The sequence below is a fragment of the Serratia sp. PAMC26656 genome, from assembly GCF_016469055.2.
GTDB classification, from domain to species: Bacteria; Pseudomonadota; Gammaproteobacteria; order Enterobacterales; family Enterobacteriaceae; genus Serratia; species Serratia plymuthica.
On sequence record NZ_CP150486.1, the window covers coordinates 403701 to 460133 of the forward strand.

Below are 56433 nucleotides of genomic sequence, written 5' to 3' on the forward strand. Positions count from 1 at the left end.
CTGGCTCTGCAGCGGGTAAATCTACTCGTGGTGAAGTTGTGGCAGTGGGTAAAGGGCGTGTTCTGGAAAGCGGCAATATCCAACCGCTGGATGTGAAAGTTGGCGATATCGTGATTTTCAACGACGGCTACGGCGTGAAAGCAGAGAAGATCGACAATGAAGAAGTGTTGATCATGTCCGAAAGCGACATTCTGGCAATTGTTGAAGCGTAATTACGCTTTATCTTCTGAACTGAACGAAACGAGTTGAAGGGAAATACCAATGGCAGCTAAAGACGTAAAATTCGGCAATGACGCTCGCGTGAAAATGCTCCGCGGCGTGAATGTTCTCGCTGATGCAGTAAAAGTGACCCTGGGCCCGAAAGGCCGTAACGTAGTGCTGGATAAATCCTTCGGCGCTCCTACCATCACTAAAGATGGCGTATCCGTTGCCCGTGAAATCGAACTGGAAGACAAGTTTGAAAACATGGGTGCGCAGATGGTGAAAGAAGTGGCCTCCAAAGCGAACGACGCTGCGGGCGACGGCACCACCACTGCAACCGTACTGGCTCAATCCATCATCACCGAAGGCCTGAAAGCAGTCGCTGCCGGCATGAACCCGATGGATCTGAAGCGCGGTATCGACAAAGCGGTAATCGCCGCTGTTGAAGAGCTTAAAAAATTATCCGTACCTTGCTCTGACTCCAAAGCTATCGCTCAGGTAGGCACCATCTCTGCAAACTCCGACGAAACCGTGGGTAAACTGATTGCAGAAGCCATGGAGAAAGTGGGCAAAGAAGGCGTCATCACCGTTGAAGAAGGCACTGGCCTGCAAGACGAGCTGGACGTTGTTGAAGGTATGCAGTTCGACCGCGGTTATCTGTCTCCGTACTTCATCAACAAACCAGAAACCGGCTCTATCGAACTGGAAAGCCCGTTCATCCTGCTGGCTGACAAAAAAATCTCCAACATCCGTGAAATGCTGCCAGTACTGGAAGCCGTGGCGAAAGCCGGCAAACCACTGCTGATCATCGCTGAAGATGTTGAAGGCGAAGCGCTGGCTACCCTGGTGGTTAACACCATGCGCGGCATCGTGAAAGTGGCTGCGGTTAAAGCACCTGGTTTCGGCGACCGTCGTAAAGCCATGCTGCAGGATATCGCTACCCTGACTGGCGGTACCGTTATCTCTGAAGAGATCGGTCTGGAGCTGGAAAAAGCGACTCTGGAAGACCTGGGTACTGCTAAACGTATCGTTATCAACAAAGACACCACTATCATCATCGATGGCAATGGTGAAGAAACTGCGATTCAGGGCCGTGTGTCCCAGATTCGTCAGCAGATCGAAGAAGCAACTTCTGATTACGACCGTGAAAAACTGCAAGAGCGCGTAGCTAAACTGGCTGGCGGCGTTGCGGTAATCAAAGTCGGTGCTGCTACCGAAGTTGAAATGAAAGAGAAGAAAGCTCGCGTTGAAGATGCTCTGCACGCAACCCGTGCTGCGGTAGAAGAAGGCGTAGTTGCTGGTGGCGGTGTTGCGCTGATTCGCGCAGCGTCCAAGCTGAGCGAACTGCGTGGCGTGAACGAAGATCAGAACGTGGGTATCAAAGTTGCGCTGCGCGCAATGGAATCACCACTGCGTCAGATCGTTCTGAACTGCGGCGAAGAGCCCTCTGTTGTTGCCAACACCGTGAAAGCGGGCGAAGGTAACTACGGTTACAACGCAGCAACTGAAGAATACGGCGACATGATCGCGATGGGTATCCTGGATCCAACCAAAGTAACCCGTTCTGCTCTGCAGTACGCGGCTTCTGTGGCTGGCCTGATGATCACCACCGAGTGCATGGTGACCGACCTGCCGAAAGGCGATGCACCTGATTTAGGCGCTGGCGGTATGGGCGGCATGGGTGGCATGGGCGGCATGATGTAATCATCCCCCACACTGTCTGTGTGCTGAGAACCCCGGTCAATTGACCGGGGTTTTTTTATTCTGTGCTCTTTGCCGCACTGTATTTGATGATATTTTTGCAGCCCGGAGTGATTTAGCTGGTAAACTGATATTTCATCAGCTGTCGCTCAAGGCGTTGACCCGGTACCCGTGGCAACGGATGCTTAAGAGATAGCAACGCTTTCTGATAAGCTTGTGCAGAATTCTCAATATCATATGGGGAACAAGATGCGGATTAAAGCCTTACTGGGTCTTTCGGCAGCTATGCTGCTGGCAGGTTGCAGCAGCACCAACGAACTGTCCGCCGCAGGCCAGCAGGTCAAATTTACCGACACCAAACCGGCGGCTGAATGCCAGCTGGTGGGCGAAGTGACGGGCACCCAGAGCAACTGGTTGTCCGGTAACGGTGGTGAAGGCAGCTCTATGCGCGGTGCGGCAAACGACCTGCGTAACAAGGCAGCGGCAATGGGTGGCAATGTCATCTATGGCGCAACCAGCCCGACGCAGAACCTGCTTTCAAGCTTTGCCCCGCTGGACAGCAAAATGGTTGGCCAGGTTTATAAGTGCCCATAACGCAGTAACGAGCAGGGTATAACGCAAAAAAGAGGCATGCCCAGGCATGCCTCTTTTTATATCTGGAGCGGACAGTCGATCAGCTTTGCATCAGATGCAGATCGAGGGGGGTTTTGCTTGGCTTGCCGCCGACTTCACGCGTCAGACGCGGCACCATGTAGCCGGAAACTTTGCTCAGCAGCGCCTGCATGATCGCGCGCGCTTCGTCGTCGCTGACCATAAAGTGCGCCGCCCCCTGCACCTTATCCAGTACGTGGATGTAATAGGGCAGAATGCCGGCATCAAACAGCGCGTTGCTCAGTGTCGCCAGCGTGTCGGCGTTGTCATTGATACCGCGCAGCAGCACGCTTTGATTCAGCAGCGTGACGCCTGCCAGACGCAGTTGCGCCATGCTGGCCTGTAGCTCGCGGTCAATTTCATTGGCGTGGTTGATGTGCGTCACCATCAGCACCTGCAGGCGCGAAGCGGACAGCCGACGGCACAGCTCCGGCGTAATGCGCGCGGGGATCACGACCGGCAGACGGGTGTGGATACGCAGGCGTTTCAGGTGCGGGATGGCTTCCAACTCGCCGATTAGCCAGTCGAGTTCATGATCTTTCGCCATCAGCGGATCGCCGCCGGAGAAAATAATCTCATCCAGTTCCGGGTGTTGGCGGATATAATCCAGCGCCTGACGCCAGTTGGCCTTGTTGCCCTGGTTGTCCTGATACGGAAAATGGCGGCGGAAACAGTAGCGGCAGTTGACCGCACAGCCACCCTTGACCAGCAGCAGAGCGCGGTTACGGTATTTATGCAGCAGGCCTGGCACCACGCTGCGCTGCTCGTCCAGCGGATCGGTAGTGAAGCCGGGCGCATTGATGAATTCTTCGCTAACGGTCAGGACCTGGCGCAGCAGCGGGTCATTGGCATCGCCGGGGCGCATGCGTGCCGCGAAGGCGCGAGGGACGCGCAGCGCGAACAATCGACGGGCCTCGCGGCCCTGCGGCAGGTCCGGATGCGTATTCAGTGATAAAAGCTGCAGTAATTCATCAGGATCGGTAATAACATCGGCGAGTTGATGCAACCAATCTTCTCTATATGCCGTATTTTGGGTTATAATGTGTGCCATTTTTTTGGCTAAGCTACCAGTTTAAATATTCAGAGGGGCCATCATGGCGACTTATTCTAGCAACGATTTCCGTCCGGGTCTTAAAATCATGTTCGAAGGCGAGCCTTATGCCATCGAATCCAGTGAGTTCGTTAAACCGGGCAAAGGTCAGGCGTTTGCGCGCGTTAAAATGCGCCGTCTGCTGACCGGCAGCCGCGTAGAAAAAACCTTTAAATCTACCGACTCTTGCGAAGGCGCAGACGTTGTAGATACCAACATGAACTACCTGTACAACGACGGTGAGTTCTACCACTTCATGCACCCTGAGACTTTCGAGCAACACGGGGTTGAAGAAAAAACCGTTTCTGACGCGGCAAAATGGCTGCAAGATAACGCGGAATGTATCGTCACACTGTGGGACGGTCGCCCAATCGCCGTTCAGCCACCGAACTTTATCGAAGCAGAAATCACTGATACCGATCCTGGTCTGAAAGGCGATACTGCCGGTACCGGCGGCAAGCCTGCGACCCTGAGCACTGGCGCCGTGGTAAAAGTGCCATTGTTCGTACAGATTGGCGAAGTTGTCCGTGTTGATACTCGCTCTGGCGAATACGTTTCACGCGTAAAATAAGTTTCCAAACAAAGGAGCCCTGAGTGGCTCCTTTGCTTTATCCCCCTTCCGCATATCGTTGGCAGACTCAGCATGATGAAGAAAACTCTGTTGGCCGTGATCTCCCTGTTGTTACTTGTTTCCCTTAGCAGTTGTAATACTTTCCGCGGTTTCGGTGAGGATGTTCAGCACCTCGGCGGCGCTATTTCGCGGACGGCCAGCTGAAATCATTAATTTTAGTAATGTAATTGTGCAAAATAAACGCGTTTTAAACAGCAACTCTCGTTAATATTTACTAAACTTAGAAAGCCGTACTTTTTCGTCACTGACAAATAAGGACTTTCATATGCTGAAGAAAAGTATTATCGCGATTTTCTCTTTGATGATCCTGACCTCATTGACCGCATGCAACACCACCAAAGGCGTAGGTAAAGACGTGCAGGCCGGTGGGGAAGCCATCCAGCGCAGTGCAGAATAACCTGCCTTTTTGCCTCCTGTGGTATTCCACGTAACCAGCCCCACCGTGGGATACCGCTTCACCTCCGACCTTGGCAAACGCCACCTTTGTGCTGCTATCCTTCCCAAGCGTGGGTATAATTCTCAGGCATGTTCACAAGGCTAAACGGGACGACCTGTTTACGCATCAGCTTCCGGGGACGACCCCATCGTAACGGAGCCTGTTCATGGCTTGGATTATTTTGCTTATTGCCGGTTTGCTCGAGGTGGTGTGGGCTATCGGCCTGAAATATACCCAGGGTTTTACCCGCCTGACACCCAGCATTATCACTGTCGTCGCCATGGTGGTCAGCATGCTGTTGTTGGCGCATGCCATGAAAACGCTGCCTGCCGGTACGGCTTATGCGGTCTGGACCGGTATCGGCGCGGTAGGGGCGGCAATTATGGGGATGGTGCTGCTCGGCGAGTCGACCAGTATCGCGCGCATTCTCAGCCTGTGCCTGATTGTCGTCGGTATCCTCGGGCTGAAGTTCAGCAGTCACTGATACCCGTCGTCTTTCAAGCTGTAGCGTCGTTACCTGCACTCACTAACCCCAGTCACTTACCTAAGTAAGCTCCTGGGGATGAGTGAGCTGGGCGCCTAGCTACAGCTTGAAATCCATAGGGTATGTCGATTTGATCGGACTGATAGCCCCTTAGAAATAATAACAGGCGGCCAACGGACATTGGCCGCCGAAGCGGCTTACAGAGTGACTACTCCAATCAGAGTCACCACGCTGAGAATGGCCGCCAGACCGTAGAACACCCATTTACTGGCCGGCACGTGAATTTTCAAATCGTGCATCGCATGGTGGATTCGGTGCAAACCGCACCACAGCGGCAGGATAATCATCAGCAGCAAGAACAGGCGGCCGATCAGGCTTTGGCAAAACGCCAGCACACGGTCATAGCTCAGTGCGTCGCCGGGGAACAGGCCCAGCGGCAGCAAAATGCCGACCAGCAGCACGATGGTGGGCGCGACAATGGCTCCCCACATGCCGCCTGCGCCGAATAACCCCCAGAAAACCGGCTCGTCGGAGCGTTTAGGTATTTGATTTATCATATTTCCTCCGGGTTACACCAAGGCTACGGCCAGAATGATCACGCTGGCGACCAGCGTCACCGCCCACAGTGCTTTCACTATCGGCCCTGGTCCCATTTTCTCGTTGTTGACCACGATATTGGCGGCTTTCGGCGCCAGATCGAACCAGGTTTTGGTATGCAGCAGCGCCGCCAGCAGGGCGATAACGTTAATCAGCAGCACCAGCGGGTTTTGCAGAAAATCGACGAAACCGGCCCAGCTATCCACACCGCCTTTCAGCGAAAAAATGCCGTAAATCAGTACGATGCTGAACCACACCGCCGGTACCGAGGTGCTTTCACGCAGCATATAGAAGCGGTAGAAACCGAGCTTTTGCCACCAGGTCGGCGTCATGGTGCGCACATAAGGCTTACGTTGTGTTGTCATTGCGGTTCTCTCCCTTATTGCGGCTTCAGCATGGCGATCATGAAGTCTTTGGCGCTTTCCACCTTGCCCTGCTGGATGGCAGCGGCCGGGTCGACGTGCTTTGGACACACTTCAGAGCAGTAACCGACAAAGGTACAGCTCCAGACGCCGTTCTGGCCGTTGAGCTGCGCCATGCGCTGCTTCTGGCCGTGATCGCGGTTATCCAGGTTATAGCGGTGCGCCAGGGTGATCGCCGCCGGGCCGATAAATTCCGGGTTCAGACCGAACTGCGGGCAGGCGGCATAGCATAAACCGCAGTTGATGCAGCCGGAAAACTGGTGATATTTGGCCATTTGAGCCGGGGTTTGCACGTTAGGGCCATCTTCCGGCTTGCGGTTGTTGCCGATGATATAGGGCTTAATCGCCTCCAGGCTTTCGATAAAGTGGGTCATATCGACCACCAAATCGCGCTCGATCGGGAAGTTACCCAGCGCTTCCACCTTCATGCCGCCGGTGTATTCGCGCAGGAAGGTTTTGCAGGCCAGTTTCGGCACCCGGTTAACCATCATGCCGCACGAGCCGCAGATCGCCATGCGGCATGACCAGCGGTAGGAAAGGTCGGGCGCCAGGTTATCCTTGATGTAGCCCAGCGCATCGAGCAGCGAGGTTTGCTCGTCATAAGGCACTGCAAAGGTCTCGAAATGCGGCTCGGCGTCACGTTCCGGGTTATAGCGCATGACCTCGATTTTCAGGGTGTTCATCTCAGCCATTTGCCTGCTCCTTGTCCTTTTTATCCTGGGCTTCGGCTTCAGCGCCGTACACACGTTTGGCCGGTGGCAGTTTGGTGATCTTCACGTCGCTGTATTCCAGCCGCGGTGCGCCATTCGGGTTATGGAACGCCAGCGTATGCTTCAGGAAGTTCACGTCGTCGCGTTCGGTACAGCCTTCGTCCAGACGCTGGTGCGCGCCGCGCGATTCTTTACGGTTGAAGGCGGAGTGTGCCATGCATTCGGCTACGTCCAGACCGTAGCCCAGTTCGATGGTGTACAGCAGGTCGGTATTGAACACGCTGGATCTGTCGGTGATTTTGACGCGCTTGAAGCGTTCTTTCAGTTCGGCCAGCTTATCGATGGTCTTTTGCATCAACTCCGGCGTGCGGTAGATGCCGCAGCCTTCTTCCATCGACAGGCCCATTTCGTCGCGAATTTTTGACCAGTTTTCGTTGCCTTCCTGCTTCATCAGGTTGCTCAACCGGGCTTCGACATCGCTGCTCTGCGCATCCAGCGCGCTGCCGTTGGCCGGGCTGCTTTCCAGCGCGCGGCGGGCGGCATTCTCACCGGCTACGCGGCCGAACACCACCAGTTCCGCCAGCGAGTTCGAGCCGAGGCGGTTGGCGCCGTGCAGACCGACGGAAGAACACTCGCCGACGGCGAACAGCCCTTTGATGCGGGTTTCGCAGTTCTGATCGGTCTCAATGCCGCCCATGGTGTAGTGCGCGGTCGGGCGCACCGGGATCGGTTCTTTTACCGGATCGACGCCGACGTAGGCTTTCGCCAGTTCACAGATGAACGGCAGACGTTCCAGCAGTTTCTTTTCCCCCAGGTGGCGCAGATCCAGATAGACCACGTCGCCGCGCGGGGTGGCGATGGTGCGGCCGGCGCGCCATTCGTGCCAGAAGGCCTGCGAAACTTTGTCGCGCGGGCCCAGTTCCATATATTTGTTCTTCGGTTCGCCCAGCGGCGTTTCCGGACCCATGCCGTAATCTTGCAGGTAACGATAGCCGTCCTTGTTCACCAAAATGCCGCCTTCGCCACGGCAACCTTCGGTCATCAGGATGCCGGAGCCCGGCAGGCCGGTAGGGTGATACTGAACGAATTCCATATCACGCAGCGGAATGCCGTGGTGGAACGCCATACCCATGCCATCACCGGTGACGATGCCACCGTTGGTGTTGTAGCGGTATACGCGCCCGGCACCGCCGGTAGCCATGATCACCGCATTGGCGCGGATCTGCACGCGGGTGCCTTCCATCATGTTCATCGCCACCAGGCCACGGACCTGGCCATCATCCACCAGAATGTCCAGCACGAAGTGTTCGTCGAAACGCTGGATTTGCGGGTATTTGAGCGAGGTCTGGAACAGGGTATGCAGCATATGGAAGCCGGTCTTGTCGGCGGCGAACCAGGTACGTTCAATCTTCATGCCGCCAAAGCGGCGCACGTTGACCGAACCGTCCGGTTTACGGCTCCACGGACAGCCCCACTGTTCAAGCTGCGCCATTTCACGCGGGCAGTTGTGGACGAAATGATCGACCACGTCCTGCTCACACAGCCAGTCGCCACCGGCAACGGTGTCGTGGAAGTGATAATCGAAGCTATCATGATCCTGAGTGACGGCGGCGGAGCCCCCTTCGGCGGCCACCGTATGGCTGCGCATCGGGTAGACTTTTGAAATCAGGGCGATTTTCAGTTGAGGGTTGGCTTCCGCTGCGGCTATTGCTGCACGTAAACCAGCACCCCCGGCCCCAATAATGGCAAGATCGGCGTTAAAGGTTTGCACTGCATTCCTCCAATATTCTTGTTAAGAACGGCAAATTAAATATCTATGCTTAATATTTATAAAAACGCTTCGGGTACTAACTAATTGAACCGATTGATATTGCATAAAGACTGAGGATAGATATCTCCCACCAATTATGTGGAATTAACTATACCTAAAGTTAAGTAGGAGAAATTTGATGTGATCGATTGTTTTGTCTTTTAGCTATTGGTTGGAGGAATTATTGCCTGCAAGGGATATTTAACGTTTATTCACCTTTTATTAACCTTATGGCTACGCGTTTGTGAGGAATTGCCACCGTTAAAGGCACCCGGCTGTTAAGAATTTGTTTGCATGCCTGGATACGAGTAGACTGCATCCCCTGTTTGATTTCGGAGTAATTACCATGAGCGAAACGGCAAGCTGGCAACCAAGTGCACCCATCGCCAATTTGTTGAAACGCGCAGCGATCCTGACTGAGATCCGGCGTTTCTTCGCCGATCGTGGCGTATTGGAAGTTGAGACGCCAACCATGAGCCAGGCGACGGTTACCGATATCCACCTGTTCCCGTTCCAGACGCGTTTTGTCGGCCCGGGTGCGGCGGATGGCCTGACGCTGTACATGATGACCAGCCCGGAATATCACATGAAGCGGCTGCTGGCGGCGGGTAGCGGCCCGATCTATCAGATGGGGCGCAGTTTTCGTAATGAAGAGGCCGGTCGCCATCACAACCCGGAATTCACCATGCTGGAGTGGTACCGCCCACATTACGACATGTACCGGCTGATGAATGAGGTGGATGATTTGCTCCAGCAGGTGCTGGATTGCGGCAGCGCGGAAACCTTGTCCTATCAGCAGGCTTTCCTGCGCCATCTGGATATCGATCCGCTGTCGGCAGAGAAAGCGCAACTGCGTGAAGCGGCGGCCAAGCTCGATCTGAGCAACATCGCCGATACTGAAGAAGACCGCGATACGCTGCTGCAATTGTTGTTCACCGTCGGCGTGGAGCCCTACATCGGGCGTGACAAGCCGGCGTTCGTTTATCACTTCCCGGCCAGTCAGGCGTCATTGGCGGAGATCAGCACCGAAGATCACCGCGTGGCGGAACGTTTTGAGGTGTATTTCAAGGGGATCGAACTGGCGAATGGCTTCCGCGAGCTGACCGACAGCCGCGAACAGCGCCAGCGTTTTGATCAGGATAACCGCAAACGTGCGGAACGCGGTCTGCCGCAGCACCCGATCGATAACAATCTGCTGGACGCTTTGCAGCACGGTATGCCGGAATCTTCCGGCGTGGCCTTAGGGGTTGATCGGCTGGTTATGTTGGCGCTGGGCGCCGAGAGCCTGAGCGAAGTGCTTGCCTTCCCGGTCGGGCGCGCGTAACCGTTATACCTGTCGTCTTCAGGCCGTAGCGTTGTTGGCTGCAACGTGAAAGCCGTAGGGCATATTATGATGATAAAAGGGTTCGGCTAATGCCGAACCCTTTTTGCATTACGCGCTTACAAGCCGCCCGATTCGCGCTTGGTGTTTGGCGGCGGCGTTGACGGTGGGGTGCGGCCATTGCTGGTCAGGCGCGACAGCGTTTCGCTGCGAACCTGGAACGGCGGGTACGGCAGGGTAATGCCGTGTTCGCGGTAGCCTGCCAGGATCAATTGGTGGATCTCATGGCGCAACGGCATGCGATGGCCCATCTCGGCAGCGTAAATACGCATCTCGAAGATCTGAATACCCTGTTGGAGATCGACCAGATAAACCTCCGGTGCCGGGTTGTCCAGCACCAGCGAGCAGCGTTCGGCGGCGTTGAGAAGGATCTTGGTCACCTCTTCGCTGTTGGCGTCACCCGGTGCAGGCACGGTCAGCACCACGCGGGTCAGGTTATCCGACAGCGACCAGTTGACGAACTGCTCGGTGATGAACGCTTTGTTCGGCACGATGATCTCTTTGCGATCCCAGTCCGAAATGGTGGTGGCGCGAGTGTTGATCTTGGTGACGGTGCCGGTCAGGTTTCTGATCGTCACGGTATCGCCGATACGGATCGGTTTCTCGAACAAAATGATCAGGCCGGAGATGAAGTTGGAGAAAATCTCCTGCATGCCGAAGCCCAACCCGACGCTGAGCGCGGTCACGACCCATTGCAACTTCGACCATTCGATACCGATCCAGGAAAAACTGAGGATGGCGCCGAACAGCAACAGCAGATACTTGGTAATGGTGGTGATGGCGTAGCCGGTCCCCGGCGTCAGATCCAGATGCTGCAACACCGCCAGCTCCAGCAGCGCCGGCAGGTTACGTACCAGTTGCATGGTGACGATCAGCACCAGTATGGCTATCAACACTGCGCCGAGTGTGATCGGATGCGCTGTTTCCACCCCGTTGACCGTCGAGGTCACGTCCCACAGGGAGATGTTTTCCAGGAAGGCGAAGGCGGAGTGGATCTCTGACCACAGCACAATCACCGACACCAGCGCGATCATCGTCAGAATCGAACGCACCAGCCGCAGCGACTGGGCGCTGATGGTATCCAGATCGATCTCCGAATCATCCATATCCATCGAACCTTCGGTGCTGTTTGGCGTATGCGTCGTTTCCTCTTCGCCGCGTGCGCGCTGGGCCAGGATGTCGGCACGGCGCTGTTTGGCGCGGTCAAAGGCGATGCGTCGCCGTTGGATTAACATCCAGCGGCGAATAATGTGGTAAATCACCAGCAGGAAGAACCAGATCGCCACCGAAGTTTCCAACCGCGCCAGCAGCGCCTGTGAGGTGGTCAGGTAACCGACGGCGGAGGCCAGCGCGGCCAATAACGGCGCTGAAAGCAGCAACCCCCACAGCGCAGTGTTGACCATGTTCTCGCCGGAGCCTTTCTTGTCCAGATACAGCGGAATGCCGGCGCGTTTGAGGCTCTTGGTGACGATGGCCAGCGCCAAACACAGCAAGATAAAGCACAGCCGCCCCAGGGTATTGGCAAACTCGCGCTCTTTCAGGCTGTCGAAGGTGATCAATGCCATGATCAACGGCACGATCAGCCAGATCGACATCTTGTAGTAACGCATGGCGCGCGAAACCTGCTTCACCGGCCAGCGGAAGTGCACGATAAACAGCCCTTGCGGATGGGCGAAAGCGGCGCAGATCATACAGATCCACAAGATCGGCAGCGTTGCGGTGACCCCTTTGCCAATCGCCTCCGCCACGGGGTAGTTCCAGGCGCTCTGCAGGCCAAAACCGAGCGCGGCCCACAGCACCGGCAGCGGTAATGCCACCAGAATCGACCAGAACACGGTGCGCATCGTCAGGAAAAATTCGTCCTGCGTTACCTTGCCGACCCGGCTGTTGGCACGTTCCAGGAAGGCGTGATAGTGCTTGCGTGAGCTGATACTGAAAATCACCAGCAGCAGGGCGCCGAAGATCGGGATCAACGTTTCTTTGCTGGTCACCATCATCATAAAGGCACCGCCCAGCTGCGACAGCGTATCCAGTGACAGCAGGCGAGTCAGATCGTGCGCCACGTTAATCGGATAAGACAGGGTGATCGGGTTGACGTCCGGGACCCAGAACAGATAACGGTGGGTGGCGTCTTTGATCTCGTTCAACGCCTCAATCAGCTGGGTGTTGGCCACTTTCAGCTTGGTCAGCTCGAGGATCTGGGTATCGCAGCCGGAAAGCAGCGAATTCAGCAGCTCACGCTGGGTGCGCAGCTGTGCCTCAACGATACGCCGTTCCGCGCTGGTCAGTTCGTTGCCGTCGTCACGTTTGAACTCGCGCTGTGACAGTTTCTCCAACTGGCTTTCAAACTGCAGGCGCTGTACACGCAACTGGGCCATATCGCCATCCAGTTGCTGCGGTTTTGGCATTTCCGGCAGCGTCGCCACTTGGGCGCGCAGAGTTTCTCCCAATGCCGACGACGAACCGAGCCACTGAGCCTGTTCGATAATGGTGCTCAGCGCCTGACGTACCTGCAGCGTTTGCGCAGCGGCCTGACGCTGTTGCGATGAGATCAGATCCATACGCTGCGCCTGATTGTTCAGGGCAGCGGACAGTTCACGGTTAATCTGCAACTGTTGGCTGATGCTTTTCGGCAGGTCGCCGTTTTGTTCGGCCAGTTGCTCGGTTTTTTCGAGCGCCAGTTCGGCTTCGCGCTGGCGCTGGGCGTTAAGGTTGTTGCGCAGGGCCTGCAACTGAACGTCGATCTTCTCGTGGCGCTTTTTGTATACCTCGGCGCGCATCCGCGCCAACTCCTGGCGGTTGTTGGCCGACAACTGCGCCAGCTCCAGCTCATCTACCTTGGCTTTGCGCGCCGCGGCTTCTGCCTGCAACAGCGCCAGTGCCGCCTGGGCGTGCGGGGTAGTAGGGTTGGCGGGCTGGGCTTGCAGACGACGCTGCACTTCGGTGAGCGAGCGGCGGGCGTCGGTCTGCTGCTGCGGCAACTGGCCGAGCGAATCGCTGATCTCCCGCGTGCGCTCCTGTTCCTGTTGCAGCAGACGCGCCTGTTCCAGCAACAGGCTGCTGGTTTGCAGGATCTGTTGTTCCAGATCGCTGGCAGGCAGGTTGTCGCCATTTGGCAGGATTTTGTTGTCTTCCAGCGTCAGTTGACGGCGCAGTTCCTGCGTCATCTTCGGGAAATCATCGATCACCCGCTGATACTGTTCGGAGCGCGTCATCGACTCCTTGCGCTCCGACAGCCAGTTGAGGGCGCTCTGCAGCGCCTCGGTGGTTTCCACCTGATTAGGCGCGTTTTTGTTGCTCTCTGCCTGTTTCAGCTCCTGTTTGAGCTGAGTCTCTGTGGGCACCGCAGCGGCCAGCACCGGTTGAGACAGTAAACAACCGAGCAATAGCGTGATAATCAGGCGCACGGCGTCAATTCCTTTAGATCTGCGGTGTTTCAGTGGCAGTTGGCGCAGCCGGGATTTCGGCGAAGGCTTCACCCATGCGGGTGACGGTACCGTTATTCAGCTGCGGAGCGAACTGCACGCTGCCTGGGGTAAACAGGTTGATGACCGTGGAACCGAGCTTGAAGCGGCCCATTTCAGCGCCTTTTTCCAGTGCAATTGCGCCTTCAGCGCCTTCTGCCGGATAGGTCCAGCGTTTGATGATGCCTTCTCGCGGCGGCGTTACGGTGCCGGCCCAAACGGTTTCAATGCTGCCGACAATGGTGGCGCCCACCAGGATCTGCACCATTGGCCCAATGGCGGTATCAAATACGCAGATCACGCGTTCATTGCGCGCGAACAGGTTCGGCACGTTGGCGGCGGTCAGCGGGTTCACGGAGAACAGGTCGCCCGGTACGTAAATCATTTCACGCAGTACGCCGGCGCACGGCATGTGGACGCGGTGATAATCACGTGGGGCCAGGTAAGTGGTGGCGAACAGACCGTTACGGAAGGGTTCCGCCAGCATGTAGTTGCCGGCCAGTAGCGCTTCCAGGCTGTAATGATGACCCTTGGCCTGGAAGATCTGATCTTCGCGGATCGGGCCGAGCTGGCTGATAGCGCCGTCGGCAGGTAGCGCCAGCCAGTTGGCTTCGCCGATGATGGGACGTGCGCCGTCACGCAACGGGCGAACGAAGAATTCGTTAAAGGTGGCATAGGAGGACAGCTCTGGTTGTTGCGCTTCCTGCATATTCACGCGGTAGTAGCGGGCGAACCCCTTCAGGACAAGCTGGGTGAGCCAGCCGGCCTGTTTGTCCGCGCCCCAGCCGGCCAGACGGGTCAGCGCCAGCTTCGGCAACCAATACTGCAATTTAATTTTGATGCTATCCAGCACGTTAACCTCTTGAATCAGGATAAAGGGCGCGCATTGTAACGGTGGCGCTGCCACTGTCAACGCCCGCCCGCGACGATCAGTCTGCGGCGTCCGTGAGGTTTTTGCGAACCTTCACTTGCGCCATGCTTTCCAGAATGCGGTGGTAGTTGTCGAAACGCTCTTTTGCGATATCGCCTTTTTCCACCGCCGCGCGGATGGCGCAGCCTGGGTCGGTGTCGTGGCGACAGTCGCGGAATTTACAACCGCCTAAATAGTCACGGAATTCGACATAGGCTTGGGTGATTTGTTCCGGATCCAGATGCCACAGACCAAATTCACGGACACCCGGCGAGTCGATCACATCGCCGCCGTGCTGGAAATGGTACAACCGCGCGGCGGTGGTGGTATGTTGCCCCAGGCCGGAGACATCGGAAACCTGATTTACCAGAATTTGCTTATCGCTTGGCGGCAGCAGGGCATTGAGCAGGCTGGATTTGCCCACACCGGACTGGCCGGCGAAGATACTGATACGATCGGCCAACGCCTGTTCAAACGCTTCCATGCCTTCACGCGTCTGGCTGGAGACTTCCAGCACCCGATAACCGATATGACGGTAAATCGCCATCATGCCGTCGACCACTTTACGCGCCGGCGGATCCAGCAGATCGATTTTGTTCAGAACGATCAGCGGTTCCACCTCGAGCGTTTCGCACGCCACCAGGTAGCGATCGATCATATTCAGCGAAAGCTCCGGCAGGATCGCCGAAACGATAACGATCTGATTGATATTGGCGGCGATCGGCTTCACGCCGTCGTAGAAATCGGGGCGGTTCAGCACCGAGGTACGTTCATGCACCGCCTCGACGATGCCCTTGACCCCTTCATGTGCCCCCACGCCGGGACGCCACACTACGCGGTCGCCGGTTACCAGCGAACGTAACGTGCGGCGAATGTTGCAGCGATGCTGGGTGCCATCCGCGGCCTCAACATCGGCGTGCATGCCGAAACGGCTGATGACGATGCCGTCTTGCGGCTCTCCCAGTTGGGAATCATCCAGTTCCGGTTTGTTATCAGTGCGCTTCAGGCGACGCTGATGGTTCGCCTGTACGCGGCGTTGTTGACCTTTGGACAGTTTGTTCTTAGTCACTGCGCCTCACTTGAATCGGCTTTTATCGCTCGTGGCGACCAAAAAGACTATGATACACGCTATTTTATATTAAATAACCGTTGTTAGCCGCTATGCACCGCGTACCGCCGCCGGCAAACAGCCTGCGCCGGTCGCCGCCTTGCCCACGCTTTGTTTATCTTTCGGCTTTTACGCAGGAAATATCATGACAGGAAACGAAAACAACCTGATTTGGATCGATCTGGAGATGACCGGGCTGGATCCGGAACGCGATCGCATTATCGAGATCGCCACGCTGGTCACTGATGCCAATCTGAACATTCTCGCTGAAGGGCCGACAATCGCCGTCCATCAATCCGACGAACAGCTCGGCCTGATGGATGACTGGAACGTGCGTACCCATACCGGCAGCGGGCTGGTGGAGCGGGTGAAGGCCAGTCGTTTCGACGATCGCGCCGCCGAACTGGACACCATCGCCTTCCTCCAGCAATGGGTGCCGGCGGGCAAATCGCCAATCTGCGGCAATAGCATCGGTCAGGATCGCCGTTTCCTGTTCCGCTATATGCCCGAACTTGAAGCCTACTTCCATTACCGTTATCTGGACGTCAGTACGCTGAAAGAGCTGGCGCGCCGCTGGAAACCGCAAATTCTCAGCGGCTTTAAAAAGCAGGGCACCCATCAGGCGATGGATGATATCCGCGAGTCCGTGGCTGAACTGGCCTATTACCGCGAGCATTTCATCCAATTGTGATGGCGGCTCAGGCCCCTTTGGGGGCCCTATACTGTGAAAGCACTCGATTCCGCCGCTTAATTAGCCAGTTTGACGCTTTAATCGGCAATCAAACAAAAATCGCGTTTTTTTGCTTTCAGGGGCTTGCGACAAAAAGGATTTCTCGTATAATGCGCACCCCGTACCGATGAAGAATTTCGTTTAGTTCCGACATCGATACGCCGGGCGGGAATAGCTCAGTTGGTAGAGCACGACCTTGCCAAGGTCGGGGTCGCGAGTTCGAGTCTCGTTTCCCGCTCCAAATTCAACAATGCTGCTTATGCGGCGTGATGAATAAAAAAAGTATCAAGCAGTACCCATGCGACGCGGGAATAGCTCAGTTGGTAGAGCACGACCTTGCCAAGGTCGGGGTCGCGAGTTCGAGTCTCGTTTCCCGCTCCAAAAAATTCAAAGGCCATGTTGTTGTTTGATGGCCGGATGCCCAAAGCATCTCAATGCGGGAATAGCTCAGTTGGTAGAGCACGACCTTGCCAAGGTCGGGGTCGCGAGTTCGAGTCTCGTTTCCCGCTCCAATTTTATCTTCGATTAAACTCAGTTCAACGCCTTTGCCGGCGGGGCTCTTTGTCTCTCCATACACACCCTGTCGAAATGTTGTGAACAGAGTTATCCACAGATAGCGCTCATAATACCCTCAGTTCAAAAAATCAACGCCACCGAAATGAAATATGTAATTTATTGATTTTTAGCTATATTTTTTTATAAGAAAACGTTATGCCGATCACTTGCTCTTTTTGTTGCAGTTGAAAGACAAAGCATTTTTATTTTTATGCACAAATCCACAGAGCGACTATCGGGGTCTGAACAACGGATCCGGCAGGGGCTTTAGGCATCCCTCGGTAATCCTTTTTCCACCGCCCGTATCAATCGTTTTTTCTGCGTTGTCTGCACTTCTATTCCCTGCGCTTCCCGTCGCGCCAACTGCTGCTCAAGCGCCCAGTCAATATGCTCGTCCAGCATGGGGTCCTGGCTCAGCCTGGAGCGCAGCGCTATCACTACGGCATCCTGATAAGGGGCATTGCCCAGCGCCACGGCGATATTGCGCAGCCAGCGCAAATGGCCGATACGCCGGATGGCGGAGCCTTCGGTAATGCGCAGGAATTTCTCTTCCGTCCAGCCGAACAGTTCAATCAACTGAGGCGCATGCAGCGCAGCGCGCGGACTGAAATCATCTTCGTCGGTGAGCTGGGAGAAGCGATTCCACGGGCAGATAAGCTGGCAGTCATCACAGCCGTAAATGCGGTTACCCAGCAATGGGCGAAACTCTTCCGGGATGGCGCCCTCAAGCTCGATGGTCAGGTAGGAGATACAGCGGCGCGCGTCCACGGTGTAAGGCGCGACAATCGCGCCGGTTGGGCAGGTGGTGATGCAGGCGACGCAGCGGCCACACTGTTCCGGCTGCGGCTCATCCACCGGTAGCGGCAGATCGATCAGCAGCTCGCCGAGAAAGAACCAGGAACCGGCTTCGCGATTGAGAATAAGTGAGTGTTTACCAACCCAACCAATGCCGGCCTTGGAGGCCAATGCACGTTCCATCACCGGCGCCGAATCGACAAAGGGACGAAAGTTCAGCTCACCGCAGTAGGCCTGGATCTGATCGCCGAGCTTTTTCAGCCGCTGGCGCAGCAATTTATGGTAGTCACGCCCCAGCGCATAGCGGCTGACGTAACCCAATTGCGGATTGTTCAGGGTGCTGGCAAAGGCCGCTTTCGCTGGCAGGTAGTTCATGCGCACGCTGATCACCCGCAGCGTACCGGGCAGCAGCTCATGCGGCCGCGCGCGCAGCATGCCATGGCGCGCCATCCACTCCATTTCGCCGTGGTATTGCTTGTCCAGCCATGCCTGCAACTTGGGTTCTTCGGCGCTCAGATCGGTATCACAAATGCCTACCTGCTGGAATCCTAGCGATTGCCCCCATTGCTTGATATGTTGGGCGAGTTGATTGAGATCGAGGGGGTGTGTCATGACGGGCCACAGTGAAAAACAATACACCGACAGTTTATCACACTCTGTCTGGTCTGCGGACGGGATCCGACAGGCAGAACCTGCCGCCGCCACCTCGCTCGGCATTTCACTCTACGATTTGATGCAGCGTGCCGGTGAGGCGGCTTACGCCCTGGCGCGCGACCAATTCCCGGCAGGCAGCCACTGGCTGGTGCTGTGCGGCCACGGCAACAACGGCGGCGACGGTTACGTGGTCGGCAGACTGGCTGCCGCAGCTGGCGTAAAGATTACGTTGATTGCCTGCGAGGGTGCGCGGCCCTTACCCGTTGAGGCCGCCGCCGCCCGGCAGGCCTGGTTGAACGCCGGGGGTGAGATTCATCCGGCTGACAGCCGCTGGCCGGAAAGTATCGATCTGATTATCGATGGCCTGCTCGGCACCGGGCTGGGTACCGCACCGCGAGCGCCTTACAATGCCTTGATTGAGGCCGCCAACCGCAGTTCAGCGCCGGTCATCGCACTGGATATCCCCTCAGGTCTGCTGGCCGAAAGTGGCGCTACGCCTGGTGCGGTCATCCGCGCTACGCACACCGTCACCTTTATCGCCCTAAAACCGGGGCTGTTAACCGGCCAGGCCCGCGATTGGGTCGGGCAACTTCATCAGAGTACGCTAGGATTATCTGGCTGGCTGGCAAAGCAACCGGCGCAGATTCATCGTGTTACCGCAGAATCTCTGGCGTTGTGGCTGAAGCCGCGCCGCCCTTGTTCGCACAAGGGAGAACAAGGACGTTTACTGTTGGTGGGCGGTGATCACGGCTTTGGCGGGGCGATACGTATGGCTGCAGAGGCCGCACTGCGTAGCGGTGCAGGCCTGGTGCGAGTGCTCACTCACATTGAGCATGTCGGGCCGCTGCTTACCGCCCGTCCTGAGCTGATGGTGCAACGTCTGAGCGACGATACGCTGCAACAGGCGCTCAATTGGGCGGATGTGGTGGTGGTGGGGCCGGGATTGGGCCAGGGCGAATGGGGTCGGAATGCACTGAAAGTACTGCAAGCCAGTGATAAACCGGCGTTATGGGATGCCGATGCACTGAACTTGCTGGCATTAAATCCCGAGAAGCGTCAGAATCGCGTGATTACCCCGCACCCTGGGGAGGCTGCACGCTTGTTGGGGTGCAGTACCGCTGATATTGAGAGTGATCGCTTACTTGCAGTGCGCAAACTGGCGGCGCATTACGGTGGTGTGGCGGTGTTGAAAGGTGCCGGTACGTTGATCGCGGATGAGCAGGGCCAGATGGCGATAGCGGACGTCGGTAATGCGGGCATGGCCTCCGGTGGTATGGGCGACGTGCTGTCGGGCATTATCGGTGGTTTGCTGGGGCAAAAGCTCTCGCTGTATGATGCAGCCTGCGCGGGGTGTGTCGTGCATGGCGCTGCGGCCGATCGCGTGGCGGCAAGACAAGGAACAAGAGGGATGCTGGCGAGCGATTTATTGCCGGAAATCCCTTATTACGTTAATCCTGAGTTGGCATAATAGAAACTATCGAATGAAAGAACTCGTTTTACCTCTGCCGGATGAGGCAGCGACTGTCGCATTGGGCGCCGCCTTGGCCAAGGCGTGCGATCGCGCCAGCGTAATTTATCTTTACGGTGACTTGGGCGCCGGTAAAACCACCTTCAGCCGTGGTTTCCTGCAGGCTTTGGGGCACCTGGGCAATGTTAAAAGCCCAACCTATACGCTGGTGGAGCCGTATGCGCTGTTGCCACTGGCGGTATACCATTTTGATTTGTATCGGTTAGCCGATCCGGAAGAACTCGAATTTATGGGCATTCGCGATTATTTTGCGCAGGATGCCATTTGCCTGGTGGAATGGCCGCAGCAGGGCACTGGCGTGTTGCCGGATCCGGATCTGGAGCTGCACCTCAGCTATCAGGATCAGGGGCGAGAGGCAAAAATTCAGGCGGTTTCCGCCTACGGTAGCCAGCTTTTAGACCGTATCCACGGGCCACAGGAATGACGCCGCAATGACGTATGCGTTGAAGAAATTACTCGTAATCACCCTGATCGCCGTATTGGGGCCTTTTGGTGTGGCCAGTGCGCTGGCGGCATCGTCGCTGTCCGACATCAAAGTATCCAATGCCCAGCGAGAAGCCACGGTATCGGTGAGTTTCAATGGCCCGCCGGATTATGCCTTCTTCCCGCTGCACGGCCCGGACCGCGTGGTATTGGACGTTAACCAGAAAGGCAAGGTTGGTGGCTTGCCGCTGAGTTTTAGCGGACAGAATCTGGTAAAAAGCATCCGCTCCAGTACGCCGAAAGACGCTCAGAGCGTGCGGTTGGTGTTTGATCTGACCCAGCGTTCGAAAACACGCGTCGCTACGCGCCAGAACGGCGGCATTTATACCGTCGTATTTACCATTGCCGCCGAGGGCAGCGCCAACACTAACGTGGTGCGCAGAACGCCGGTGTTTACACCTGCACCGGCCCCTGTAGTGGTCCGCGAGCCGGTACGCAAAGCGCCGGTGATGAGTGAACCTGAGTCTGAAGTTGAATCTGCACCGGTGCGAAGAGCGCCGAGCGGCTCGAACCCTTTCACCAATAAGCCGACTGTAGTATCGGGCACCGCATCGGAAATTACGCCACGCAGCAGCCGCGTTTCCGTGGGTTCCGGCGATCGCGTGGTGGTGGCAATTGATGCCGGTCACGGCGGGCAGGATCCGGGCGCTATCGGCCCGAACGGCCTGAAAGAGAAAAATGTTACCATCGGCATCGCACGCCGTTTGCAGGCCATGTTGGATGCCGATCCGCAGTTCAAACCGGTGCTGACGCGTACAGGCGATTACTTCATCTCGGTGATGGGGCGTTCCGATGTGGCGCGTAAACAGGGGGCCAACGTGCTGGTCTCCATTCATGCTGACGCCGCGCCAAACCGCAGCGCCAACGGGGCCTCGGTTTGGGTGCTGTCCAACCGCCGAGCCAACAGTGAGATGGCAGGCTGGCTGGAACAGCATGAGAAACAGTCTGAGCTGCTTGGCGGTGCGGGTGATTTGCTGGCCAACAGCCAGGCCGATCCTTACCTGAGCCAGGCGGTGCTGGATTTGCAGTTCGGCCACTCGCAGCGAGTGGGCTACGATGTTGCGGTAAAAGTCTTGCAGCAATTGCAAAGCGTGGGTTCATTGCATAAACGCCGTCCGGAACACGCCAGCCTTGGCGTGCTGCGTTCGCCGGACATCCCATCGCTGCTGGTGGAAACAGGATTTATCAGTAATAGCACGGAGGAGCGGCTGCTGGGCAGTAGCGCGTATCAGGATAAAATTGCCAGGGCGATCCACAATGGCCTGCGCAGTTATTTCCTGGCGCATCCGCTACAAGCCGACCCAAAGGTGGAAAACCGCCCGCTGGACGTCGCAGCGGCGGTTAAAACTTCAGCGCCGCCCCCAACCCGCACGGTCGCCAAGGCGAAACCCAGCGTGAAGAAAGCGTCAAAACATAAAGTGACGCGAGGTGATACCTTGTCATCCATTGCTTCCCGTTATGGTGTTAGCGTCAGCGATCTGAAGCGCGTGAATAAACTGAAGTCGGACGTCGCGCCGCTGGATCGGACGCTGACCATCCCGCAGGCCTAGCGTCAACATGACAGGAGCCAGTATGCCCATCCAGGTATTACCGCCACAGCTCGCCAACCAGATTGCCGCCGGCGAAGTGGTCGAGCGGCCTGCGTCGGTGGTGAAAGAGCTGGTGGAAAACAGCCTGGATGCCGGGGCGACGCGCATCGATATCGACATCGAACGCGGTGGCGCCAAGCTGATCCGCATTCGCGATAACGGCTGCGGTATTGGCAAGGAAGATCTGGCCCTGGCGTTGGCTCGTCACGCCACCAGTAAGATCAGTACCCTTGACGATTTGGAAGCGATTGTCAGCCTCGGTTTCCGCGGCGAAGCGCTGGCCAGCATCAGCTCGGTTTCCCGTTTGACGCTCACTTCACGCACTGCAGAACAAAGCGAAGCCTGGCAGGCCTATGCCGAAGGCCGCGATCAGGCGGTGACGGTCAAGCCGGCGGCGCACCCGATAGGCAGCACGCTGGAAGTGCTGGATTTGTTCTACAACACCCCGGCGCGCCGCAAGTTTATGCGCACCGAGAAAACCGAATTTGGTCATATTGATGAAGTCGTGCGGCGCATTGCGCTGGCGCGTTTCGATGTGGCGATAAACCTCAGCCACAATGGCAAACTGATCCGTCAATACCGCGCAGCGAAAGACGAGAGCCAGCATGAACGCCGTCTGGGCAGCATTTGTGGGCCGGCATTTTTGCAGCATGCGTTGAACATCTCCTGGCAACACGGCGATCTGACCATTCGCGGTTGGGTGGCCGATCCCGCCGGTGCCCGCCAACTGGGCGAAATGCAGTATTGTTACGTCAATAGCCGCATGATGCGCGATCGCCTGATCAACCACGCTATTCGCCAGGCTTATCAGGATCAATTAAAAGATGAGCAGCAGCCCGCTTATGTGCTGTATCTCGAAGTCGATCCTCATCAGGTCGACGTGAATGTTCATCCGGCCAAGCATGAGGTGCGTTTCCATCAGGCGCGTTTAGTGCATGATTTTATCTATCAGGCGGTAACCACCGTGCTGCAGCAGGTGGGCAATGTGCCGTTGCCGTTGGCGGATGAACAGGACCAGGAACCCGCTCCGACCTGGCAGCCGGAAAACCGCGTCGCTGCCGGCGGCAACCATTTCTCGCAGCCTGCGCCACGTCGCGAGACTCAATCGGCCGAACCGGCGGTTGCGCGTGAACCTGTGCCACAGCCGGCCTATCACGTGGGCAGCGGTTATCAAAAGCGCGAAGGTGAACTGTATGGCAAGCTGCTGCAGGCCGCTCCCGCAGCCGAATCGCGCCAGGAAACGCCGAAACAGCCGCTGTTCCCACCGGTAAAAATCGAGCAGGAAACACCGCTGGCGGGCAGTCAGCACAGCTTTGGTCGGGTACTGATGATTCATCCGCCGTGCTATGCGCTGATCGAACGCCGTCAACAGCTTATGTTGCTGAACCTGCCGGTGGCCGAACGCGGGTTGCGTCAGGCGCAGCTCAGCCCGTCGGAAGATGGCCTGCGGCCACAGCCGTTGCTGATTCCCATCAAGCTGACGCTGAACAAAAACGAGGTGGCTGCCTGCGTACGCCACCAACCGCTGCTGGTCAAAATGGGGCTGGATCTGCAGTCGGATCATGGGCGTGTGACGCTGCGCGCAGTACCTTTACCATTACGCCAACAAAATTTACAAAAACTGATACCCGAACTGTTAGGCTATCTGGCCGAGCATCAGGAGATGTCGCCCGCGGTGTTAGCCACCTGGATCGCCCGTCATTTAGGCAGCGAGCACGAACAGTGGAACACCTCGCAAGCGATACAATTGCTGACCGACGTTGAACGACTTTGCCCGCAGCTGGTCAAATCACCTCCGAGCGGACTTTTACAACCTGTTGATTTACAGGCTGCACTGACAGCCCTTAAGCATGATTGAAACTGAAATGACACCACGTCCCCCGGCTATTTTTATCATGGGGCCGACCGCCTCCGGCAAAACAGCTCTGGCGATCGCGCTGCGTGAGCGCTTGCCTGTGGAACTGATCAGCGTGGATTCCGCACTGATTTATCGCGGTATGGATATCGGCACCGCCAAGCCTAGCGCCGAAGAGTTGGCGCAGGCTCCGCACCGGCTGATTGACATCCGTGATCCCGCAGAAGCCTACTCCGCAGCGGATTTTCGTGCCGACGCGTTGAAAGAGATGGCCGCGATTACCGCCGCAGGCCGCATCCCGCTGCTGGTGGGGGGCACCATGCTCTACTTCAAGGCGCTGTTGGAAGGATTATCGCCGTTGCCCTCCGCCGATCCGGCAGTGAGAGAACGCATCGAACAGCAGGCGGCTGAGCAGGGTTGGGACGTTTTACACCGTCAGTTACAAGAGATTGACCCGGTTGCGGCAATGAGAATTCATCCGAATGATCCGCAGAGACTGTCCAGAGCACTGGAAGTTTTTTTTATTTCGGGTAAAACTTTAACGGAACTGACTAAAATTTCGGGTGAATCGTTGCCGTATCATGTTCACCAATTTGCGATAGCGCCGACCAGCCGTGAGTTGATTCATCAACGCATCGAGCTGCGGTACCATCAAATGTTGGCGGCAGGTTTTGAGACGGAAGCGCGTGCACTTTTTGCACGGGGTGATTTGCATACGGATTTGCCTTCCATTCGCTGTGTCGGTTATCGCCAGATGTGGTCATATTTGTCTGGCGAAATTAGTTACGATGAGATGGTTTATCGTGGTATTTGCGCAACGCGTCAGTTGGCCAAGCGCCAAATGACCTGGTTACGGGGCTGGAACTCGGTACATTGGCTGGACAGCGAGAAGCCGGGAGAGGCTTTGGACTCGGTAATACAGGTTGTTAGTGCATAGGTTGAGTGATTGTGTACAATTGATGAGTATTCAGCGCGCAAATTTTTTAGGTCGTTTATTTTAGAGCCGACAGGTTCTTAGTTACAAACAACAAGCAAATAAGGAAAAGATAGAATGGCTAAGGGGCAATCTTTGCAAGATCCGTTCCTGAACGCATTGCGTCGTGAACGTGTTCCGGTTTCTATTTATTTGGTGAATGGTATTAAGCTGCAAGGCCAGATTGAGTCTTTTGACCAGTTTGTCATCCTGTTGAAAAACACGGTGAGCCAGATGGTTTATAAGCACGCTATCTCTACCGTTGTTCCGTCACGCCCGGTTTCGCACCATAGCAACAATCCGAGCGCCGGCACCAGTAACTATCACCATGGTAACAACCCGTCTGCGCCGCAACAGCCGCAGCAGGAAAGCGATGACGCTGAATAAAGCGCGTTGCGAGTCAACCATGACGGGGAGCATAAGCAGCCATGGGCTGTTTATGTCCCCCAAACTCGCGGTATGTGTCCGTTTGAGAGGTTGCACGCTTGTTTGACCGTTATGAAGCCGGTGAGCAGGCCGTCCTGGTTCATATCTATTTCTCGCAAGACAAAGATACGGAAGATCTCAGTGAGTTCGAATCCCTGGTGTCCTCCGCGGGTGTTGAAGCTTTGCAAGTGGTTACTGGTAGCCGCAAAGCCCCACATCCCAAGTACTTTGTAGGCGAAGGAAAGGCCGAAGAAATTGCAGATGCGGTAAAAGCCAGTGGCGCATCTGTTGTCCTGTTTGATCATTCCCTTTCCCCGGCGCAGGAGAGAAATCTTGAACGCCTGTGTGAATGCCGGGTGATCGATCGCACCGGGTTGATTCTAGACATCTTTGCCCAGCGTGCCCGTACCCATGAAGGTAAGCTGCAGGTGGAGTTGGCGCAGTTGCGTCATATTGCCACGCGTCTGGTTCGTGGCTGGACGCACCTTGAGCGCCAAAAAGGGGGGATTGGCCTGCGCGGGCCGGGGGAAACCCAGTTAGAGACCGACCGTCGTCTGTTACGTGACCGTATCAGCTTGATTTTACGCCGCCTGGAGCGGGTAGCCAAGCAGCGTGAACAGGGCCGACGTGCGCGTACCCGTGCTGAAGTGCCGACCGTATCGCTGGTGGGTTATACCAACGCCGGCAAATCTACCCTGTTTAACCGAATAACGTCTGCCGATGTGTATGCGGCGGACAAGCTATTTGCCACCTTGGATCCCACTCTGCGCCGTATTGACGTGGTGGACGTGGGCGATACCGTGTTGGCGGATACCGTAGGCTTTATCCGGCACCTGCCGCACGATCTGGTAGCCGCCTTCAAGGCGACGCTGCAGGAAACGCGCCAGGCGTCTCTGCTGTTACATGTAATCGACGCCGCGGATACCCGCGTCGATGAAAACATTGATGCGGTAAACACCGTGCTGGCAGAGATTGAATCGGATGAGATCCCTACACTGTTAGTGATGAACAAAATAGATATGCTGGATGACTTTGTCCCGCGTATCGACCGCAACGATGAAAACTTACCGATCCGGGTGTGGCTGTCCGCCGCCAGCGGTGAAGGTATCCCGTTGCTGTATCAGGCGTTGACGGAGCGCTTATCGGGGGAAATCGCGCAATATGAGCTGCGCTTACCGCCACAGGCAGGCCGTCTTCGTAGCCGTTTTTACCAGCTTCAGGCAATTGAGAAAGAGTGGAACGAAGAAGACGGCAGCATCGGCATGGTGATTCGTATGCCAATTGTCGAATGGCGTCGCCTCTGTAAACAGGAACAGGACCTGATTAACTTTATAGTATGATCATATCCTGTTACATTTGAGCTTCGCGTAAGCCTGAAGTACCCAATCACAGAATATGGAGCTAAAACATGGCGTGGAATCAGCCCGGTAATAACGGACAGGACCGCGACCCGTGGGGGAGCAGCAATAATAATGGCGGCAACTCTGGCGGTAACAATAAAGGCGGTCGCGAGCAAGGACCTCCTGATTTGGACGATATCTTCCGCAAGCTGAGCAAAAAACTGAGCGGCTTGGGCGGGGGGAAAGGTTCCAACAGCAATAACGGTGGCGGCACCGGTACCTCAGGTCCGGGTTTCAGCAGCCGTATTGTCGGCATTGCTGCGGTTGCGGTGGTGGTGATTTGGGCCGCCAGCGGCTTCTACACCATCAAAGAAGCCGAACGTGGCGTAGTCACCCGTTTCGGCAAGTTCAGCCACCTGGTGCAACCGGGTCTGAACTGGAAACCGACCTTCATCGACGAAGTTCGTCCGGTCAACGTGGAGTCTGTGCGTGAGCTGGCGGCTTCCGGCGTGATGCTGACTTCCGATGAGAACGTGGTGCGCGTGGAAATGAACGTGCAGTACCGCGTGACCAACCCGGAAGCGTATCTGTTCAGCGTGACCAGTGCCGACGACAGCTTGAGCCAGGCTACCGACAGTGCCCTGCGTGGCGTTATCGGCAAGTACACCATGGACAAGATCCTGACCGAAGGCCGTACTATCGTGCGTAGCGATACCCAACGCGTACTGGAAGAGACCATTCGTCCGTACAACATGGGGATCACGCTGCTGGACGTCAACTTCCAGGCAGCCCGTCCGCCGGAAGAGGTGAAAGCCGCATTTGACGATGCGATTGCCGCGCGTGAGAACGAGCAGCAGTACATCCGTGAGGCAGAAGCTTACGCCAACGAAGTTCAGCCACGAGCTAACGGCCAGGCGCAGCGTCTGTTGGAAGATGCCAAAGCGTATAAAGATCGTACCGTCCTGGAAGCTCAGGGTGAGGTAGCGCGCTTTGCCAAACTGTTGCCGGAATACAAATCCGCACCGGAAATTACCCGTGAGCGTCTGTATATCGAAACCATGGAAAAAGTCCTGAGCCACACCCGCAAAGTGCTGGTAAATGACAAAGGCAACAATCTGATGGTGTTACCGCTTGAGCAAATGCTGCGTGGCCCGGCCGGCACGGCAGGTGAAGGCAATAAAGACACCAGCCTGATTCGTCTCAACCCCGCTCCGTCCGCCAGCAGTGGCGCCAGCTCGAACAGCCAGCGTAGCAACAGCGGCTCGGTCATGGACCAACGCCGGGCGAATGCGCAGCGTGACGACACCACTCGCGTAGGGAGAGAGTAATCAATGCGTAAGTCTTTTATAGTTATCGTCCTCGCGGTGCTGGTGGCGCTGTACGCTTCTCTGTTCGTGGTGCAGGAAGGCCAGCGCGGCATCGTGCTGCGTTTCGGCAAGGTACTGCGTGACAGCGACAACAAACCGCTGGTGTATGCGCCGGGTCTGCACTTCAAGATCCCGTTTATCGAATCAGTGAAAACGCTGGATGCGCGTATCCAGACCATGGACAACCAGGCTGACCGCTTCGTAACCAGCGAGAAGAAAGACCTGATCGTCGATTCTTACCTGAAATGGCGTATCAGCGATTTCAGCCGTTACTATCTGGCAACTGGCGGCGGTGACGTTTCACAAGCCGAAGTGTTGTTGAAACGTAAGTTCAGTGACCGTTTGCGTTCCGAGATTGGTCGTCTGGATGTGAAAGACATCGTGACCGACTCGCGCGGCAAGCTGATGTCTGACGTACGTGACGCGCTGAACACCGGTACCGTCGGTGATGGCGAAGAAGTGGTGACTACTGAAGCTGATGATGCCATTGCTTCCGCTGCGGCCCGCGTTGAGAAGGAAACCACCGGCAAGCTGCCGAAGGTTAACCCGAACAGCATGGCTGCACTGGGTATCGAAGTGATCGACGTGCGTATCAAGCAGATCAACCTGCCGGCTGAAGTGTCTGACGCAATCTACCAGCGTATGCGCGCCGAGCGTGAAGCGGTAGCTCGTCGTCACCGTTCACAAGGCCAGGAAGAAGCTGAGAAGCTGCGCGCAACGGCGGATTACGAAGTGACCCGTACGTTGGCGGAAGCCGAGCGTACGGCGCGTATCACCCGTGGTGATGGCGATGCCGAAGCGGCCAAACTGTTTGCTGCCGCATTCAGCCAGGATCCGGACTTCTATGCCTTTATCCGTAGCCTGCGTGCTTATGAAACCAGTTTCAGCAGCAACAACCAGGACGTGATGGTACTGAGCCCGGACAGCGATTTCTTCCGCTACATGAAGTCGCCTGATTCCACGCGTAAGTAACAGCGACAGGTAAATTATTGGGGGCCCGTTTAACCGCGGGCCCTTTCTTTTTTGGGGTGAGGCATGAATTCGACGATTTGGCTGGCGCTTGGGCTGGTTTTGGTACTGGAAGGGCTGGGGCCAATGCTGTTTCCGCAGGCCTGGCGTAAAATGATACTGGCGATGACCCAGTTGCCTGACGCTACGCTGCGGCGATTTGGCGGTGGAATAGTGGTTGCGGGCTGTGTGATCTACTACATGTTGCGTAGCCGCACGGGGGTTTAAAGTTTAGTCTAAAAAAGACGCAATCGTGTGCTGAAAGTGCTGAAAATCGAAAATTACGGTGGTAGAATCCATTTTTAAGCAACCGGTGATTTTGAAAATGGGTAAGAACGTCGTCGTACTGGGCACCCAATGGGGTGACGAAGGTAAGGGCAAGGTCGTAGACCTGCTGACTGAACGGGCTCAATATGTTGTGCGCTACCAAGGTGGCCATAACGCTGGCCACACTCTGGTTATTAACGGTGAGAAAACCGTCCTTCATTTAATTCCTTCAGGCATTCTGCGTGATAACGTAACCAGCATCATCGGCAACGGTGTAGTTCTGGCGCCAGACGCATTGATGAAAGAAATGGGTGAACTTGAAGCGCGCGGCATCCCGGTACGCGAACGTCTGTTACTGTCCGAAGCCTGCCCGCTGATCCTGCCTTATCACGTTGCGCTGGATAACGCGCGTGAGAAAGCGCGCGGTGCGAAAGCTATCGGCACCACCGGTCGCGGTATCGGCCCGGCTTACGAAGATAAAGTTGCTCGCCGCGGTCTGCGCGTTGGCGATCTGTTCAACAAAGAAACCTTCGCCGTTAAGCTGAAAGAAATCATCGATTACCATAACTTCCAGCTGGTTAACTACTACAAAGTCGAAGCCGTCGATTACCAGACGACTCTGGATTATGTGCTGTCCATCGCTGATATCCTGACTGCAATGGTTGTTGACGTTTCCGAACTGCTGGACGGCGCGCGCAAGCGTGGCGATCTGATCATGTTCGAAGGTGCTCAGGGTACCCTGCTGGATATCGACCACGGTACTTATCCGTATGTAACCTCTTCCAATACCACTGCTGGCGGCGTTGCTACCGGTTCAGGTATTGGTCCGCGTTACGTGGACTACGTGCTGGGCATCGTTAAAGCCTACTCTACCCGTGTGGGTGCAGGTCCGTTCCCGACCGAACTGTTCGACGAAACCGGTGAATACCTGTGCAAACAAGGTAACGAGTTCGGTGCCACCACAGGCCGTCGTCGTCGTACCGGTTGGCTGGACGCCGTAGCGGTTCGCCGCGCAGTGCAGATCAACTCCCTGTCCGGCTTCTGCCTGACCAAGCTGGACGTGCTGGACGGCCTGAAAGAAGTGAAGATCTGCGTGGGTTACCGCATGCCTGACGGCCGCGAAATGGACACCACGCCGCTGGCTGCAGAAGGTTGGGAAGGCATTGAGCCAATCTACGAAACCCTGCCTGGCTGGAGCGATACCACTTTTGGCGTGAAAGATCACAGCAAACTGCCACAGGCGGCGCTGGACTACATCAAGCGTATTGAAGAATTGACTGGCGTACCGGTAGACATTATCTCTACTGGCCCAGATCGTAGCGAGACCATGATCCTGCGCGACCCGTTCGACGCATAATCCGGCTTTGCTGCACCAAAACAAACCGGGCATGTCCCGGTTTGTTTTTATCATTATTCTCCCCGATTGCGGTTTCACGTCAAAAAATCCTTTCTTTAACCCGCTCCAGAGCCTGAGATACGCTAAATAATTAGCGGCGAACTCTCCGGCTGGTTTATTATCCAATAAGTAATCTTTTGAATAATGCCGAAAATCGGCTTGTCAGACGGGTAGAAAGAGACCCAGAGGTAGATGTGCAGTTAACAAGTTTTACTGATTATGGCCTGCGGGCGTTGATCTACATGGCCTCGCTGCCACCGGACAAAATGACCAGCATTTCGGAAGTTACCGAAGTCTATGGTGTGTCCCGTAACCATATGGTGAAGATCATCAATCAGTTAAGCCGGGTTGGGTTTGTGACCGCAGTGCGCGGAAAGAACGGTGGCATCCGTTTGGGCAAACCGGCCGAAACCATTCGCCTCGGCGACGTGGTAAGAGCGCTGGAGCCGCTCTCGTTGGTTAACTGCAACAGTGATTTTTGCCACATAACCCCTGCATGCCGCCTGAAGCAGGTGCTGCACCAGGGCGTACAGAATTTCCTTGAAGAGCTGGATAGCCACACGTTGGCCGATATGGTCGAAGACAATCCACCCCTCTACAAGCTATTGCTTGTCGAATAAAGCGTCGCTGAGAAGACAAGGCTCAGCGGCACCCTGCTGATGACAACGGAGGAACCGCAATGTCACAAGATCCATTCCTGGAACGAGAAGCAGAAAAATATGAGTCCCCAATCCCGAGCCGTGAATTCATTCTGGCCCATCTGGCGAAAAGAGAAACGCCGGCCAGCCGCGAAGAGCTGGCCAAAGAGCTGGATTTAACCGGTGAAGAGGCGCTAGAAGCGTTACGTCGCCGCCTGCGCGCGATGGAGCGTGACGGTCAATTGATATTTACTCGCCGCCAGTGCTATGCGCTGCCGGAACGTCTGGATCTGCTGCGCGGCACCGTGATTGGTCATCGCGACGGCTTTGGTTTCCTGCGTATTGAAGGTAGCAAAGACGACCTGTATTTGTCGGCTGAGCAGATGAAAATGGCGATCCACGGCGATGTGGTGCTGGCGCAAGCGATGGCTGCCGACCGTAAGGGCCGCCGTGAAGCGCGCATCGTGCGCGTATTGGTGCCGAAAACCAGTCAAATCGTCGGTCGCTTCTTTATGGACGCGGGTACCGGCTTTGTGGTGCCGGACGACAGCCGTCTCAGCTTTGATATCCTGATCCCTGCCGAGGCCGTCAGCGGTGCGCGCATGGGCTTTATGGTGGTGGTTGAACTGACCCAACGCCCGACCCGTCGCACCAAGGCGGTAGGCAAGATTGTCGAGATCCTCGGCGATAAAATGGGCACCAGCATGGCGGTGGACATCGCACTGCGTACCCATGAGATCCCGCATGTCTGGCCGCCGCAGGTGGAAAAACAGGTTGCCGATCTCAGCGAGCAGGTACCCGAGGCCGCCAAGAAAGGCCGTGTTGACCTGCGTCAGCTGCCGCTGGTAACCATTGACGGCGAAGACGCGCGCGATTTCGATGACGCCGTTTACTGCGAGAAAAAACGCGGCGGTGGCTGGCGCCTGTGGGTGGCCATTGCCGATGTCAGCTACTACGTGCGCCCGCGTACCGCGCTGGATGACGAAGCGCGCAACCGTGGCACCTCGGTGTACTTCCCGTCGGAGGTTATCCCGATGCTGCCGGAAGTACTTTCCAACGGCCTGTGTTCGTTGAACCCGCAGGTTGATCGTCTGTGTATGGTGTGTGAGATGACCATCTCCGCCCAGGGCCGCCTGTCGACGTCCAAATTCTATGAAGCGGTAATGAGCTCCCACGCCCGCTTAACCTACAACAAAGTCTGGCATATTCTGCAGGGCGATCAGGAGCTGCGTGAGCATTATCACCCACTGGTCAAGCACCTGCAGGAACTGCACACCATGTACAAGGTGTTGGATCAGGCGCGCGCCGAACGTGGCGGCATCGCCTTCGAAACCGAAGAAGCCAAGTTTATCTTCAACGCCGAACGCCGTATTGAGCGCGTTGAGCCAACGGTACGCAACGACGCGCACAAGCTGATCGAAGAGTGCATGATCATGGCGAACGTCGCCGCTGCACGCTTTGTCGAGAAGCATAACGAGCCGGCACTGTTCCGCGTGCACGATCGCCCAAGCGACGATCACATTACCGCACTGCGCAGCGTGTTGAGTGAACTGGGCCTGACGCTGGGGGGCGGTAACAAGCCGCAGCCGAAGGACTACGCCACCCTGATGGATGAAGTGGCTGAGCGCCCTGACCGCGAAATGCTGCAAACCATGCTGCTGCGTTCGATGAAACAGGCGATCTACGATCCGGAAAACCGCGGGCACTTTGGCCTGGCACTGGCCTCTTATGGCCACTTTACCTCGCCAATTCGCCGCTATCCTGACCTGGCTCTGCACCGTGCGATCAAATATCTGCTGGCTAAAGAGCACGGCCAGCCGAAAGAGCGCTGGACGCCGACCGGCGGCTGGCACAGCGAGTTTGAGGAAATGCTGCAGCTCGGCGAACACTGCTCGATGACCGAACGCCGCGCTGATGAAGCGACGCGTAACGTTGCCGACTGGCTGAAATGCGACTTTATGCAGGATCACGTCGGGGAAGTGTTTAGCGGCATTATCGCCAGCGTAACCGGCTTCGGCTTCTTCGTGCGCTTGAACGATCTGTTTATCGACGGTCTGGTGCACGTCTCAACGCTGGATAACGATTATTATCGTTACGATAATATCGGCCAGCGCCTGATCGGCGAATCCTCGGGCATGGTTTATCGCTTGGGTGATACGGTGGAGATCCGCGTTGAAGCGGTGCATATGGACGAGCGCAAGATTGATTTTGCCCTGGTCTCCAGCACCCGTAAACCGCGCGGCGAAGGTAAAACCGAACGCGATCGCGCCAAGAACGGCGGCCAACGCACCTTGCGTGACGGTGCCGGTGCAGGCCGCGCTCCGGCATCACAGCGCAACAAGCGTCGTGGTGGCAAGCCACCGGCCAACTTTGAGCCGGACAGCGCCTTCCGCAAAAAAGACGAAGCCAAACCGGCTGACCAGGTGAAGAAAGATAAAAAGGCGAAAGCCAAGAAAGCGTCTGACAAAACCCGGAAAATAGCGGCGGCTACCAAGGCCAAGCGCGCCGGCAAGAAGAAAGGTGCTGAGCAGGCTTAACCTGCCGCACGTCATTATCACCGGCAGGCATTTGCCAGCCGCACAGTAAAAAGAGCATCATGAGCGAAATTATTTACGGCATTCATGCCGTCAAAGCCCTGTTAGATAACGATCCACAGCGCTTCCTGGAAGTGTTTATTCTGAAAGGGCGCGACGATCGCCGGCTGCAACCGCTGATCGCCGAGCTGGAAGCGACCGGCATTGTTATCCAGGTGGCGAACCGTCAGTGGCTGGATGAAAAAGTCGAGGGCGCAGTACATCAGGGTATTATCGCCCGGGTGCGCGAAGGGCGTCAGTATCAGGAAAATGATTTACCGAGCCTGCTGGCAAGCGTGGATACGCCATTCCTGCTGGTACTGGACGGCGTGACCGACCCGCACAACCTCGGCGCCTGCCTGCGCAGCGCGGATGCGGCCGGCGTGCATGCGGTTATCGTCCCGCGCGATCGTTCCGCCCAGTTGAACGCCACCGCCAAGAAAGTGGCCTGCGGTGCGGCGGAAAATGTCCCGCTGATCCGCGTTACCAACCTGGCGCGCACCCTGCGTTTGTTGCAGGAAATGAACGTCTGGGTCGTCGGCACCGCCGGCGAAGCCGACCATACGCTGTTCCAGAGCAAAATGACCGGCCCGATGGTGTTGGTGATGGGGGCTGAAGGCGAAGGCATGCGCCGCCTGACCCGCGAACACTGCGATGAGCTGATCAGCATCCCGATGGCGGGGACGGTTTCTTCTCTGAACGTCTCTGTTGCTACCGGCATCTGTTTGTTCGAAGCGGTGCGCCAGCGCAGCTGATTTATCCACGGGGGCGCTTGCGCCTCCGTCAATTTCCCACCTTGTGATCCCGCCTCCGGCAAAAATCCCCCTTGTGGCCATAATTACTCCTGAAGCCTTTATCAGGGAGCAAGCCGATGGTCTGGACAACGCATACCGTTTTCAATCAACCCAAGCCGCTGGGCAACAGCAATCTGTTCCTGTCTGATACGCCGCTGCATGAGGCGGTACAGCGCGAGCAGGCTGGCTGGGACACAGACGTACTGGCCTCGCTGGGCCAACAGCTGGGCACCCAGGAGTCGCTGGAGCTGGGGCGACTCGCCAACGCCAATCCACCTGAACTGCTGCGTTATGATGCCACCGGGCAGCGCCTGGACGACGTTCGTTTCCATCCTGCCTGGCATATTTTGATGCAGGGGTTGATCGCCAACCGGGTGCATAACCTGCCGTGGCAGGAGGATGCCCGTATCGGTGTTTTCGTAGCGCGTGCCGCCCGCTTTGTGCTGCATGCACAGGTGGAAGCCGGCACTTTATGCCCAGTGACGATGACCTTTGGCGCTATTCCTCTACTGCAACGCCTGTTGCCCTCAGAATTTCAATCCTGGCTGTCGCCGCTGCTTTCCGACCGCTACGATGCGCATTTGTCACCGGGTGGGCAAAAGCGGGGTTTGCTGATTGGTATGGGAATGACCGAAAAGCAGGGAGGATCCGACGTGCTGAGCAATACCACCACCGCCACCCCGTTAACGGCTCGCGGTTCTGGGGAAGCGTACCGGTTGGTGGGGCACAAATGGTTCTTCTCGGTGCCGCAAAGTGATGCGCATCTGGTGCTGGCGCAGGCCGAAGGCGGCCTGTCCTGCTTCTTCCTGCCGCGTATTTTGCCCGACGGTACGCGCAATGCGATACGGCTGGAACGGTTGAAAGATAAGCTGGGCAACCGTTCCAACGCCAGCAGTGAGGTGGAGTTCCAGGATGCCACCGCCTGGCTGCTGGGTGAGGAAGGGGATGGCGTGCGGCATATCCTCAAAATGGGTGGTCTGACGCGCTTTGACTGCGCGCTGGGCAGTCACGGCTTGATGCGGCGTGCGTTATCGGTAGCCTTGTACCATACCCTGCAGCGGCAGGCATTTGGCAAAACGCTTATCGAACACCCGATGATGCGTCAGGTATTGGGGCGGATGGCGTTACGGCTGGAAGGGCAGACAGCGGCGCTGATGCGCCTGGCGCGGGCTTATGACAGCGCCGACGATCCTCTTGAGCAGGCATTGTGTCGGGTGCTGACCCCGGCGGCGAAATTTGAGGTCTGCCGACAAGGGATCCCTTTTGTGGGAGAGGCCATGGAGGCGTTGGGGGGCTTGGGTTATTGCGAAGAGAGCGAACTGCCGCGACTGTATCGTGAAATGCCGGTGAACAGCATCTGGGAAGGTTCCGGCAACATTATGTGCCTGGACGTGATGCGAGCCTGGGGAAGATTACCGGCGGTACAGGAAGCTCTGGACCGTGAATTTGGTGAGGTGAAGGGACAGAATCGACATTTTGACCTCCAGTGGCGACAACTGAGCCAACTGATGCGTAAACCCCGTGAGGAACAGGGACGGGCGGTCGCCAGCTCGTTATTCAATCTGTTCGCGGCGGCACAGCTTCTGCGCTACAGTTCACCACCGCTGGCGGAAGCCTGGTGTCAAATGACGCTCGACGCCCGTGGCGAACGGATACTGCCTGACCGGTTGTGCGATATGCTGTTTGCCAGAGCGATGGGCGGCTAGGGAAAACAGTGGCGTCGCAACAGAAAAAACTTTTTAATTCAGCACTTGGCCCGTAAGGGATACTGACCTCTGACCAGGAAACATGACATGGATATTCTCAGCGCGTTGGCGGCATTCGCCTCTTATTTCTTCAGTGGCTTTGCCATGGTTCTGGTGTTCTTGTTTGTCTATACCCGCATTACGCCGCATGACGAATGGGCGTTGATCAAGGCCGACAATCAGTCAGCCGCCTTCGGATTCGTCGGTGCCTGCCTGGGGTATGTGATCCCGCTGGCCAGCGCAGCGATCAACTCGATCAGCCTGCTGGACTACCTGCTGTGGGGCGTAGTGGCGCTGGTGGTGCAACTGTTGCTGTTTGCTGCGGTAAAAATCTACATGCCGCGCATCAGCGACAAGATTGAGTCCAATCACCTGGCCGCCGGGATTTTTCTGGGGGGCGTTTCGATCAGCGGCGGCGTGTTAAATGCGGCTTGCATGAGTTATTAAAGATAAAAAATCGCCGAGGCGCGCCAGCCGGGCTGATGCGCCTGTTCCTCCATATGCAGAATACGGTAATAGCTTGCCCCATGCTCATCAGCCTTGCGGGCAATGACCTGTTCGACGTCCTGAGGCGAGCCTGAAAGATTATTCAGGGTGATTTGCGCAATTTCACTGAGCGGTGTAACACGGTCTGCGGGCGCCAGTTCGGCAGACTGGGCGCTGACAGTGAGCAACCCCACGGAGAGCAGGAGGGTGGTGAGTGCGGCGGAGCGTTTCATGGCGTTCCCCTTCGTCGAACGACCGCAGGTTGCGGCAGGTTGACCGCCAGTGTGCAATATCCAACTTCAGTCTGTGCAAAGCCATTGTAAATATGGTTAAAACGCCGCAGCTTACCGATACAGGATCGCCTGCGAATACCATTGGCCGGGAACGACGGTTTCGCTGTTCATGATGATCATGTAATAGCGTGCGCCGCTGGCGTTGGCCTTCCTGTTAATCTCCGCTTCCACATCCATCGGGCTGCCGTAAACCAGGGCGCTGGTGGTGCCTATCTTTACCAACTCAGAAGTTTGCGCTCGGGTGATCTCCTGTGCCCGATCGGTTGGCGGCGGCGGGGCTTTTGGTGTCGTGGTCATGATACCGCAGGCGGAAAGCACGGTAGCCAGCGTCAGGGGGAGCAGCAGGCGGGAAAGTTTCATGGACACCTCGGGGAAACCGCTATCATGGCTTCAGTGTAACCCAATATAAAGTGGAACAGATTGAGCTAATGCTTTTAGCTCAAGTTTGCCATTATGAAGGCAACAGGTACGCAGAGGGAAAAACGGATGATTGAAATACATGACGAACGGGTGGGCGAGGTTGCGGTGATCCATGCTGTGCCGGCGGGGCAGTATCATCAGCCGCTGCCGACGGTGTTTTTCTACCATGGTTACACCTCGTCGAAAGAAGTGTACGCCTACTTTGCCTATGCGTTGGCCAGGGCGGGTTTTCGCGTGGTGCTGCCGGATGCCGATTTGCACGGCGAGCGCTTTGACGGTGATGAACAGCGGCGGTTGGCCAGCTTCTGGGAGATCCTCAAACGCAATATCGACGAGCTACCGGCGCTCAAAGCGCAGTTTGAACAGCGTGGCCTGATTGCCGACGGGCGGATCGGCGTAGCCGGCGCCTCAATGGGCGGCATGACCACCCTGGGCTGTTTTGCGCGTCATCCGTGGATTAAAGCGGCTGCCAGCCTGATGGGGAGCGGTTATTACACCTCGTTGGCCCAGACGCTGTTTCCGCCGTTGGATGAGCAGGGCAACCTTTTGACTGCCGCCGGTTTTGAGGCGCGCATTGCCGTTCTGGCGGATTACGGTCTGGAGCATCAGTTGGAAAAGGTTACCGATCGCCCGCTGCTGCTGTGGCACGGCGAGACGGACGATGTGGTGCCGGCGGCGGAAAGCCTGCGCCTGGCGACCGAACTGCGCCAGAGCGGCTGGGATCGTCAACTGACGTTTATTACCGAGCCGGGCGTCAAGCACCGCATCACGCCGTTGGCGTTGTCCGCGACCGCAGACTTTTTCCGCCGCGAGCTGTAAAAAAAGCCCCCTGAATAATAGGGGGCCAGGTATTTCGGTTCAGCGAGAGCGTCGCCTGTTCTCATTTGCCGCTTGTTGGCGCGGCTTCGTTCCCTGGTGCTGCATTTTCGCTTAGCGATACAGCTCGGCGCTGACGTGAAGGGTGCTGTTGCTGTCCGGCTCATGCAGGGCAATGATGCGGTAGGCGGTGGCACCCCGCTGGTCGGCTATTTTGCTCACCTGGCTGGTGGCGTCATCCGGCGATACCACGTTCTGGTTTAGAGTCACGAAACCGACGCTCTGGCGCTGGTCGGCCTCATGCGAAGTGATTTCGGTGGCGGCCATGACGTTGGCGGAAAACAGTAAAGCAATGGCGGTGGCGATGGTAATGCGTTTCATATTTGCCTCTCTTAACCGTTTGCTTCAACGGCCTGACAGCGGGTGCCAGTGCAGCAAAAAGTTATTTATATACATTGAATAACTTCAAATCTTTTTCGTCGCGCTGTCTGCGGCGGATAAGTACAATTTTAGACCTTCCGGCCGGATTAAAAAGTGTGTGGTTTTGATAGCCTCCATCAAAAAAAATGAATAAAACTTATGCGTCGATGATGATTTCATTGAAAGATTTTTGGAACTGATGGATCTGCATACATAGGTTCCGCAGAGAGCAAATCGTGCTATTTTTGCATTGGCCTCGCATTGCCGATAATAAACCTCACGCTGTCCTTGAGTTTTTCAAACTCCGCAAGTATGATTACGCGTCATTTTTTCAGCCGTACACACATACACGTTCCTTGCTTCCATGGGCCACGGTTGACCCTGACAGGAGGCTGAATAATCCGTAAGGAGCAATTCGATGCGTCATTACGAAATCGTTTTTATGGTCCACCCTGACCAAAGCGAACAGGTTCCGGGCATGATCGAGCGTTACAGTGCTACCATCACTAACGCTGCTGGTCAGATTCACCGTCTGGAAGACTGGGGCCGCCGTCAACTGGCTTACCCGATCAACAAACTGCACAAAGCCCACTACGTTCTGCTGAACGTTGAAGCTCCGCAGGAAGCGATCGATGAGCTGGAAACAAACTTCCGCTTCAACGACGCCGTTATCCGCAGCATGGTTATGCGCGTTAAGCACGCGGTAACTGAAGCATCTCCGATGGTTAAAGCGAAAGACGAACGTCGTGGCGATCGCCGCGAAGACTTCGCTAACGAAACCTCAGATGATGCAGATGCTGGGGATTCTGAAGAGTAATTGCTGCTGTGACGTCTAATCGTCTGGTTTTGTCGGGCACTGTGTGCAAGGCGCCGGTTCGAAAGGTGAGTCCTTCCGGGATCCCCCACTGCCAGTTTGTGCTAGAGCACCGTTCGCAGCAGGTGGAAGCCGGATTTAGCAGACAAGCATGGTGCCGAATGCCCGTGGTTGTCAGTGGACAACAGTCACAAGCACTAACTCAAAGATTAACGGTCGGCAGTCAGATAACCGTGCAAGGCTTCGTTAGCTGCCATCAAGGGCGCAACGGGCTGAATAAACTGGTTCTGCATGCCGAGCAGATTGAATTGATAGATTCTGGAGACTAGCCTAATGGCACGTTATTTCCGTCGTCGCAAGTTCTGCCGTTTCACCGCGGAAGGCGTTGTTGAGATTGATTACAAAGATATCGCAACGTTGAAAAACTACATTACCGAAAGTGGTAAAATTGTCCCGAGCCGTATCACCGGTACTCGTGCAAAATACCAGCGTCAGCTGGCTCGCTGCATCAAGCGTGCTCGCTACTTGTCCCTGCTGCCATACACTGATCGTCATCAGTAATCGGCCGCTGTCTATTAACGACTTTAAGAGGATAAGGTAATGCAAGTTATTCTGCTTGATAAAGTAGCAAACCTGGGCAGCCTGGGTGATCAGGTTAACGTTAAAGCGGGCTACGCCCGTAACTTCCTGGTACCACAGGGCAAAGCTGTTCCTGCTACCAAGAAAAACGTAGAGTTCTTCGAAGCACGTCGTGCTGAACTGGAAGCCAAACTGGCTAACGTTCTGACTGCTGCTGAAGCTCGCGCAACCAAGATCAACGAACTGGGTTCAGTAACCATCGCGTCTAAATCAGGCGACGAAGGTAAACTGTTCGGCTCTATCGGCACCCGCGACATCGCTGACGCAGTTACTGCGGCAGGCGTTGAAGTTGCCAAGAGCGAAGTTCGTCTGCCGAACGGCGTTCTGCGTACCACTGGTGAACATGAAGTTGAGTTCCAGGTACACAGCGACGTGTTCGCTAAGCTGAATGTAGTTGTGGTTGCAGAAGCTTAATCGCTCCTGCCAGCCAAGTTAAAACGCCAGCCTTGCGCTGGCGTTTTGCTTTTCTGCGCCCGGTAAAACGCGCTACCCTGCGATTACCCTTGGTGAGGAGAAGCAGTAAATGGCCGACATCAATTTACAGCGCGTCTATGACTTTACCGGTCCGGCGCCGGAGAACTGCTACCTGATTGATCGGCTGTGGCCGCGCGGGGTTAGCAAGGAACGGTTACTGGGCGTGCAGTGGCTGAAGCAGGTTGCGCCGGATAACGCACTGCGGCAGTGGTTTCATCAACACGTCGATCAATGGGAAGAGTTTGAACGTCGCTACCGGTTGCAGCTGGCGGAAAACGAAGCCTGGCAGCCGCTGGTGACGTTATTGCGGCAGGGGCAGGCCTTGACCTTGCTGTACGGCAGTAAAGACACACAGCACAACCAGGGCGTGGTGCTGCGTGACTTCCTGTTGGCTCAACGGGCGGATTACCGCTCGCGGCGATAGCCGCCGTCGGCCTGACGGCGGAACAGGGCCTGGGTATTGTCTGCGGTGGTGACCGACAGCGTGGTAATCACGCCGTTGGCATCACGTTCGATACGCACTTCCTGACCTACCTTCATGTTGCTGAGCGGCTTGTCGCTCCCTTCCACTTGCGCCATGGCGAAGACTTCGTTCACCGGCAGGCTGTTATCGCGAAATAACTGCGCCAGCGTTTGGCCAGGCTGGATCTGGTAGCGTTGCCAATTACCCGCAGGTTCCGGTTCGGCCGCTTGCTGCTGGCCGTTATCTTGCAGATCGGCCTGCAGCGGTATGCCGTTGCCCTGCTGGGTGACCGGGAATGGCTGCTTCTCTGACGAGTAAGGCCATAACAGCGCCAACAGCAGAATCACGCCGAAGATAAGGGTCCAGCGACGATGGAAATAAGGCAGCGGTTCCATCCAGCCGAAGCTGTCCGGCAGGTGCCAGATCTTCAGCAGTAACGCTTTGATTCCCTCTCCTTTGCCGTTTACCGGCGGTTGCTCTGAATCCGGATCTTCTGCCGCCTCTGGCGCAGGGCCAGGTTTCAGGCGCTGGCTGAAGTTCAGCCAGGTGCGCAGCAACGGCTGGTAGATACGGGTGGTTTTCCTTTTCCTGGGCGAGATTCTGCCCATGGTGACCTCTCTTCAACTGCGTAAAAATGCCACAGTACAACATGGTGTACCGCCGGCCCGATTTCCTGCTTTCAGTATAGTCCGCTAACTGTTTGAAGTGAAAGGCAGCAGCAATTCAATGGCTGTCGCGGCAGGCGATGAGCCTGGGATCGCGGGAACGGGCGTTAACAGGGGGCCATTGTTTCTTTTTCTACGACAAAAGTCATCATTCTCCACACAAGATTTTACCCGGCTTTCCGGCACTGTTATGCTGCGCCTTCGACTTTTTACAGACTAAAGGAAAACCCCATGACAACCCCTTCTTTTGACAGCGTTGAAGCGCAAGCAAGTTACGGGATTGGTTTACAGGTCGGCCAGCAGTTGCAAGAGTCCGGTCTGGAAGGTTTACAACCGGAAGCTTTGCTGGCAGGTTTGCGCGACGCGCTGGAAGGGAATGCCCCGGCGGTTCCGGTAGACGTAGTGCACCGTGCACTGCGTGAAATCCACGAGCGTGCGGATGCCGTGCGTCGTGAGCGCCAACAGGCAATGGCCGTTGAAGGTCAGCAGTTCCTGGAAGACAACGCCAAGCGTGACGAAGTGACGCTGACCGAATCCGGCCTGCAGTTCTCCGTGCTGGAGCAGGGTAATGGCCCAATCCCGTCCCGTCAGGATCGCGTGCGCGTGCATTACACCGGTCGTCTGATTAACGGCGACGTGTTCGACAGCTCCGTAGAGCGCGGCCAACCGGCAGAATTCCCGGTTAGCGGCGTGATCCCAGGCTGGATCGAAGCGCTGACCCTGATGCCGGTCGGCTCCAAATGGCAGCTGTATATCCCGCACGATCTGGCCTACGGCGAGCGCGGTGCCGGCGCATCCATCCCGCCATTCAGCGCGCTGGTGTTTGACGTCGAGCTGTTGGAAATTCTGTAATTCAATAACAGATTTCTCTGGGCGCCTTAATGGCGCCCTTGTTTTATGCGCCGCTCAGCGCACGTGGAAACAGCAGGTTGTTCTCCAGATTGATGTGTTCCATCAGGTCGTCGATGAACTCGTCGATGCCGCCATACAGCGCCTGCCAGGTATTGCATGCCCCTTCCGGTGGCGTCACGTTATGGGTGAGAAATTTCACCACCTCCAGTTGTTCACCCGCTTCGTCATGCTCATGCTCCATCACCGAGATCGGCCCGGCGGCCTGGCGCCCCATGCCCTGTTTGATCATCGGGAACAGGATCTGCTCTTCTTTCATCATATGGTTTTCCAAATCCAGCCGGATCAGGTTCAGCTGTTTAGCCAGGCCGCGCGGGCAGGTGGGTTTATCTGCGTGTACCCGCTCAACCTTTTCTGCCATCAGCACCAGTTCGGTCAACTGTTCACGGTGCCGTTGATGGAAGCGCGGCAGAATGTGGTCAATCACTTCGTCGAGCGGCGCAGTGCGCCAGTCGCGGGTTTGTTCCGGTTTGGCGGCGAGGGCGGCCAGCTCGGTTTCCAGCCGGTCGATATCCAGCCCTTTGCGCTCGGCGGCGCGTTGCAGCGTTTGCTTGCCGCCACAGCAATAATCCAGATCGTTCAGACGAAACAGGCGGGATGCCCGGGGAATGGCGATGGCGAGTGCGCCGAGGGATTGATTGCGGTAATCCATGGTAGTGCCTCTTTAAATGAAAGAATTTTATAACATGTATTTTAAATGCAATTTAAAGAGCGCGCCAGAGAGAAAAAGGGGTAGGTAGCCGAGGGAAGGTATTTCCCCCAGCCTGGTGCTTATTTACTGCTCAAATCGATCTGATAAACCGCAAAACCAATACTGTCCGTGCCCTCCGCCTTCATCGGGTACTGCGCATGCGTTTTGATAAACGCAGTGGCTTTCTCACTGGGTGACGTTTCGAAGCGGATATCCAGCGGCTGTGTACTGCTGAATGCCGCCAGGCGCCAGTTATTGTCCACCTGCGGCCGTACCGCGCCGTGTTTTTTAGTCTCGGCACCGATATACGCCGCCAGTACCGAACGGTTCTCGTCCGGCGACGCGAAGGCGATGTGTTTGTCGCCGGTGCCGGCAAACTTGCCGCCGTAAGCACGGTAGTTATTGGTGGCAACCAGGAAAGTGGCGTTCGGATCGATCGGCTTGCCCTTGAACGTCAGCTGCTTGATGCGTTCCGCCTTGTCATTGATCAACTGGCATTCGCCGTCGTAGCGCGCCGGTTGGCTGACGTCGATCTGATAATTCACACCGTCAATCACGTCGAAGTTATAGGTGCGGAAGCCGTCCCAGTTAATCAGGCCTTGTGGTTTGTTGCTGGTGACGTCGATCTGATTGAACTGCCCGGCCGAGCATTCCAGCCATTCCTTTACCTCTTTGCCACTGGCTTTCACCACCACCAGCGTGTTGGGGTAGAGATAGAGATCGGAAGCGTTGCGGAAGGTGAGCTGGCCTTTTTCCACTTCCACGAAGCTGGCCGGGTCGTTTTTGCGTCCGCCGACCTTGAACGGCGCTGCGGCTGACAGCACCGGCAGGTCAGCCAGATCCGGATCGCCTTGAATGTAGTGCTCGACATAGGCCTTCTGCGCATTGTTGACGATCTGCACCGTCGGATCGTCCTGCACCAGCGCCAGATAGCTGTACATGTTGTCGTCAGACTTGCCGACCGGCTGGCTGACGAAGTCTCGCGTGCCTTTATGATCCTCTGCCAGCACTTTCACCAGCGCCGCGTCTTCCGCTGCCAGCGATTTCTTGTTTTCTTTGCCGTAGATCGGCCGCGCTTCCGCTTTGGCGGAGGCCACTTTCCAGCTACCGGAGTCGTTGTTCAGTTGTAGGTCTACCACGCCGAGGTGATCGCCCCATTGGCCCGGCATGACCGCCGGTATGCCATTCAGCAGACCTTTTTCAATATCTGCGCCTTTGATAGCGGCAAAGTCTTTGCTCGGGAACACTGCGTGGGCATGGCCGAACATGATGGCGTCAATGCCCGGTACCTGGCTGAGGTAGTACACCGAATTCTCCGCCATGGCCTTATAGGGTTCGCTGGAAAGGCCGGAGTGCGGGATTGCCACCACCAGGTCTGCGCCCTGTTTACGCATTTCAGGCACGTAGCGTTTGGCGGTTTCGGTAATGTCATTAACCGTCACCTTGCCTTGCAGATTGGCTTTATCCCACACCAGAATTTGCGGGGGGACGAAGCCGATATAGCCGATGCGTAAAGTATGTTTCTTGCCGTCACGGTCTTTTACCGGCGTATCGACGATAATATAAGGGGTGAATAGCGGTTTTTGAGTTTTAGCGTCGATCACGTTGGCGTTGATATACGGGAATTGGGCGCCGGCAATGGCGTTTTTCAGGTAGTCCAGCCCGTAGTTGAATTCATGGTTACCAATATTGCCGACCACGTAATTCAGCGTATTCATCGCCTTGTATACCGGGTGTACGTCGCCCGGCTTCAGCCCCTTGGCCGCCATATAGTCGCCCAGCGGGCTGCCCTGAATAATATCGCCGTTGTCCACCAGCACCGCATTGGTGGCCTGCTGACGTGCCTGCTCGATCAGGCTTGCGGTGCGCACCAGACCGAATTTATCGGTCGGTTTATCCTTGTAGTAATCGAAGTCCATCATGTTGCTGTGCAGGTCGGTGGTTTCCAGTACACGCAGATCGACCGTTGCCGCCTGCGTTGAGGCGCAAACCAGCATAGCGAGGGCGGACAACGTCAGCGGACGCTTCATCATTTTTGGCTTTCTCCTTTCCATTATTTGAGTTTTATCGCAGAGAGACATGTAATTAACATTGGTTGTCTCACCAAACTGTGAAGTGTGGCAGAAAATTGACCGAGGTAACGCAGGAAATGTCACAGTTGTGACGGCAAAGACTTGAGTAAATACCGGTGGTTAAACCGTTGTGATGGATATTCCATGCAAAAAAAACTAGGCTGCTAGCAATGAGGAAGGGGAAATGACCCACGGAACTGCATATCTGAGGTGAATGATGTTAGAGCAAATTTGCCAACTGTCCCGCGAGGCGGGGGCGGCAATCATGGCGGTGTATGACGGTGAACAACCGCTTGATGTCGCGCAGAAAAAAGATGATTCACCGGTGACGGCGGCCGATCTGGCGGCGCATCATATTATCAAACGTGGGCTGGCGGCGTTAACGCCGGACGTGCCGCTGCTGTCGGAGGAAGATCCGCCGGCGTGGGAGGTGCGTCAGAACTGGACGCGTTATTGGCTGGTCGATCCGCTGGACGGCACCAAGGAATTCCTCAACCGCAACGGCGAGTTTACGGTCAACATCGCGCTGATTGAAGACGGCCAGGCGGTAATGGGCGTGGTTTACGCACCGGCGATCGACGTGTTGTACCTGGCCGAGCGCGGTAAAGCCTGGAAAGAAGAGAAAGGACAACGCCAGGCGATCAGCGTCAGCAACGCCCATCCGCCGCTGGTGGTGGTGAGCCGCTCCCACAGCGATGAAGAATTGAAGGATTACCTGAACCAACTGGGCGAGCATCAGACTATTTCTGTCGGATCATCGCTGAAGTTCTGTTTGGTGGCGGAAGGCAAGGCGCAGCTCTATCCGCGTTTTGGGCCGACCAATATCTGGGATACCGCCGCCGGCCATGCCGTCGCGGTGGCTGCCGGGGCGCAGATCCACGACTGGAAGGGCCAGCCGTTGCTTTATACGCCGCGTGAATCTTTCCTCAACCCCGGCTTCCGGGTTTCGCTGTTCTGATTCAGTTCAGGAGCTGGTGCAGTTGGGTCATGACCTGCTGCACCTCTTCCGGCGTCAGCGCGCCGTCTTTGGCGAATTGGATCTTGCCCTGTTTATCCAGCACCACAATGGCCGACCCCTTCGGCTGCAGATCCCAGGCTTTGCGAACGTTACCGTTGCTGTCGACCACAAACTGCGACCACGGAAACTCTTTCTTGCTGTCCTCAATGCTGTTGCGAACAAACATCGCGGTGCCGAGCAGGGCGTCGTCGGTATTGACTATTGTCGTCGTTTGGTAACGTTCGTGCGGTAGCTTAGCTTTTTTAATCGCTTCTATCAGTGGGTCGTTCATGTCCTTGGCGGAGCTGCGGCCGGCAATATGCTGGATCACTCGCACTTTCCCACTGAGCTGTGCGCTATTCCAGTTTTTATAGCTAAACTTATCATTAGCGTAATTTAACTCTCCCTTATCGCTGACGCCGACCGGCGCGACGCGTTGCTGGAGCTGGAAGTTGTGCGCAGAGGCCAAAAGGGGAGCAAACAGCAGGGATACAATGAGCATGCTACTTTTTTTCATGCCTTCTCCTTGGAAGGGGACGGTGCCGACAGCACCCAACAGCCTAAAGCATAGGTGGTGATCGGAGGTCTGTCCTGTTAGCCGGATCGCAGTTTTTCCTTCTGGGAGGTAATACCTTTATTTTGAAGGGATATACTGAGAAAGTTATATATTATCATATACAATTCTGTCAAAAAGTGTAAATCCAGTGAAGATGACCAAGCGGAAGTGAACGATATGGTCTTTACTAGGTCTACTACATGGCAATCAAGTTGCGTTCTTATTTTAGAGGCTGCCACCTTGGCGGCTCGCTGAGCGCATGGACCAAACGGAGGAGAGTAAAAGAATGAGAATCTTCCAGCGTTATAACCCATTGAAAGTGGCGAAGTACGTAAAGACCCTGTTTCGTGGCCGGCTGTATATCAAAGATGTAGGCGCGTTCGAGTTCGACGAAGGGAAAATCCTGATACCGAAAATTCGTGACAGGCGCCACTTCAGTGTGATGTCAGAGGTGAACCGGCAGGTGTTGTTGCTGCAATCTGAGATGGGTTAATGCGCTATACCCGTCGTATTTCAAGCGGCAGCGTTGTTTTCTGCAATTTGAAATTCATAGGGTAAATTTTGTGTACCTGCAAAAGCCCCAATTATCGCGGCCCCGATGGGGCCGCTGACGTTTTTGCCGGCAGGGGTCAGGCTGGGGAGTTGTCCCCCGGCGCTTTTGGCGGCACCGCGGCAGGTTTGTCGCTCAATCGAGTCACCAGCAACTGATCAATCTTGTAGCTGTCGATGTCCACCACCTCAAATTTATAGCCGGCGTACTTAACGAAGTCAGTGCGTTTCGGGATCTTGCGCAGCATGTACATCATAAAGCCGCCAATGGTTTCGTAGTTGCCCGCCTGCGGGAACTCGTCAATGTGCAGCACGCGCATCACATCTTCGATCGGCGTGCCACCCTCAATCAGCCATGAACTTTCGTCACGCGCCACGATCTGCTCTTCCTGGCCCTGGCCCACCAGATCGCCCATCAGCGTGGTCATTACGTCATTCAGCGTAATGATGCCCACCACCAACGCATACTCATTAAGAATAACGGCAAAGTCCTCGCCGGCAGTTTTAAAGCTTTCCAGCGCTTCAGACAGCGTCAGGGTGTCGGGTACGATCAGTGCCGCACGGATCTGTACGCCACTGCTCAGTACCAGGCTCTGGTTGCCCAGCACGCGGTTCAGCAGGTCTTTGGAGTCGACGTAGCCAACCACCTGATCGATGTTGCCATCGCACACCAGGAACTTGGAGTGCGGGTGGGTCGAGACCTTCTGAATGATGCTTTCTTCGCTCTCGCGCAGATCGAAGTAAACCACGCTTTCACGCGAAGTCATCGAAGAGGGAACGGTACGCGATTCCAGCTCGAACACGTTTTCGATCAGCTCATGTTCCTGTTTACGCAGCACGCCCGCCAGGGCGCCGGCTTCCACCACCGCATAAATGTCGTCGGAGGTGATGTCGTCTTTACGTACCATCGGCAGCTTGAACAGGCGGAAGATCAGGTTTGCCATGCCATTGAAGAACCACACCAGCGGCCGGAAAAGCATGATCGAGAAACGCATCGGGTTGATGATCCGGACGGCGAACGTCTCTGGTGCAATCATACCGATGCGCTTCGGGGTCAAATCTGCGAACAGGATAAACAGGCTGGTCACCAACACGAACGAACAGATAAAGCTAACCTGCTCCGCCAGTTCCGGTGACAGAAAGCGATCGAACAGCAGTTTGAACGTCGGAGAAAAAGCCGCATCGCCCACGATACCGCCGAGGATGGCCACGGCGTTCAGGCCAATTTGCACTACGGTAAAATACAGGCCCGGCGTTTCCTGCAGTTTGAGCACCTTGGCGGCGTTGACGTTACCTTCGTCAGCCATCATTTTCAGTTTAATCTTGCGTGATGCAGCCAGAGATATTTCCGACAGTGAGAAAAACGCACTCACGGCGATCAGAAAAAGAATCAGTAAAATACTGTTTAACATATTCTATCCATACGTGCCGACGGGATGACGGCGCTCTTGAGGAAGGGTCGTACCTTGTAAAAAAAGAATTGCAGGGGGCCGCATATCGCGCCCGCCAGAGCTTTATCAAAAATCAGGGCCGCAAATGCGACCCCGCACAGTATAGCAGCAGCCCCACAGGGGCCGCCAGCGGTTAAAAAATAGTAGGTTAGCCTTGTGGCGGCAGACAAACGCCGATCCCGCCCAGGCCGCAATAGCCTTCAGGATTTTTATACAGGTATTGCTGATGGTCGTCTTCGGCATAGTAGAACGGCAGTGCCGGCGTTACTTCGGTGGTAATGGTGCGCTTGTCGCCGGCGTCATCCATCGCCTGCTGGAAACGTTGCCGGCTGCTTTCGGCTTCAAGCTGCTGTTCCGGCGTCAGCGTGTAAATCGCCGAACGGTACTGAGTACCGACGTCGCCGCCCTGACGCATGCCCTGCGCCGGGTCATGGTTCTCCCAGAACACCTGCAGCAGCTGCTTATAGCTGACGATTTTCGGATCAAACACTACGCGCACCACTTCGGTGTGGCCGGTTTGACCGCTGCACACTTCGCGGTAGGTCGGGTTTGGCGTGTAGCCGCCGCTGTAGCCTGCGGCGGTGCTGTAGACGCCCTGTTGTTGCCAGAACAGGCGCTCGACGCCCCAGAAGCAACCCATGGCGAAGATCGCCACTTCCATGCCATCCGGGACGTGAGTCATCGAATGATCGGTGACCACGTTGAGCGTCGCAACCGGCATCGGCGTCGTGTGGCCAGGCAGTGCGTTCGCCTTGTCGACGGTTTGGGTTTTATCAAAAAATGGCACCACGGTTGACTCCTGTTGTCACAGTAAGAATTGGCCCAAGACGCAGCGGTTCGGTTGTATCTAACCGCAACTTTGCTCACAATAAGCTGCATATTGAGATTAAGTGTAAGCTTAACGCAGTATTTTGAGCGCCAAAAGCGAAGAATGCGCCTGTTTACGGCGACAGTAAAACGGTAACACGCGGCGTCTGGAATAACGCTGAAGAGGGCTGCCGTCTTGATAGCGCGGAGTCTGCCCTGGCACCAGAGAGCGATGTTATACAGGATAGTAAAATAAATAAGGAGAACGCGTGCCACGATACCGTGCCCTGTGCTTTTTTTGTACTCTGCTCGCGACGCCCGCGGCGTTTTCGGTGAATGTGCGGCTGCAGGTTGAAGGACTCAGCGGGGAATTGGAGAAAAACGTCCGGGTACGGCTGTCTTCCATTACGCCGGAAGAGGTCGGCACCGATGGGCGGTTCCGCGCGCGCGTGGATGAAGCCGTCCGTCAGGGGCTGCGTGCGCTGGGCTATTATCAGCCCACCATCGATTTTACGCTGGATGATCGCCCTCAGCTGGCGCGCCCCGTGCTGTATGCCAAGGTGAACCCGGGCGAGCCGGTACGGATTGCCGGTGCCAATATCCAGTTGGAAGGCGGTGCGAAAACCGACGAAGACTATCTGCAATTGGTCAAAAAGGGTCGGCCGACGATAGGCGAGATCCTTAATCACGGTCAATATGACAATTTCAAAAGTTCTCTGACCGGCATGGCGCTACGCAAAGGCTATTTCGATGCCGATATGATCAAGAGTCAATTGGGCGTGGCAGAGGATCTGCATAAGGCTTATTGGGACATCGACTTCAACAGCGGGCAGCGCTACCGCTTCGGCAAGGTGAAGTTTCAAGGTTCGCAAATCCGCGAAGACTACCTGCAAAATCTGGTGCCCTTTCATCAGGGGGATTATTACAGCTCGGAAGAGTTGGCCGAGCTGAACCGTCGTTTGTCCGCGACTAACTGGTTTAACTCGGTGGTGGTGTCCCCTGATTTCCAGGATTCCAAAGAGAACAAGATTTTGCCGTTAGATGCGCTGGTTACGCCGCGCACCCGCAATACCATCGAAACCGGGGTCGGTTATTCCACCGATGTCGGCCCCCGGATAAAAGGTACCTGGAAAAAACCGTGGCTTAACGATCGCGGGCATAGCCTGGAAACCAGCGCCAGCATTTCCGCACCGGAACAGCAGCTGGATCTGACCTATAAAATCCCACTGCTGAAGAACCCGTTGGAGCAGTATTACTTGCTGCAGGGCGGCTTCAAGAACGTCGATCTCAACGATACCAAGTCCGTTACGTCAAAAGCGGTGGTTTCCCGCAATTGGGATCTCTCCAGCGGTTGGCAACGGGCGCTGAACCTGACCTGGCGTCTGGACCACTTTACCCAGGGTACCGTCACCGACACCACCATGCTGCTGTATCCCGGCGTCAGCGTTAACCGTACCCGCTCGCGCGGCGGTCTGATGCCGACCTGGGGCGACAGCCAGCGTTATTCTCTCGACGTGTCCGATACCACCTGGGGTTCCGGCGTCGACTTTGCGCTGATACAGGCGCAGAACGTCTGGATCCGCACCTTGGCCGATAAACACCGTTTTGTCGCACGTGGGCAGGTTGGCTGGATCGAAACCAATAACTTTGAAAAAGTGCCGCCGGACCTGCGTTTCTTCGCCGGTGGCGATCGCAGCATTCGCGGCTACAAATACAAAGGCATTTCACCCCGTGACGATGACGGCAAGCTGACCGGCGCCTCCAAAATGCTGACCGGCTCGCTGGAATACCAATACAACGTGACCGGCAAATGGTGGGGCGCGTTGTTCGTGGATTCCGGCGAAGCGGTGAACGATATCAAGCAAAGCAACGTAAAGACCGGCGCCGGCTTCGGCGTGCGCTGGCAGTCGCCGGTAGGGCCGGTGAAGCTGGATATCGCCGCTCCGGTTGGAGATAAAGACACCCACGGGGTGCAGTTCTATATTGGTTTGGGGCCTGAATTATGAGCCTGATTAAAAAGATTTGTCTGGGATTCCTGATCGTTTTGCTGCTGCTGATCGGCGGGTTGGCTTATTTGCTCGGCACCACCAGCGGCCTGCATACGGTTATCAACGGCGCTGCCCGTTGGGTTCCGGGGCTGGAGATTGCCGGCGTCAGTGGCGGTTGGCGCGATTTGACGCTAAAGGGCGTGAAATACCAGATGCCGGGCGTGACGGTAAATGCCGGGCAGTTCCATTTGTCGCTGGATTTGTCCTGCTTTAAACGCAGTTCGCTGTGCGTTAACGCCCTGACTGCGCAGGACGTGGACGTGGTGGTGAAAACCAAAGAGATGACGCCGTCGGCGCCGGTGGAAGAGACCAGCGAGCCGACCACGAATCTGAGCACGCCGTACCCGATCACCCTGCGCATGCTGGCGCTGAACAACGTCAAGGTCAGCGTCGACGACACGGCGATTTCACTGGGCGAGTTCCGCACCGGTGCACAGTGGCAAGAGCGCGCGCTGACCCTGTTGCCGACTAAAATCAGCTTGCTGCTGATCGCTCTGCCGAAAACGCCGCAAAACCCATTGCCGGAAGCCGTGCAGCCGGTTGTCGAGGTGGTGAAAAAGGTCGGTGAAAAAGTCGATGAGGCTGCCAAGCCTGCGCCACAGCCAGAAGAGAAGCCACTGGGCGACACGCTGAAAGAACTGTTCGCCAAACCGCTGTTGCCGGATCTGCCGGACATCCGTCTACCGCTGGATATCACCGTCAAGGAAATCAGCGGTGAACAACTGCGGCTGACGGGCGACACCGAGGTGTTGATCACCAGCCTGCTGTTGCAGGCCAGCACTAAAGACCAGCATATCCAGCTGGACAACTTTGATGTGAAATCGCCGCAGGGCACGCTGTCCGCTCAGGGGCAGGCGACGCTGGCCGGCAACTGGCCGATGGAGGCGGTGGCGAACGGCACGTTGAATATTGAGCCGCTGAAGGGCGAGAAGGTCAAGTTGAACGTCGGCGGCGGGTTGCGTGAAGAGCTGGAAGTGGCGCTCAATCTGTCCGGGCCGGTCGGCGCGCAGTTGGATATGCAAACTCAACTGGCTGAGGCCGGTTTGCCGCTGGCACTGACGCTGCAAAGCAAACAGCTGAAATGGCCGCTGAACGGTGAGGCGCAATACCAAATCAACGATTTTCGCCTGCGCTTCAACGGCAAGGCGACCGACTATGCGCTGTCGACGCGCGCCAACATCAAAGGCCAGGATCTGCCGCCGGCGGTGTTGACGCTGGATGGTAAAGGCAACATCGAACAGTTCAAACTGGATCGCTTGCGGCTGGCCACCTTGCAGGGTAATGCCGATTTGACCGCGTTGGTGGACTGGAGCAAGGCCATCAGCTGGAATTCACAATTGATGTTAAGCGGTATTAATACCGCCAAACAGTGGCCGGAATGGCCGGCGAAGCTGGATGGGAAGATCACCACTCGCGGCAGCCTGCATGGCGGCAGCTGGCAATTGCAGGTGCCGGTGCTGCAGCTCGACGGCAACGTGAAGCAAAATAAGGTCACCGCGCGCGGCTCGCTCAGCGGCAACGCTGCCGGGCAGTGGAAAATCCCCGGTATCGATCTGACGCTGGGGCGTAACCAACTGAACGTCAAAGGCCAACTGGACGAGAAAAGTTGGAATCTGGATGCGAACATCGACGCGCCGCGCCTGGACGGCGCGCTGCCGGGGCTGGGCGGTACGGTGAAAGGCCTGCTTAAACTGCGCGGCAACCTGCAGGCGCCTCAGTTGCTGGCCGATCTGACTGCTTCCGGCCTGCAGTGGCAGGCGCTGCGCATCAATCGGGTTAAAATTGACGGCGACGTGCGCTCCAGCGATCAGATTCAGGGGCAACTAGCGGTTCGGGTTGAACAACTGAAGCAGGATGCTCTGGAGATCAGCCTGCTGACGCTGGATGCCAAAGGCAGCGAAAAACAGCATCAGCTGCAACTGAAGATCAACGGCAAGCCGGTATCCGGCCAATTGGCGCTGCAGGGCAGTTTCGATCGCCAGCAGCAGCGCTGGCGCGGCAACCTGAACAATACCCGTTTCGATACCCCAGTGGGCGAATGGCGGTTAACGCGTGCCATTGCGCTAGACTACCTGAATACCGCACAGAAAATCAGTATCGGGCCGCACTGCTGGCAGAACCCGAACGCCGAACTGTGCGTGCCGAAAACCATTGAGGCCGGCCAGAACGGCCAGGCCAGCGTAGTGCTGAACCGCTTTGATCTGGCGATGGTGAAACCGTTCCTGGGGCCGGAAACGGCCCTGAGCGGCGTGTTCTCCGGCCGGGCGGATATTAGCTGGAAACCGGGTGGCGCGTTGCCTGATGCGAAAGTCTCGCTGGTGGGCAACGGGGTGAAAGTGGTGCAGCAGGTGCAGGGTAATGCGCTGCCGATCGCCTTCGATACGCTGAATCTCAACGCCGGGCTGACCAACGGCCGCGCTCAGGCTGACTGGTTGATCAAGCTGAACAATAATGGCCAGTTTAATGGCAACATTCAGGTCACCGACCCGCAGGTGCGCCGTAATATCAGCGGTAATGTCAATATCACCAATATTTCGCTGGCGATGATTAACCCGGCGCTGATGGATGGGGAAAAAGCGGTGGGCATGTTGAACGCCAACCTGCGTTTGGGCGGCAGCGCGCAGAAACCGCTGGTGTATGGCCGGTTGGCGCTGGATAAGGTGGATATCGATGGTCACTGGATGCCGTTTGACATGACTGACGGCCGCTTGGTGGTTAACTTCGATGGCATGACTTCGACGCTGGAGGGGCTGATCGGCACGACCCGTGGGCAACTGAACCTGTCCGGTGACGCCGACTGGCGCGATATCAACGCCTGGCGCGCCCGTATCGCCGCCAAGGGCGATAAGCTGCGGGTGACGGTGCCGCCGATGATCCGCATCGACGTTTCGCCTGATCTGGTCTTCGAGGCGACGCCGCAGTTGTTCTCGCTCAACGGCTCAGTCAATATTCCGTGGGCGCGCATAACGGTGCAGGAGCTGCCGGAAAGTGCGGTAGGCGTCTCTTCCGACGAAGTGATGCTGGATGATCAACTGAAACCCATACAGCCGAAAACCGCCAGCATCCCCATCAACAGTAATCTGATGATCCACGTCGGCAACGATGTACGCCTGGATGCCTTTGGCCTGAAAGCCAAACTGAAGGGCGATTTGAAAGTGGTGCAGGACAAGAACGGCCTGGGCCTGAATGGCCAGATTGACATCCCTTCCGGTCGCTTCCATGCTTATGGTCAGGATCTGATTGTCCGCAAAGGCCAGTTGCTCTTCTCTGGGCCGCCGGATCAGCCGTTGCTCAACATCGAGGCGATCCGTAATCCAGACTCGACCGAAGACGGCGTTACCGCCGGGGTTCGCGTCACCGGGCTGGCGGATGCACCGAAGCTGGAAGTGTTCTCAGACCCGACTAAATCGCAGCAGGAAGCCTTGTCTTATCTGCTGCGTGGGCAAGGTTTGGGCAGTTCCGGCGCCGACGGCAACGCAATGACCTCAATGTTAATTGGGATGGGGGTTGCACAAAGTGGTCAACTTGTGGGTAAAATCGGCGAGGCGTTTGGCGTAAGTAATTTGGCCCTGGACACTCAGGGGGTTGGCGACAGCTCTCAGGTTGTCGTGAGCGGCTATGTTCTCCCTGGCTTACAAGTAAAATATGGGGTGGGCATTTTCGACTCGCTGGCCACGCTGACGTTGCGTTACCGCCTGATGCCTAAGTTGTATCTTGAAGCGGTGTCTGGTATCGACCAGGCATTAGATTTGCTCTATCAGTTTGAGTTTTAGCGATGCGAATAATTGTCTACGGCAGTTTACGACGCAAACAGGGAAACAGCCATTGGATGACCAACGCCCAATGGCTCGGCGAGCATGAGCTCGAAGGCTATCAGATTTATAATCTGGGCCATTACCCGGCGGCGATCCCTGGAGAGGGCACGGTGCATTGTGAGGTGTACCGTATTAACTCATCGATTCTGGCAGAGCTGGACGAACTGAAAAGCAACACCAAGGACTATAAGCGCGAGCTGATTCAGACGCCTTATGGGAGTGCGTGGATCTACCTGTATAAACACAGTGTGGACGGTTACCCGCGGATTAACAGCGGCGACTGGTTGAAGCGTCTCGACGAAAAGTAATAAAAAAAACACCGCTCATTGAGCGGTGTTTTTTCATCGGACGGCGGCAAGAATTACTTCTTGGCAGCGCGTTCGAAAGAGGCAACGATTTCAGCTTTGGCGGCGGCAGCGTCTGCCCAGCCTTCCACTTTCACCCATTTGCCTTTTTCCAGATCTTTATAATGCTCGAAGAAATGGGCGATCTGGGCACGCAGCAGTTCTGGCAGGTCGTTCACATCTTTGATGTGATCGTACTCTTTGGTCAGCTTGCTGTGCGGAACGGCAACCAGTTTCGCATCTTCACCGGCTTCGTCGGACATCTTCAGCACGCCTACCGGACGGCAGCGGATCACAGAACCCGGCTGCAGCGGATACGGGGTCGGTACCAGTACGTCAACCGGGTCACCGTCCAGAGACAGGGTGTGGTTGATGTAACCGTAGTTGCACGG

56 protein-coding genes and 3 tRNA genes (2 of these 59 running past the window's edge) are annotated in these 56433 nt (G+C 56.3%); 40 read left to right on the forward strand and 19 right to left on the reverse strand.

Features of this window, described 5'->3' with window-relative positions:
* The 3 genes from JEM67_RS02445 to JEM67_RS02455 all read left to right on the forward strand — a co-directional run.
* Positions 1–212 carry the 3' portion of a co-chaperone GroES gene (locus JEM67_RS02445; RefSeq protein WP_004952634.1) on the forward strand. Its footprint begins 82 nt before the window's first position, so only the last 212 of its 294 coding nucleotides appear in the window; its start codon lies beyond the left edge, outside the window; its stop codon occupies positions 210–212.
* A 49-nt stretch (positions 213–261) separates the two neighbouring features.
* Positions 262–1905: a chaperonin GroEL gene (gene groL, locus JEM67_RS02450; RefSeq protein WP_013811224.1), complete on the forward strand. Its 1644-nt coding sequence runs from the start codon at positions 262–264 to the stop codon at positions 1903–1905.
* A 246-nt stretch (positions 1906–2151) separates the two neighbouring features.
* Positions 2152–2496, forward strand: a complete 345-nt coding sequence (locus tag JEM67_RS02455) for a DUF4156 domain-containing protein (protein WP_013811225.1) — start codon at positions 2152–2154, stop codon at positions 2494–2496.
* A 79-nt stretch (positions 2497–2575) separates the two neighbouring features.
* Here JEM67_RS02455 and epmB read toward each other — a convergent pair whose 3' ends face one another.
* Complete coding sequence (gene epmB / locus JEM67_RS02460; protein WP_013811226.1) at positions 2576–3604, reverse strand: EF-P beta-lysylation protein EpmB; 1029 nt, start codon at positions 3602–3604, stop codon at positions 2576–2578.
* 43 nt (positions 3605–3647) lie between these two features.
* Here epmB and efp point away from each other — a divergent pair, with 43 nt between their 5' ends.
* From efp to sugE, 4 genes are all read left to right on the forward strand, one after another.
* Complete coding sequence (gene efp / locus JEM67_RS02465; protein WP_004952647.1) at positions 3648–4214, forward strand: elongation factor P; 567 nt, start codon at positions 3648–3650, stop codon at positions 4212–4214.
* Positions 4215–4286: 72 nt separating this feature from the next.
* Positions 4287–4418, forward strand: coding sequence for an entericidin A/B family lipoprotein (locus JEM67_RS02470; protein WP_199635596.1), 132 nt, complete (start codon positions 4287–4289; stop codon positions 4416–4418).
* 121 nt (positions 4419–4539) lie between these two features.
* The gene (locus JEM67_RS02475) at positions 4540–4671 is read left to right on the forward strand and encodes an entericidin A/B family lipoprotein (protein ID WP_006323187.1); all 132 of its coding nucleotides are present in this window, start codon (positions 4540–4542) and stop codon (positions 4669–4671) included.
* A 205-nt stretch (positions 4672–4876) separates the two neighbouring features.
* Positions 4877–5194: a quaternary ammonium compound efflux SMR transporter SugE gene (gene sugE / locus JEM67_RS02480; protein ID WP_013811228.1), complete on the forward strand. Its 318-nt coding sequence runs from the start codon at positions 4877–4879 to the stop codon at positions 5192–5194.
* A gap of 197 nt (positions 5195–5391) precedes the next feature.
* Here the strand turns inward: sugE and frdD are convergent, their stop codons facing one another.
* From frdD to frdA, 4 genes are read right to left on the reverse strand one after another with little or no spacing between them, the layout of a single operon-like run.
* Positions 5392–5751 (reverse strand): fumarate reductase subunit FrdD, encoded by a 360-nt coding sequence (gene frdD, locus JEM67_RS02485; protein ID WP_199635597.1) that lies wholly within the window; start codon positions 5749–5751, stop codon positions 5392–5394.
* Positions 5752–5763: 12 nt separating this feature from the next.
* Positions 5764–6156: a fumarate reductase subunit FrdC gene (frdC, locus tag JEM67_RS02490; RefSeq protein ID WP_199635598.1), complete on the reverse strand. Its 393-nt coding sequence runs from the start codon at positions 6154–6156 to the stop codon at positions 5764–5766.
* A 14-nt stretch (positions 6157–6170) separates the two neighbouring features.
* Complete coding sequence (locus tag JEM67_RS02495) at positions 6171–6905, reverse strand: succinate dehydrogenase/fumarate reductase iron-sulfur subunit (protein WP_006322025.1); 735 nt, start codon at positions 6903–6905, stop codon at positions 6171–6173.
* Complete coding sequence (gene frdA, locus JEM67_RS02500) at positions 6898–8694, reverse strand: fumarate reductase (quinol) flavoprotein subunit (protein ID WP_199635599.1); 1797 nt, start codon at positions 8692–8694, stop codon at positions 6898–6900. The genes JEM67_RS02495 and frdA overlap by 8 nt, the downstream gene beginning before the upstream one ends.
* Before the next feature lie 385 nt (positions 8695–9079).
* Between frdA and epmA the strand changes: the two genes are divergently transcribed.
* Entirely contained in the window at positions 9080–10057 is a 978-nt protein-coding gene (epmA, locus tag JEM67_RS02505; RefSeq protein ID WP_006323202.1) for an elongation factor P--(R)-beta-lysine ligase, read from the forward strand.
* Positions 10058–10173: 116 nt separating this feature from the next.
* On the opposite strand, the gene mscM is transcribed toward epmA, so the two are convergent.
* From mscM to rsgA, 3 genes are all read right to left on the reverse strand, one after another.
* Positions 10174–13521 (reverse strand): miniconductance mechanosensitive channel MscM, encoded by a 3348-nt coding sequence (gene mscM, locus JEM67_RS02510; RefSeq protein ID WP_199635600.1) that lies wholly within the window; start codon positions 13519–13521, stop codon positions 10174–10176.
* A 13-nt stretch (positions 13522–13534) separates the two neighbouring features.
* A complete protein-coding gene (gene asd, locus JEM67_RS02515) occupies positions 13535–14431 on the reverse strand; it encodes an archaetidylserine decarboxylase (RefSeq protein WP_006323217.1) in 897 nt (298 codons plus the stop codon).
* A 76-nt stretch (positions 14432–14507) separates the two neighbouring features.
* Positions 14508–15557: a small ribosomal subunit biogenesis GTPase RsgA gene (gene rsgA / locus JEM67_RS02520; protein WP_004952676.1), complete on the reverse strand. Its 1050-nt coding sequence runs from the start codon at positions 15555–15557 to the stop codon at positions 14508–14510.
* 184 nt (positions 15558–15741) lie between these two features.
* Here rsgA and orn point away from each other — a divergent pair, with 184 nt between their 5' ends.
* The 4 genes from orn (at position 15742) to JEM67_RS02540 (ending at position 16838) form a co-directional block, all read left to right on the forward strand.
* Positions 15742–16287 carry an oligoribonuclease gene (gene orn, locus JEM67_RS02525; RefSeq protein ID WP_013811232.1) on the forward strand — a complete coding sequence of 182 codons (546 nt, stop codon included), beginning with the start codon at positions 15742–15744 and terminating at the stop codon, positions 16285–16287.
* A 204-nt stretch (positions 16288–16491) separates the two neighbouring features.
* Positions 16492–16567 (forward strand) — tRNA-Gly (locus JEM67_RS02530).
* Between the two features lie 64 nt (positions 16568–16631).
* Positions 16632–16707 (forward strand) — tRNA-Gly (locus JEM67_RS02535).
* 55 nt (positions 16708–16762) lie between these two features.
* Positions 16763–16838, forward strand: a tRNA-Gly gene (locus JEM67_RS02540).
* A 310-nt stretch (positions 16839–17148) separates the two neighbouring features.
* Here JEM67_RS02540 and queG read toward each other — a convergent pair.
* On the reverse strand, positions 17149–18288 hold the full coding sequence (queG, locus tag JEM67_RS02545; protein WP_006323223.1) for a tRNA epoxyqueuosine(34) reductase QueG: 1140 nt from the start codon (positions 18286–18288) through the stop codon (positions 17149–17151).
* Here queG and nnr point away from each other — a divergent pair.
* From nnr to JEM67_RS02625, 16 genes are all read left to right on the forward strand, one after another.
* On the forward strand, positions 18287–19798 hold the full coding sequence (gene nnr, locus JEM67_RS02550; protein ID WP_199635601.1) for a bifunctional ADP-dependent NAD(P)H-hydrate dehydratase/NAD(P)H-hydrate epimerase: 1512 nt from the start codon (positions 18287–18289) through the stop codon (positions 19796–19798). The genes queG and nnr overlap by 2 nt on opposite strands.
* 13 nt (positions 19799–19811) lie before the next feature.
* Entirely contained in the window at positions 19812–20282 is a 471-nt protein-coding gene (gene tsaE / locus JEM67_RS02555) for a tRNA (adenosine(37)-N6)-threonylcarbamoyltransferase complex ATPase subunit type 1 TsaE (protein ID WP_013811235.1), read from the forward strand.
* Positions 20283–20289: 7 nt separating this feature from the next.
* Positions 20290–21891 (forward strand): N-acetylmuramoyl-L-alanine amidase AmiB, encoded by a 1602-nt coding sequence (amiB, locus tag JEM67_RS02560; RefSeq protein WP_199635602.1) that lies wholly within the window; start codon positions 20290–20292, stop codon positions 21889–21891.
* A gap of 22 nt (positions 21892–21913) precedes the next feature.
* On the forward strand, positions 21914–23788 hold the full coding sequence (gene mutL, locus JEM67_RS02565; RefSeq protein WP_199635603.1) for a DNA mismatch repair endonuclease MutL: 1875 nt from the start codon (positions 21914–21916) through the stop codon (positions 23786–23788).
* Complete coding sequence (gene miaA / locus JEM67_RS02570) at positions 23781–24722, forward strand: tRNA (adenosine(37)-N6)-dimethylallyltransferase MiaA (protein WP_006323238.1); 942 nt, start codon at positions 23781–23783, stop codon at positions 24720–24722. Before mutL ends, miaA begins: the two co-directional genes overlap by 8 nt.
* A 114-nt stretch (positions 24723–24836) precedes the next feature.
* Positions 24837–25145: an RNA chaperone Hfq gene (gene hfq, locus JEM67_RS02575; RefSeq protein ID WP_004952704.1), complete on the forward strand. Its 309-nt coding sequence runs from the start codon at positions 24837–24839 to the stop codon at positions 25143–25145.
* Between the two features lie 98 nt (positions 25146–25243).
* Positions 25244–26524 (forward strand): ribosome rescue GTPase HflX, encoded by a 1281-nt coding sequence (gene hflX / locus JEM67_RS02580; protein ID WP_013811239.1) that lies wholly within the window; start codon positions 25244–25246, stop codon positions 26522–26524.
* A gap of 68 nt (positions 26525–26592) precedes the next feature.
* The gene (gene hflK, locus JEM67_RS02585) at positions 26593–27852 is read left to right on the forward strand and encodes an FtsH protease activity modulator HflK (protein ID WP_013811240.1); all 1260 of its coding nucleotides are present in this window, start codon (positions 26593–26595) and stop codon (positions 27850–27852) included.
* Positions 27853–27855: 3 nt separating this feature from the next.
* Positions 27856–28863, forward strand: a complete 1008-nt coding sequence (gene hflC / locus JEM67_RS02590; RefSeq protein ID WP_199635604.1) for a protease modulator HflC — start codon at positions 27856–27858, stop codon at positions 28861–28863.
* 63 nt (positions 28864–28926) lie between these two features.
* Positions 28927–29127 (forward strand): DUF2065 domain-containing protein, encoded by a 201-nt coding sequence (locus JEM67_RS02595; protein ID WP_013811242.1) that lies wholly within the window; start codon positions 28927–28929, stop codon positions 29125–29127.
* Positions 29128–29224: 97 nt separating this feature from the next.
* Positions 29225–30523 carry an adenylosuccinate synthase gene (locus tag JEM67_RS02600; RefSeq protein ID WP_199635605.1) on the forward strand — a complete coding sequence of 433 codons (1299 nt, stop codon included), beginning with the start codon at positions 29225–29227 and terminating at the stop codon, positions 30521–30523.
* A 233-nt stretch (positions 30524–30756) separates the two neighbouring features.
* A complete protein-coding gene (nsrR, locus tag JEM67_RS02605; RefSeq protein ID WP_004952720.1) occupies positions 30757–31182 on the forward strand; it encodes a nitric oxide-sensing transcriptional repressor NsrR in 426 nt (141 codons plus the stop codon).
* Positions 31183–31241: 59 nt separating this feature from the next.
* The gene (gene rnr, locus JEM67_RS02610) at positions 31242–33737 is read left to right on the forward strand and encodes a ribonuclease R (RefSeq protein WP_199635606.1); all 2496 of its coding nucleotides are present in this window, start codon (positions 31242–31244) and stop codon (positions 33735–33737) included.
* A 59-nt stretch (positions 33738–33796) separates the two neighbouring features.
* The gene (rlmB, locus tag JEM67_RS02615; protein WP_199635607.1) at positions 33797–34528 is read left to right on the forward strand and encodes a 23S rRNA (guanosine(2251)-2'-O)-methyltransferase RlmB; all 732 of its coding nucleotides are present in this window, start codon (positions 33797–33799) and stop codon (positions 34526–34528) included.
* A gap of 116 nt (positions 34529–34644) precedes the next feature.
* Complete coding sequence (locus JEM67_RS02620; protein ID WP_199635608.1) at positions 34645–36273, forward strand: isovaleryl-CoA dehydrogenase; 1629 nt, start codon at positions 34645–34647, stop codon at positions 36271–36273.
* 87 nt (positions 36274–36360) lie between these two features.
* Positions 36361–36759, forward strand: coding sequence for a DUF350 domain-containing protein (locus JEM67_RS02625; RefSeq protein WP_013811247.1), 399 nt, complete (start codon positions 36361–36363; stop codon positions 36757–36759).
* On the opposite strand, the gene JEM67_RS02630 is transcribed toward JEM67_RS02625, so the two are convergent.
* Both JEM67_RS02630 and bsmA read right to left on the reverse strand, forming a co-directional pair.
* Entirely contained in the window at positions 36756–37031 is a 276-nt protein-coding gene (locus JEM67_RS02630) for a DUF1471 domain-containing protein (RefSeq protein ID WP_199635609.1), read from the reverse strand. The two genes, JEM67_RS02625 and JEM67_RS02630, sit on opposite strands and share 4 nt — an antisense overlap.
* A 111-nt stretch (positions 37032–37142) precedes the next feature.
* A complete protein-coding gene (bsmA, locus tag JEM67_RS02635; protein WP_013811249.1) occupies positions 37143–37451 on the reverse strand; it encodes a biofilm peroxide resistance protein BsmA in 309 nt (102 codons plus the stop codon).
* Between the two features lie 126 nt (positions 37452–37577).
* On the opposite strand from bsmA, the gene yjfP reads away from it, so the two are divergent.
* The gene (gene yjfP, locus JEM67_RS02640) at positions 37578–38330 is read left to right on the forward strand and encodes an esterase (protein ID WP_013811250.1); all 753 of its coding nucleotides are present in this window, start codon (positions 37578–37580) and stop codon (positions 38328–38330) included.
* 111 nt (positions 38331–38441) lie between these two features.
* On the opposite strand, the gene JEM67_RS02645 is transcribed toward yjfP, so the two are convergent.
* The gene (locus JEM67_RS02645) at positions 38442–38708 is read right to left on the reverse strand and encodes a DUF1471 domain-containing protein (protein WP_013811251.1); all 267 of its coding nucleotides are present in this window, start codon (positions 38706–38708) and stop codon (positions 38442–38444) included.
* A 457-nt stretch (positions 38709–39165) separates the two neighbouring features.
* On the opposite strand from JEM67_RS02645, the gene rpsF reads away from it, so the two are divergent.
* The 5 genes from rpsF (at position 39166) to JEM67_RS02670 (ending at position 41098) form a co-directional block, all read left to right on the forward strand.
* Positions 39166–39564, forward strand: coding sequence for a 30S ribosomal protein S6 (gene rpsF, locus JEM67_RS02650; RefSeq protein WP_004952743.1), 399 nt, complete (start codon positions 39166–39168; stop codon positions 39562–39564).
* Between the two features lie 8 nt (positions 39565–39572).
* Positions 39573–39890, forward strand: a complete 318-nt coding sequence (gene priB, locus JEM67_RS02655) for a primosomal replication protein N (protein ID WP_004952746.1) — start codon at positions 39573–39575, stop codon at positions 39888–39890.
* A gap of 4 nt (positions 39891–39894) precedes the next feature.
* The gene (gene rpsR / locus JEM67_RS02660; RefSeq protein WP_002210155.1) at positions 39895–40122 is read left to right on the forward strand and encodes a 30S ribosomal protein S18; all 228 of its coding nucleotides are present in this window, start codon (positions 39895–39897) and stop codon (positions 40120–40122) included.
* A gap of 39 nt (positions 40123–40161) precedes the next feature.
* The gene (gene rplI, locus JEM67_RS02665) at positions 40162–40614 is read left to right on the forward strand and encodes a 50S ribosomal protein L9 (RefSeq protein WP_013811252.1); all 453 of its coding nucleotides are present in this window, start codon (positions 40162–40164) and stop codon (positions 40612–40614) included.
* Between the two features lie 109 nt (positions 40615–40723).
* Positions 40724–41098: a DUF488 domain-containing protein gene (locus JEM67_RS02670; RefSeq protein WP_013811253.1), complete on the forward strand. Its 375-nt coding sequence runs from the start codon at positions 40724–40726 to the stop codon at positions 41096–41098.
* On the opposite strand, the gene JEM67_RS02675 is transcribed toward JEM67_RS02670, so the two are convergent.
* Complete coding sequence (locus JEM67_RS02675) at positions 41080–41745, reverse strand: OapA family protein (protein WP_199635610.1); 666 nt, start codon at positions 41743–41745, stop codon at positions 41080–41082. The genes JEM67_RS02670 and JEM67_RS02675 overlap by 19 nt on opposite strands.
* Positions 41746–42033: 288 nt before the next feature.
* Here JEM67_RS02675 and fklB point away from each other — a divergent pair, with 288 nt between their 5' ends.
* Positions 42034–42654, forward strand: a complete 621-nt coding sequence (gene fklB, locus JEM67_RS02680) for an FKBP-type peptidyl-prolyl cis-trans isomerase (RefSeq protein ID WP_004952760.1) — start codon at positions 42034–42036, stop codon at positions 42652–42654.
* Between the two features lie 43 nt (positions 42655–42697).
* On the opposite strand, the gene ytfE is transcribed toward fklB, so the two are convergent.
* Complete coding sequence (gene ytfE / locus JEM67_RS02685) at positions 42698–43363, reverse strand: iron-sulfur cluster repair protein YtfE (RefSeq protein ID WP_199635611.1); 666 nt, start codon at positions 43361–43363, stop codon at positions 42698–42700.
* A gap of 119 nt (positions 43364–43482) precedes the next feature.
* A complete protein-coding gene (locus JEM67_RS02690; protein WP_199635612.1) occupies positions 43483–45435 on the reverse strand; it encodes a bifunctional 2',3'-cyclic-nucleotide 2'-phosphodiesterase/3'-nucleotidase in 1953 nt (650 codons plus the stop codon).
* Between the two features lie 256 nt (positions 45436–45691).
* Between JEM67_RS02690 and cysQ the strand changes: the two genes are divergently transcribed.
* Positions 45692–46432: a 3'(2'),5'-bisphosphate nucleotidase CysQ gene (cysQ, locus tag JEM67_RS02695; protein ID WP_199635613.1), complete on the forward strand. Its 741-nt coding sequence runs from the start codon at positions 45692–45694 to the stop codon at positions 46430–46432.
* Between the two features lies 1 nt (position 46433).
* On the opposite strand, the gene JEM67_RS02700 is transcribed toward cysQ, so the two are convergent.
* A complete protein-coding gene (locus tag JEM67_RS02700; protein ID WP_006323250.1) occupies positions 46434–46988 on the reverse strand; it encodes a YtfJ family protein in 555 nt (184 codons plus the stop codon).
* Positions 46989–47313: 325 nt separating this feature from the next.
* On the opposite strand from JEM67_RS02700, the gene JEM67_RS02705 reads away from it, so the two are divergent.
* Positions 47314–47520 carry a DUF1107 domain-containing protein gene (locus JEM67_RS02705; protein WP_004952776.1) on the forward strand — a complete coding sequence of 69 codons (207 nt, stop codon included), beginning with the start codon at positions 47314–47316 and terminating at the stop codon, positions 47518–47520.
* Between the two features lie 136 nt (positions 47521–47656).
* On the opposite strand, the gene JEM67_RS02710 is transcribed toward JEM67_RS02705, so the two are convergent.
* Entirely contained in the window at positions 47657–48988 is a 1332-nt protein-coding gene (locus tag JEM67_RS02710) for a hemolysin family protein (RefSeq protein ID WP_013811259.1), read from the reverse strand.
* 187 nt (positions 48989–49175) lie between these two features.
* Positions 49176–49817, reverse strand: a complete 642-nt coding sequence (gene msrA, locus JEM67_RS02715) for a peptide-methionine (S)-S-oxide reductase MsrA (protein WP_199635614.1) — start codon at positions 49815–49817, stop codon at positions 49176–49178.
* 286 nt (positions 49818–50103) lie between these two features.
* Here msrA and tamA point away from each other — a divergent pair, with 286 nt between their 5' ends.
* Genes tamA through JEM67_RS02730 form a run of 3 tightly spaced genes read left to right on the forward strand, consistent with a single transcriptional unit; the run spans position 50104 to position 56005 of the window.
* Positions 50104–51840 (forward strand): autotransporter assembly complex protein TamA, encoded by a 1737-nt coding sequence (gene tamA / locus JEM67_RS02720; RefSeq protein ID WP_062869292.1) that lies wholly within the window; start codon positions 50104–50106, stop codon positions 51838–51840.
* Positions 51837–55655, forward strand: coding sequence for an autotransporter assembly complex protein TamB (gene tamB / locus JEM67_RS02725; RefSeq protein ID WP_199635615.1), 3819 nt, complete (start codon positions 51837–51839; stop codon positions 55653–55655). Before tamA ends, tamB begins: the two co-directional genes overlap by 4 nt.
* A gap of 2 nt (positions 55656–55657) precedes the next feature.
* A complete protein-coding gene (locus JEM67_RS02730) occupies positions 55658–56005 on the forward strand; it encodes a gamma-glutamylcyclotransferase family protein (protein ID WP_006317485.1) in 348 nt (115 codons plus the stop codon).
* A gap of 53 nt (positions 56006–56058) precedes the next feature.
* On the opposite strand, the gene ppa is transcribed toward JEM67_RS02730, so the two are convergent.
* Positions 56059–56433, reverse strand: the 3' portion of a protein-coding gene (gene ppa, locus JEM67_RS02735; RefSeq protein WP_004952787.1) for an inorganic diphosphatase. 156 nt of this gene lie beyond the right edge of the window; the window shows 375 of its 531 coding nt (coding positions 157–531); the start codon falls outside the window, past its right edge; its stop codon occupies positions 56059–56061.

Coding starts and splice junctions, on each gene's coding strand:
- groL (WP_013811224.1), top strand. CDS start 262: ATGGCAGCTAAAGACGTAAAATTCGGCAATGACGCTCGCGTGAAAATG.
- JEM67_RS02455 (WP_013811225.1), top strand. CDS start 2,152: ATGCGGATTAAAGCCTTACTGGGTCTTTCGGCAGCTATGCTGCTGGCA.
- epmB (WP_013811226.1), bottom strand. CDS start 3,604: ATGGCACACATTATAACCCAAAATACGGCATATAGAGAAGATTGGTTG.
- efp (WP_004952647.1), top strand. CDS start 3,648: ATGGCGACTTATTCTAGCAACGATTTCCGTCCGGGTCTTAAAATCATG.
- JEM67_RS02470 (WP_199635596.1), top strand. CDS start 4,287: ATGATGAAGAAAACTCTGTTGGCCGTGATCTCCCTGTTGTTACTTGTT.
- JEM67_RS02475 (WP_006323187.1), top strand. CDS start 4,540: ATGCTGAAGAAAAGTATTATCGCGATTTTCTCTTTGATGATCCTGACC.
- sugE (WP_013811228.1), top strand. CDS start 4,877: ATGGCTTGGATTATTTTGCTTATTGCCGGTTTGCTCGAGGTGGTGTGG.
- frdD (WP_199635597.1), bottom strand. CDS start 5,751: ATGATAAATCAAATACCTAAACGCTCCGACGAGCCGGTTTTCTGGGGG.
- frdC (WP_199635598.1), bottom strand. CDS start 6,156: ATGACAACACAACGTAAGCCTTATGTGCGCACCATGACGCCGACCTGG.
- JEM67_RS02495 (WP_006322025.1), bottom strand. CDS start 6,905: ATGGCTGAGATGAACACCCTGAAAATCGAGGTCATGCGCTATAACCCG.
- epmA (WP_006323202.1), top strand. CDS start 9,080: ATGAGCGAAACGGCAAGCTGGCAACCAAGTGCACCCATCGCCAATTTG.
- orn (WP_013811232.1), top strand. CDS start 15,742: ATGACAGGAAACGAAAACAACCTGATTTGGATCGATCTGGAGATGACC.
- nnr (WP_199635601.1), top strand. CDS start 18,287: ATGACGGGCCACAGTGAAAAACAATACACCGACAGTTTATCACACTCT.
- queG (WP_006323223.1), bottom strand. CDS start 18,288: ATGACACACCCCCTCGATCTCAATCAACTCGCCCAACATATCAAGCAA.
- tsaE (WP_013811235.1), top strand. CDS start 19,812: ATGAAAGAACTCGTTTTACCTCTGCCGGATGAGGCAGCGACTGTCGCA.
- amiB (WP_199635602.1), top strand. CDS start 20,290: ATGACGTATGCGTTGAAGAAATTACTCGTAATCACCCTGATCGCCGTA.
- mutL (WP_199635603.1), top strand. CDS start 21,914: ATGCCCATCCAGGTATTACCGCCACAGCTCGCCAACCAGATTGCCGCC.
- miaA (WP_006323238.1), top strand. CDS start 23,781: ATGATTGAAACTGAAATGACACCACGTCCCCCGGCTATTTTTATCATG.
- hfq (WP_004952704.1), top strand. CDS start 24,837: ATGGCTAAGGGGCAATCTTTGCAAGATCCGTTCCTGAACGCATTGCGT.
- hflK (WP_013811240.1), top strand. CDS start 26,593: ATGGCGTGGAATCAGCCCGGTAATAACGGACAGGACCGCGACCCGTGG.
- hflC (WP_199635604.1), top strand. CDS start 27,856: ATGCGTAAGTCTTTTATAGTTATCGTCCTCGCGGTGCTGGTGGCGCTG.
- JEM67_RS02595 (WP_013811242.1), top strand. CDS start 28,927: ATGAATTCGACGATTTGGCTGGCGCTTGGGCTGGTTTTGGTACTGGAA.
- JEM67_RS02600 (WP_199635605.1), top strand. CDS start 29,225: ATGGGTAAGAACGTCGTCGTACTGGGCACCCAATGGGGTGACGAAGGT.
- rnr (WP_199635606.1), top strand. CDS start 31,242: ATGTCACAAGATCCATTCCTGGAACGAGAAGCAGAAAAATATGAGTCC.
- rlmB (WP_199635607.1), top strand. CDS start 33,797: ATGAGCGAAATTATTTACGGCATTCATGCCGTCAAAGCCCTGTTAGAT.
- JEM67_RS02620 (WP_199635608.1), top strand. CDS start 34,645: ATGGTCTGGACAACGCATACCGTTTTCAATCAACCCAAGCCGCTGGGC.
- JEM67_RS02625 (WP_013811247.1), top strand. CDS start 36,361: ATGGATATTCTCAGCGCGTTGGCGGCATTCGCCTCTTATTTCTTCAGT.
- JEM67_RS02630 (WP_199635609.1), bottom strand. CDS start 37,031: ATGAAACGCTCCGCCGCACTCACCACCCTCCTGCTCTCCGTGGGGTTG.
- bsmA (WP_013811249.1), bottom strand. CDS start 37,451: ATGAAACTTTCCCGCCTGCTGCTCCCCCTGACGCTGGCTACCGTGCTT.
- yjfP (WP_013811250.1), top strand. CDS start 37,578: ATGATTGAAATACATGACGAACGGGTGGGCGAGGTTGCGGTGATCCAT.
- JEM67_RS02645 (WP_013811251.1), bottom strand. CDS start 38,708: ATGAAACGCATTACCATCGCCACCGCCATTGCTTTACTGTTTTCCGCC.
- rpsF (WP_004952743.1), top strand. CDS start 39,166: ATGCGTCATTACGAAATCGTTTTTATGGTCCACCCTGACCAAAGCGAA.
- rpsR (WP_002210155.1), top strand. CDS start 39,895: ATGGCACGTTATTTCCGTCGTCGCAAGTTCTGCCGTTTCACCGCGGAA.
- rplI (WP_013811252.1), top strand. CDS start 40,162: ATGCAAGTTATTCTGCTTGATAAAGTAGCAAACCTGGGCAGCCTGGGT.
- JEM67_RS02670 (WP_013811253.1), top strand. CDS start 40,724: ATGGCCGACATCAATTTACAGCGCGTCTATGACTTTACCGGTCCGGCG.
- JEM67_RS02675 (WP_199635610.1), bottom strand. CDS start 41,745: ATGGGCAGAATCTCGCCCAGGAAAAGGAAAACCACCCGTATCTACCAG.
- fklB (WP_004952760.1), top strand. CDS start 42,034: ATGACAACCCCTTCTTTTGACAGCGTTGAAGCGCAAGCAAGTTACGGG.
- ytfE (WP_199635611.1), bottom strand. CDS start 43,363: ATGGATTACCGCAATCAATCCCTCGGCGCACTCGCCATCGCCATTCCC.
- JEM67_RS02690 (WP_199635612.1), bottom strand. CDS start 45,435: ATGATGAAGCGTCCGCTGACGTTGTCCGCCCTCGCTATGCTGGTTTGC.
- cysQ (WP_199635613.1), top strand. CDS start 45,692: ATGTTAGAGCAAATTTGCCAACTGTCCCGCGAGGCGGGGGCGGCAATC.
- JEM67_RS02700 (WP_006323250.1), bottom strand. CDS start 46,988: ATGAAAAAAAGTAGCATGCTCATTGTATCCCTGCTGTTTGCTCCCCTT.
- JEM67_RS02705 (WP_004952776.1), top strand. CDS start 47,314: ATGAGAATCTTCCAGCGTTATAACCCATTGAAAGTGGCGAAGTACGTA.
- JEM67_RS02710 (WP_013811259.1), bottom strand. CDS start 48,988: ATGTTAAACAGTATTTTACTGATTCTTTTTCTGATCGCCGTGAGTGCG.
- tamB (WP_199635615.1), top strand. CDS start 51,837: ATGAGCCTGATTAAAAAGATTTGTCTGGGATTCCTGATCGTTTTGCTG.
- JEM67_RS02730 (WP_006317485.1), top strand. CDS start 55,658: ATGCGAATAATTGTCTACGGCAGTTTACGACGCAAACAGGGAAACAGC.